The organism is Salinivibrio sp. ML290 (genome assembly GCF_001995695.1).
Taxonomy (GTDB): domain Bacteria; phylum Pseudomonadota; class Gammaproteobacteria; order Enterobacterales; family Vibrionaceae; genus Salinivibrio; species Salinivibrio siamensis.
This window is the reverse complement of record NZ_MUEY01000006.1, coordinates 115,344-166,863: the sequence shown is the minus strand read 5'-3', so window position 1 is coordinate 166,863 and position 51,520 is coordinate 115,344. Positions and strand designations below refer to the sequence as shown.

Genomic DNA, 51,520 nt, shown 5'->3' with positions numbered 1-51,520 from the left:
ATCTTCCTCGCCGCTAACTTCTGGCGTGCCCGATTCGTCCGCCGGTGCGTCGTCTTCGTTTAGCTCGGCTTGCGGTTCGTCGTCAGCGTCCTCGTCAGCCGTTTCATCTGCCTCGCTAGTCGCTTCTGGTGCAGCTGGCTCGTCCGCCGGTGCGTCATCTTCATTTAACTGTGCTTGCGGCTCGTCGTCAGCGTCCTCGTCAGCCGTTTCATCTGCCTCGCGAGTAGCCTCTGGCTCAGCTGGCTCGTCCGCCGGTGCGTCATCTTCATTTAACTCTGCTTGCGGCTCGTCGTCGGCATCGTTGTCTTGCTCGACGCGCGTCTCTGAGCCTTGATCACTTGTAGGTGTTTCTTCTGCTTGCTCATCCGACGCATAAAGAAGTTGCTCGAGCTCCGCTTCGTTCGGATCACTGTCATCTTCTTCTCCCCACAGTGCCGGATCGTCCTCGTCAGCGAGTGGGTCTGGTTCATCGTCATCCCCCAACACTTCTTCTAGTAAAGCGTCAGAATCTTCTAGATGAGGATCATCATCTTTGTCTAAGACTTCATCCAGTAATGCATCACTACTTTCATCGAATTCGTCCTCGGTATCATCCCCTTCATTTAGCCAGCTGTCCTCGTCTTCTTCATCACCGACAAGTTCATCAAGCAACTCTGTCGTGTTATCAAGAGAAACGGCATCGTCATCGTTATCATCATCTGATAAGTCAATATCTTGGCTTAAATCCAGCTCAGGCTCATCGTCCAGCACCGAGTCAAACAAGGCGTCATTAGGCGCTTGCTCGTCATTGTCTTCGTTCTCTTGTGAAGCCTGTTCTTTGGTCTCGGTATTTTCGTCCTCAGGCTCATCAGCAGCGGAGACCTCATCGGCAGTCGTGTCTTCACCCGTTTCGCCTGCCAACAAGGCATCGATATCGTCGACATCACTGTCATTGCCTTCTTCGAGCGCTTTGGCCCACTCTGCGGCAAGTGCTTCATCAGCACTCATTTCCTCTTCAGGTTGCTCTGCCTCGCCCGTTTCTAATTCGCTGTCATCATCGGATGATGTGTCATCGGCGGCGCTTTCCGTATCAGCCGGCGGCGCATCTGCCAGTTCATCCAGCGCGCGCTCCATGTCTTCAAGACCGATAGCATCATCGCTGGTGGGCGCGACACTCGATTCATTGCCAGCCATGTCATCGAGTTCGTCATCAAGATCCAGATCGTCCAGGTCGGTATCATCGCCAAACGCGACATCCTCGTATCCCTTATCGTCATCGGTGATCTCTAGCTCATCGTCATCTTGCGGATCGTCAACATCGCCTTCATCGTCATCCGGATCGGGCACCATGACCACAGGCATATCGTCCATATCATCATGATCCAGCGCCGCAGGCTCTTCCGCGTCTTCCTCTTGCTTTCTACGACGTGCGAGGAAGAAGAATATCGCGCCTGCAATCAAGGCCCCAGGAATGATGGCCAACATGGCAAGCAATAATGGGCTATCAAGTAAAGATTCAACCGCGGATGGGGGTTGGGTATCCTTTGCCACCTGTTGCTGACGTTGGGTTTCTAAAAATGCTCGGATCTCTTTATTAAGCTCGGCATCACCACTTACCTGTTCTTTTAACGCGCTCAACTCGTGCTGCACTTCAGACAGACGGACCTTGAGCACATGATTGCTCTCAACCAGGCGAGTCATCTCTTGATCAGAGGCTTGCAGCTGAGACTGTAAGTTTTGTACCACTTGTGGCTCTGGGGCGCTCGCTGTCGAGCTCTCACCACTAGGTTGGGCGTCTGACGCGTCTTCGCTATTTGGCGCTGGTTGGGTCTGCGCAGCTTGGTTATTATCGGCTTGTGCTGACTGTGGTTGTGGACTCGGTTGCTCAACCTGTTCGCTCAGGGGCGTGGTATTTTGGGCTTGCTTACGCGCTTCATCAATTTCAAGCCGATTGATCACGTCCTGGGTGCTTTCTCGCTCAATTTGCGTCAGCGTCGGCATCACTAAGGTGCTACCCGGCTGCAAGCTATGAATATTGTTGTTGGTGAATGCGTCGGTATTAAGACGAAAAATCGCACCGAGCGTCTGATACACACTTACTTGCGTATTAGGACGCATTTGAGTCGCAATCGACCACAAGGTTTCGTTGGCCCCAGTTGGGCCATATTGTTGTGCCGATGCAACCGCTGGCGTCGGTTGGGGCGAGGCGGTTTCGGCCGCCATTTCATCTTGCGGACCAAGAATGCGTATTGCCGCTTCGACCGGCACCGTTGAAACACTGACAAGCGCAACCGCCAATACCCCTGCGACGGCAATGAGATGCCGCTTAACGCGATGCGGGGTTTTGGTCAATCGAGTTTGAGAAGAAGACTGTTCACTTTGCTGTGCGTTGGACACACCCGCACTCCCTTATGGCAAAAATGGCCTCACTAAATATCTAACTATATCGGAAGCCATGCTAAAAACTGTAGTTTGGTGATATAAAAGTGTGTTGCGCGATCAAACTGTGGGCGCTCTGCCTCAGTTTTGACTCGATGATAGCATCGTCACACGTCGCGTATCGTCCATCTTTGCAAATTTAATGCCTAAAAAAATACCCCATCAACGGATGGGGTATCAATCAACCTAGTGTGGTGATGGGCGGGCTATCACGCTCTTTTACGGATCATAGGCTTGTTGATTAAAGGTAATCGCGAACCAGTACTTCAGCAATTTGCACTGAGTTCGTCGCTGCGCCTTTACGCACATTGTCTGCCACCACCCAGAGGTTGAGTCCATTAGGGTGGCTGATATCATTGCGAATACGCCCGACGAGCACTTTATCTGAGCCAGTGCCTTCTTTCACCTGGGTGGGATAGTCTTCCCCTTCAAAGACCTCGATATGTTCATGCTGACTCAAGATTGCCACCGCTTCCGTCGCGTCAATCGGTTGACGGCACTCAAGGTGCACAGCTTCAGCATGACCGTAAAACACGGGCACTCTCACACAAGTAGGGTTAACCCCTATCATCTCATCGGCAAGAATTTTCTGGGTTTCCCACACCATTTTCATTTCTTCTTTGGTGTAGCCATTTTCCATAAACTGATCAATCTGGGGCAAACAATTAAAGGCAATTTGCTTGCTGTATAGTGCAGGCTCCGCATCTTGGCTATTAAGCAATTTAACCGTCTGTCCGGCAAGCTCATCGACGCCTGCTTTCCCTGACCCAGAGACCGATTGGTAGGTAGACACATTTAAGCGTTCGATACCGACGGCATCGTAAATAGGTTTTAATGCCACCAGCATCTGAATCGTCGAGCAATTTGGGTTAGCAATAATATTACGGTTACGAAAGTCACCAATCGCGGCGGCGTTCACCTCAGGCACCACCAAGGGTACGTCGAAGTCATAGCGGAACTGCGACGTGTTATCGATAACGACGACGCCCGCATCTGCTGCAATCGGCGCCCAGTGCGCAGAAGCCTGTGCGCCCGCCGAGAACAAGCCAAGCTGAACCTGTGTCCAATCAAACTTGTCGACATTTTGCACACGCAAGCTCTCACCTTTGAAGCTAATGGTTTCACCTGCACTTCGCTCACTGGCGAGGAGGTGTAGCGTGCCAATGGGAAAATCGCGCTCTTCTAAAATCTCGATCATGGTGCGCCCTACCGCACCGGTTGCGCCCAAAATGGCAACGTCAAATGCTTGTGTCATGCATGCTCCTCAATACTAAAGCCCAGCTTAGCCAGCGACTGTAACCCGAAATCAGCCTGTCCGGCTACCGTGATCGCACTGTACTCGCGTCGATCCCAGTAATTTTTTCGCAATTGGTCAAAGGCTGTACGCTGAGCCTGTTTGTCATCACCTGCGGTATGCATGGCACGACGAAAATCACTGTCATCTCGGCGAATATCGTAGACCAATTGGGTCAGTGCCATCAGATCGCTTTGTTGCCACGGCTGTGCCAAGGCAACCTGTGGAATCGGCGCCGTGGGCAGCAGCTCACTGGCATGCACACGATGAGGCAGGTCAAGGTGTTCACACAGTGCGTTAAAGACCATGGTGGTACCGCGGGCTTTTCCTTCCAGACCATAGCCTGCAATATGAGGTGTAGCAAACGTGAGCTGGTCCATAAGGGCAAGGTCGACCTCAGGCTCATGTTCATAAACATCCAACACCGCATCAATGTCGCCTCGTGCTAACCGCGCTTTAAGTGCATGGTTGTCAACAATCGGACCACGCGCAGCATTTATCAAAATGCTGCCTGACGCGAGCGCCTCTAACCGAGCTTGATTCATGAGGTGGTAAGTGGGGTGCTCACCAGTCGTGGTCAAAGGCGTATGGAAAGTGACCACGTCCGATTTTGCGATCAGAGTGTCAATGTCCACCATGTCAGCAAGGTTCTCTCGAGCCTGACGAGGTGGGTCGCAAAGTAAGGTTTTAATCCCAAGTGCCGCAAGCCGCGCAGCCAAGTAGTCCCCCACATGACCCACGCCAATAATACCGACTGTGCGGTCGGTCAATTTAAACCCTTGCTGTTGTGCCAATACCAATAAAGCACTGATCACATACTCCGCGACCCCAACCTTATTACAACCTGGCGCTGCCGTGCCATGGATGCCTTGTGCGTGCAAGGCGTTAAAATCAAGATGATCTTCACCAGCGGTGGCTGAACCGACAAAACGCAGACGGGTGGCACCGTCAATCAGCGCATGGTTCACTTGCGTGACGCTTCTCACCATTAATGCATCAGCATCGATTAAATCCGCGGCACGGATTGCGCGCCCGGGTAATGCAACCACCTCACCCAATTGACTAAACAAGGTTTGGGCATAAGGCATGTTTTCGTCTACGACAATTTTCACGTTCAACGTCCTATGTGAGTCGGTGCATCGCTTATCGGATGCTAAATGCGAGAAGGTTATTGTATCTGTCTCACGGTAAGAAAACACCCTTCAGCTGAGCGGGTTACCCCGGCTTACCGGGTGGCCTCAGGCATAAAAAAACCCGGCCGAAGCCGGGTAAATCCAGGACCTGAAAAGACCATTAACGGCTCTCAACGATAATGATCCGTGTCTGATGGCAGAGTCTCTCTGCAAACCTGGAAACAGGCGCGGGATCAGCCGCGATACTTTTCAATCACCAAGGTGGCGTTGGTACCACCGAACCCAAAGCTGTTCGACATCACGCGCGTCAGTGCTTGCTCTCGCGGTTGGGTCACAATATCTAACCCTTCAGCCGCGGGATCCAAGTTCTCCACATTGATACTTGGCGCGACAAAGCCTTGTTCAAGCATCAAGGTTGAATAGATGGCTTCGTGCACACCAGCAGCACCGAGCGCGTGACCTGTCATTGACTTAGTCGCAGAAATGGCTGGGCTCTTACCGCCAAATACTTCTTGAATTGCGCCTAGCTCTTTCACATCACCCACAGGCGTTGATGTACCATGCGTATTGATGTAATCAACCTCACCATCCACATCTTGCATCGCCATATTCATACAGCGCACAGCGCCTTCACCCGACGGTGCCACCATGTCATACCCGTCAGACGTTGCACCGTAACCGACAATTTCACCGTAGATGGTCGCACCACGCGCCAACGCATGCTCCAGCTCTTCCACGACCAGCATGCCGCCGCCACCTGAAATGACGAAACCGTCCCGGTCCGCGTCATAGGTGCGTGATGCCTTTTGCGGATCATCATTGTATTTGGTTGAAAGGGCTCCCATCGCGTCAAACATCATGGTAAGCGACCAATCCAGCTCTTCACCGCCACCGGCAAACACCACATCTTGTTTACCCAGTTGAATCAGCTCTAGGGCATGGCCAATACAATGTGCCGAAGTCGCACATGCAGAGCTCATGGTGTAGTTCACCCCTTTGATTTGGAACGGAGTCGCCAAACACGCTGAAACAGTTGATGACATGGTGCGCGGCACCATGTAAGGGCCAACACGTTTAACCCCTTTCTCGCGCAATGTATCAACGGCGGTAACTTGGTTAACGGATGACGCGCCCCCCGACCCGGCAACTAAACCAGTTCGTGGGTTAGAAACCTGCTCAGGGGCTAAGCCCGAGTCTTCGATTGCCTGTTCCATCGCTAGGTAGGCAAAACCCGCCGCGTCACCCATAAAGCGCATTCTTTTGCGATCAATATGGTCGGCGGGGTTGAGTTTGAGATCACCCCAAACATTGCTGCGCAGCTTCATATCTGCAAACTGCTGAGAAAAGTTAATGCCAGATTTTCCCGCTTTGAGCGACTCCAGCACTTCTTTGACGTTGTTACCAATACTGGAAACAATCCCCATGCCTGTAATGACAGCTCGTTTCATGATTCTTTCCTAGACGTTAATTTCGCAGTGGATGATAGCGTTTTTAAAGCTGATAAGTGGTCAGCTTTCCTTAGAGCCAGTACAATTTGCTTTTTCCTTTCCTGTGTAAGAGGCATTTGTGAGCACTCCCTCGATCGACCACGCAAAAATCAGCTGGAATGATACGGGCACCCCCGTCGCGAAACAGTTTGATGACGTCTACTTTTCCAATCACGACGGTTTGGCCGAGACCCGCTATGTGTTCATCGAACAAAACCAACTTCCCGCACGTTGGCAAACCGCCACATCGTCCCGGTTTGTGATTGCGGAAACCGGCTTTGGCACTGGGCTCAACTTTCTGGCTACTTGGGCAGCATTCGAGCAGTTCCGTCAAATCCATCCAAATGCACCTGTGACCCAGCTTCACTTTATCAGTTTTGAGAAGTACCCCCTGACAGTAGAGGATCTCGCCCGTGCACATCAAGCTTGGCCAGAGCTGGCAAGCTATGCTGAGCAATTACGTGCCTATTACCCCGTCCCGCTCGCGGGTTGTCAACGCATCGTCTTGGCTCAAGGTCAGATTACACTCGATTTGTGGTTTGGTGATATTAAAGATTGGTTACCACAAGTGCCAACGAGCCCTGAAGGGATCGTGGATGCTTGGTATTTAGACGGCTTTGCCCCAAGCAAAAACCCAGAGATGTGGAATCAAGCCTTGTTTAATGGCATGGCACGACTTGCGCGCGAGCAATGTACCTGCGCCACCTTCACAGCGGCGGGATTTGTGCGCCGTGGCCTTATCGAGGCCGGTTTTGAGATGAAAAAGGTAAAAGGCTTCGGCTTCAAACGCGACATGTTGTCAGGCACATTACCTGCTCGCCAAGCCGCTGCAAGCTACTCACCTTGGTATGCACGCTCCCCCGCCTCAACAGCGGACGACATCGCCATTATTGGCGGTGGCATTGCCAGTGCCGCCTTAATCACCGCATTGCTACAACGGGGCAAGCAAGTCACGCTGTATTGCCAAGACCCGCGCCCTGCGGCTGGCGCATCTGGGAACCATCAAGGCGCCATTTATCCGCTTTTAAATGGCAATAACGATAATTTAAGCCAGTTTTTTGCCCCCGCCTTTTTGTTTTCTCGCCAATTTATCGATCAGCAACGCACGCGAGGTATCCCATTTGAACACGACTGGTGTGGCGTCACGCAACTCGGCTACGACGAAAAAAGTGCCGCTAAGCTCGCTAAGATGGTCGATGGTGCCTTTCCTGAAGCATTGGTCACACCGTTAAATGTCGATGGCGTGAGCGAGAAAGTCGGTTTAGAAACCGGACATGCCGGCGTGTTTTATCCGCTTGGCGGCTGGATGAGCCCGCAACAGTTTACCGCGGGCGTGATTGATGCAGCGATAGCCAGCGGGCAGCTTGATGCTTATTTTGGTTGTCATGTGAATGCGCTGACGCAATCGGACAATGGTTGGACACTCGATACCAGCATGGGTGAGGTTTGTCATCAAAATGTGGTGATCGCCAATGGCCACCAAGCAGATAGCTTCAGCCAAACACAGCCTATTCCGGTTTACCCCGTGCGCGGTCAAGTCAGCCATGTGCCCACCAATACCGAACTCAGTAAGCTCAACACTGTATTGTGTTTCGAGGGCTATTTAACACCGGCTAATCAGGGGGAGGAACATTGTCTAGGCGCCAGCTATCGTCGCAATAATGCTGACTTAGCGTTCCAAGCTGCCGATCAGCTAGAAAATCAACAACGCTTAACCGATTGTATCGACACTGAGTGGGCACGCGCGGTGCCACTGGCGGAAGAAGGACGCGTTGGGGTGCGCTGCGCCAGTCGCGACCATTTACCCTTTGTGGGCAACGTCTGTGATTACAACGCCTTGGTTTCCACCTACCAAACCTTGCAAAAAGACAAAGAAAAGGCGGACGCCGTTCCCGTTTACCCAGGACTATTTTGCTTACTGGGGCTCGGCTCTCGCGGCCTCACCTCAGCGCCATTGGCGGCAGAAGTGCTAGCAGCTCAGCTGTGTGACGAGCCTTTACCTTTACCTCAGTCGGTTCTAGACACTCTGCACCCAGGGCGGATGTGGGTTCGTAAGCTGCTAAAAGGTAAAGCACTATAGCCCCCTCGGACAAGGTCAACAAAAAAGCCATCGTCGAGGCGATGGCTTTCTTTTTTCAAGACGTATCGTTTGTGATACCGCTTAATGTTCCATTTAAAACAGCACGTTACGCGTCTTTTTCCACTTGCTGCTGCAATAGATCCCACAGCGCTCCGACGAGACGTTGGTCGCCGGGTGACAGCTCACTGGCATTGTCATTGAGACTGGCATCGACGCGCGCTTTCAATGCTGGCACCTCATCAACGCCTTCCAACTCACAGTCCGCTGCCGCTAAAGAAACGTGGCCACGTAAATAGCCACTGGCAAACAATTCATCGTCTGAGGCGGTTTCTACCATCTCATCGATTAACGCTAGAATGCGTGCTTCGTAGTCTTGAACTTTCATCTTTTTAACCTTGGCTTGGCAACGTAAAGGTATCTGGCGTCAACGGTGCAACACCATAAAAGTCTCGCAAGGTATCAGAAAACTGCTTGGCGCGCACGGGCAAAGCGGCGCTTGTCGATGCATCCGAGACATATTGTACGACTTGTTGCCGAACTTTATCAGTAAACGCGTGGCGATCGGGCTCAACACCACTTAAATTGTCGCAGCTCACTTGAAAGCGAAACCCACAGCTTGCAGAGAGGATCCATTCAATCGCTTGCGGCTTCACTTCGACCACCTCGAAGGCCGCTTGCGTGTCAGCGTCACGGCYATCCGGATGATACCAATAGCCATAGTCTTCCCATTGACGGCGCTGCTCACCGGCAATGGTCCAGTGTGCAATTTCGTGTAAGGCAGAGGCAAAAAATCCGCGGGCAAAGATCACGCGGTGATGCGGGTGCACCGCATCTGCAGGTAGGTAAATAGGTTCATCCCCGCCACGCACCAGCTCAGTATTGAAAGAGGCAAGAAAGGTTTGGTTAAAAAGTTGGATCAAGTCGTGATAATCGTGGGTCATACTGCTCTTTAATAAGATCAAATATCAATAAGAAAACAAAAACACGCTCTTAGCGATAAAAAGCCGCACATACCTCGGCTAAACCTTTCAATATACACATTCTTTTTAATGTATTTTTTACTACAAATTTGATTGTGAAAGGCAAATAAGGCCACTACAATGCGCGTCAATTTCTAATCTCAATGTAAGGTGTCGGGTTGTATGTTGTTATTGACGCTTTATGTCATAGGCATTACCGCGGAAGCCATGACAGGCGCGCTCAGTGCCGGGCGAAAACACATGGACTGGTTTGGGGTGATGTTTGTCGCTAGTGCCACCGCTATCGGAGGCGGGACAGTCCGCGATATTCTTTTTGGCCACTACCCTCTAACCTGGGTCGCTAACCCACACTTTCTCGTGATCACCTGCCTCGCCGGCTTGATCACGCCATGGATTGCCAGTTGGGTTGCTCGCAATTATAAACTCTTTGTTACCCTAGATGCACTGGGCCTTGCCGCTTTTAGTATTATCGGTTGCCGTGTGGCGATGGATATGGGGTTACACCCGTTAATTTGCATGGTTTCATCCTTGATTACCGGTATTTTTGGTGGGCTATTGCGCGACTTGATCTGTCGTCAATCGCCTATGGTATTGCACAAAGAGCTGTATGCCTTGGTCGCCTTTGTCACCGGTGCGCTCTACTTTAGTTTGATTCGACTTGATGTCGGTGAACTGATTGCGACCGTCGCCAGTTTAGTGATTGGTTTTGGATTCCGAATGGCGGCTGTTCGCTTTAGCTGGTCGTTACCGGTTTTCCGCTTTGAAGCCCCTTCCTCTCTACACTGATAAAAAAACCGCACAACGTAGTGCGGTTTTTGTCTGTCGCGTGAGAAGAACGCGCTGTTAAGTGCTGGGGTTTTCGCCCATTTGTCCACGATGACGCAGCAAGTGGTCCATCAACACAATCGCCACCATCGCTTCGGCAATCGGCACGGCACGGATACCCACACACGGGTCATGACGACCACGCGTCACCACATCCGCGGATTCACCATGAACATCAATACTCTTGCCCGGCACGGTAATGCTCGAAGTGGGTTTGAGCGCTAAATGTGCCACCAATGGCTGGCCTGAAGAGATCCCACCGAGAATACCACCAGCATGGTTTGAGGCAAACCCTTCAGGGTGAATTTCATCGCGATGTTCACTGCCACGCTGCTGCACCACATCAAAACCATCACCAATTTCGACCCCTTTTACCGCATTGATCCCCATTAGCGCATGGGCAATATCTGCATCTAAGCGATCAAATACCGGCTCACCTAGGCCTACCGGCAGGTTCTCCGCCACCACGGTCAGTTTGGCACCAATTGAGTCGCCGTCTTTTTTGAGCTGACGGATAAATGCATCTAACTCCTCGAGCTTATTTGCGTCCGGGCAGAAGAAGGGGTTTTGCTCCACTTGCGCCCAATCGACCGTGTCTATGGTCACCTCTCCCATCTGCGCCAAGTAAGCACGCACTTGAATGCCATGTACTTGCGCGAGGTATTTTTTAGCCACCGCGCCTGCAGCCACGCGCATCGCCGTTTCACGCGCTGACGAGCGACCACCGCCGCGGTAGTCGCGGATGCCGTATTTATGATGGTAGGTAAAGTCCGCATGACCGGGACGAAACACATCTTTGATTTTGGAGTAGTCTTTCGAGCGCTGATCGGTGTTTTCGATCATCAACCCGATCGATGTCCCCGTGGTTTGGCCCTCAAAGACCCCAGAAAGGATTTTCACCGCATCCGGCTCACGGCGCTGTGTGGTGTATTTCGACGTGCCGGGACGACGGCGATCGAGATCATGCTGCATATCCGCTTCGCTCAGTGCTAACCCCGGCGGGCAGCCGTCAATAATCGCCCCCAACGCAACGCCGTGGCTTTCTCCAAAGGTCGTGACGCGAAATATCTGTCCTATCGTGTTGCCTGCCATGCCTTCCTCTATTTGCCTGATCGGCATTGTTGTATTTTTGCGTACTTTGTTAGCAATTAACCATAAAGCAACCAAAGACGCAAAAAAAATCCAGGCGCATGAGGCAACGCTTGTCAGTGATAGAGAATAAAAAAGCCAGCTCGAGGCTGGCTTTATATCGAAAAGATGCCTTGCCGCTAATCGCGATAAAGCGCAAATTCATCGGCACACGCAACGAGGTCATGGCGGCTGATCATAAACACGCCATGACCGCCGTTTTCAAACTCAATCCAGTGCAAAGGCAAATGACCATACTGCTCTTGCATATGCACGATCGAGTTGCCGACTTCACAGACCAATACGCCCTCTTCTGTGAGATAATCGGGGGCATTAGCAAGCATACGCCGTACTAACTTTAAGCCATCCGTGCCGGCGGCAAGCCCCAGCTCAGGTTCATGGCGAAACTCATCCGGTAAGTCGTCCATATCCTCCGCGTCAACATACGGTGGGTTGCTCACAATTAAGTCGTATTTATCGTGCGGGACATCTTTTAGTAAATCCGATCGCATCGGGATCACTTGCTCTTCCAAGCCATGATCCTGAATATTGATTTCAGCCACATCCAGCGCGTCGGTGGAAATATCCACCGCATCGATCTCTGCCTCTGGGAACGCATAAGCACACGCGATAGCGATACAACCACTGCCCGTGCACAAATCCATAATCCGGCGAGGCGGGTGAGGCAAGATGCCAGCGAATTCTTGCTGGATAAGCTCACCAATCGGTGAACGTGGAACGAGAACGCGCTCGTCGACAAAAAACTCTAAGCCACAGAAATACGCTTTGTTGGTCAGATAGGCAACCGGTGTTTTATCATTGATACGTGCAATGACACGCTCAACAATACGATGCTTTTCACTGGTGGTCAGACGCGAAAAGCGCGTTTCTGAGGGCACATCGATCGGCAAGTAGAGTGTCGGTAAGACCAGCTGTACCGCCTCATCCCACGCGTTATCGGTGCCGTGGCCATAAAACAAGCCTGCCGCATTGAAACGACTGACGGTCCAGCGCAGCATGTCTTGCAGCGTATGTAACTCGCTGACCACCTCTTCAGTAAAAATCGTATCCACATTGGCCTCCATCGGCTTCATGCAATTGGGGGTCGCCCTTTGACGCGAGGTCAGTACAATAAGCAGCATTTTGAGCTGGCTGAATGTACAATTCAGGTCATCACCTCGGGGACAGTTTTTATGAGCAAAAAACCATCGATGACGGAAGAGGACTTGGCGCTATTCCGTGATGCCGTCAAAGGCGCAAAAAAGTTGAAGCAGGATACCATAAACCCGCCACAACGCCAGACGACCAAAACGCGCAAACAACGTCAGTTTGAGCGACAGAGTAGCGATCATGCGTTTTACTTTTCCGATGAGTTCGAGCCGCTGCTCAGTGAATCGGGTCCGATGCAGTACGCCCGCCAGGATGTCTCTAAATACGAGGTCAAGCGGCTTCGCCGTGGTGTGTATGTGCCCGATATCTATCTCGATTTACACGGGATGACCCAAACAGAAGCCAAACGAGAGCTGGGGGCGATGCTCGCGGCCTGTGTGAAAGACGGTATTCGTTGCGCCAGCGTAATGCACGGGATTGGTAAACGCGTACTCAAAGACAAAATTCCACTGTGGCTAGCACAGCACCCCAATGTGATGGCGTTTCACCAAGCTCCGCGTGAGTTTGGTGGGGATGCCGCCTTGCTGGTGTTGATTGAAGTGCCTGAGCGCTAAAGCAACCTGTCGCTAAAGAAACAGGTCAGCATCAAGCCGCTTTATCTATTTCGGATTCAAAAGCTGTCGTGGTGACATATGCGCACTCAGCGACGCCTGATGGGTCGTGACATCCACTTCTATCATGGCCATGGCTGAGGTTGCAAACATTGGCGGTTGCCCCTCTTGCACCCACTCGTTAGTGAGGTATCCGACTAAGGGCAGATGAGAGACGACCAAGACCACGTCGAGCATCTCAACCTCTATCATTGCATTGACATAATCATAGACACGATCACTTTGCCCATAAGGGGTGATCTCTTCTTCCGTGATCACCTCTTTTGCATCGGGTAACAAAGGCGCACATACCTGCCATGTCTGTTGCGCACGTAAGTAAGGGCTCACCAACACTTTATCAATCACTTTTCCATCTAATTGCTGGTTCAGCCACGTCGCCATCTGTTTACTTTGTTGTTCACCATTGGCAGTTAGCGCGCGGTCGCTATCACTGGCCGCAAATGCTTGCGCTTCGCCATGACGCATTATGATTACTTTCATCGCCTTAATACCCACATTCATATGCCAAGATTGGCTGCATGCTATCAAGATGAACCGCAAAAGACCAAATAAGTGGTTTGCGACTCTGGTCACTGGTAGTCATACTTACTACTAACTTATTTACTCTGATAGTGAGATGCTTGTGCACGTTAGCCCTAACGACCATAAACACTACCGTTATATCACGCTTCCTAACGCATTACGTGTCTTATTGGTGAATGACCCATATGCGCATCGTAGTGCCGCAGCATTGTCAGTGAATGTCGGTCACTTCCACGATCCAGACGAGCGACAAGGGCTGGCCCACTTTCTTGAGCATATGCTTTTTTTGGGGACTGAGCAGTACCCCGTCATCGGTGACTTTCAGCGCTTTATTAGCCAGCATGGTGGCCACAATAACGCGTGGACAGGCACAGAACACACTACCTTCTTTTTCGATATTCGCCCCCGCCAGTTCGCCGCGAGCTTAGATCGCTTCAGCGCATTTTTCATTTCACCGCGTTTTGATGCTGATGCCGTGGATAAAGAGCGCCAATCGGTCGACGCCGAGTATCGCATGAAGCTCAATGACGACGTGCGACGTATCTATCAAGTTCATAAAGAAACCATCAACCCCAACCATCCATTTGCCAAGTTCTCCGTTGGCAGTGTCGAGACGCTCGCGGACCGCGATGACTCCAATGTGCGTGATGATCTCATCGCCTTTTACCAAGCTAACTACAGCGCCAATCTTATGACACTGGCATTGACCGGGCCACAGTCATTGGATGAGCTTGAGCGCTTCGCGAAACAATATTTTTCCGCCATTGCCAACCATCACTACCCCGAACTTGCCATCAATGCGCCCTTGGTCACCAAAAATGAGCAGCATCAATGGGTGAGCATTGAACCTTTAAAAGACGTTCGTAAGCTCACCTTGGCGTTTTCTGTCCCTGAAAGTCCCGAGCAATACCGCACTAAGCCTTTGTCTTACATTGCCCATTTATTGGGGTATGAGGGGCCAGGGAGTTTAATGTCACTATTAAAAAACAAGGGCTATATCAACACCTTGTCTGCGGGTGGTGGGATCAGCGGGCGAGATTTTCGTGAATTTACCCTCGGTTTTTCGTTGACGCCATTAGGGCTTAGCCATCTCGACGACATTATTGCCTATGTTTTTCAAGCCATTGCCCTCATTCGGCGCGATGGATTACAACCTTGGCGTTATCAAGAAAAACGACAAGTCCAAGAGCTGGCATTTCATTACCAAGACCCGCACCGACCCATTGATACCGCCAGTCATTTGGTGATGAACATGCAGCATTATGCGCCAGCCGATCTTCTGTATGGCGACTACATGATGACAGGGTTTGATCGGCACCAGATTCAAGCCATGCTACAACATATGAGCGTCGACAATCTTCGCGTGATGCTGGTTGCCAAAGGGCTAAGTTACGATCAGTGCGCCGATTGGTATCACACGCCCTACGCGGTGAAACGCTTTTCTACGCAACAAATTGCCAAATGGAAAACCGATTACATTTCACCGGCACTGACACTGCCTGACCCCAACCCTTATATTGCCGATGCCCTGCATCCACTGGCTATCGAGCAAGATGCCAGCGAGGTACCAAGCTTAATTGAAGCGCTACCTGGTTTCCGCCTTTGGCATGGCCAAGAACCCCACTTTCGCGTGCCTAAAGGCCACATCTATATCGCCATCGATAGCCCACATGCCGTGGCGACGGTGAAAAACATTGTCATGACCCGTTTAAGTGTTGAAATGTTGCTCGAAGCCCTAAATGAGCAAGCCTATCAGGCTGAAATTGCGGGAATAAATTACAATTTATACGCGCACCAAGGTGGGGTAACGCTGACACTCAGTGGCTTCAATGACAAGCAGCCGCTATTGCTCGAACTTATCTTGAAAACCTTCTCTCAGCGCAGTTTCAACCCTGAGCGCTTCGAGACCATAAAAGCGCAGCTGCAACGTAGCTGGGAAAACGCAGAAAAGAACAAGCCGTTGAGCCAATTATATAACAGCATGACCGGGCTGCTTCAGCCTAATAATCCACCGTATCACGCCCTTTTAGCGGCATTGGAAACGGTGACCCTGAGTGACTTACCTGACTTTGTCGATGCCATGCTCGCCACCTTGCATGTCGATATGTTTATGTATGGTAATTGGCACCGCCATCATGCCAAGGCCTTAGCAGAAACTGTCAAAGACAGTTTGCGCGTGAAAGGACAAGCGTATCAGGAGTCTGTGCGTCCGTTGACCTTACTTGAGGGCGTCGGTACCGTCAGTTTTGAGCGCCCTCTTGCGCATGCTGAGTCAGCGCTTTTAGTGTATTACCAAAGTCCATCGACCGACCCTCAAGCTGTGGCGACCTACACCTTGGCCAACCACCTGATGTCGGCGACTTTTTTCAACGAACTGCGCACCAAACAACAATTAGGTTATATGGTTGGCGCTAATAACTTACCGCTAAACCGCCACCCTGGACTGATTTTTTATSTGCAGTCCCCCATGGCAGGCCCCAACCAGTTAATGGCAGCGATTGACGACTTTCTCAATGCTTTTTTCATGGTGCTGTTAGAAATGACGGAGGCAAGCTGGCAAAGCAGCAAGCAAAGCTTATTGGCACAAGTGAGAGAGCCGGATAATAACCTACGAGCTCGCGCTCAACGTTACTGGATCAGTATTGGCAACAAAGACTATCAATACCAACGTCGCGAGCAGGTTGCAGAGGCGATGGCGACACTCAGCCGCGCGGATATGGTGCGATTTGTGGTCAATACACTCAAACCGAGAACCGCAGATAGATTAGTCATGCACAGTTGCGGGACAGAACATCAACAAGATGCACACCTAGACGGTGCCTATCCGATTGCGGATATCGCTGCCTTCCGCGCTTTATGTCAGCGTAGTGAGGACTAATCTCCCAATCAATAGAAAGGGCAGCCACTGGCTGCCCTTTCTATCATTGGCTGGCTAACGGTTAGCTTTCGGGGTAAAACACCTGCCCTTCTTTGGCCATCACGGTTAAGCGCTCACAAGGAGCAAATCGTTCACCGTAACGATTTTGATGCTCGTTGAGCAAGTTGACCACACGGTCAATGCCGATATGGTCCATATAGCGGAAAGGTCCGCCCAAGAACGGCGGGAAGCCGATACCAAAGATCGCACCGATGTCACCGTCACGTGCAGAACGAATCACGCCCTCATCGAGGCATCGTGCCGCTTCATTGAGCATCATCAATACGCAGCGCTGCGCCACCTCATGACCAGACAACTGGGCGTTAAGGGTAATATTGAGCAAGCTGTAGACTTTCTTATCGGCCTGCTTAGCCTTGCTGCCTTTTTTGCTGGCATCGTAGCGATAGAAGCCCTTACCTGTTTTACGCCCTTTGCGGTCGTCATTCAGCAGCACATCGAAGACATCCGGCGCTTCAAAACGCTCCCCCAGCTCTTGCGTCAGGATAGGCGCTATCTTAGCGCCAATATCAATGCCCACCTCATCAAGTAAGGTGATAGGCCCAACAGGGAAGCCAAAGTCCAATAGCGCGGTGTCGATATGCTCAATGCTTTCTCCAGCCAACAACACGCGCGCGGCCTCATTCATATAAGGGGCAAGGATCCGGTTGACGTAAAAGCCTCCACTATCACCGACCACAATCGGCGTTTTACCTTGCTGGCGCGCCAGCTTAACCACAGTCGAAATCGTCTTATCACTGGTGTTTTTATGGGGGATCACCTCCACCAGTGGCATTTTTTCTACCGGGCTAAAGTAGTGCAAGCCCACAATGTTTTCCGGGCGCTGGCTGCCTTCAGCGATTTGGTGGATAGGCAATGACGAGGTATTGGTAGCAAAAATCGCGTCCTTCTCGGTGATGGACTCCATCTCTTCCACCATGCGGTGTTTAAGCGATAAATCTTCAAATACCGCTTCGATCACCACATCCGAGTTAGAGAGGGTCGTCGCCTGTGTATCGCCCGATAGCTGCATCATCGTCGCTTGCAGCTCGGCCTTACTGAGCTGTTTACGCTTGCGTTTTTTGTCCAGCAGTTGATAGCTATACCGCAGAGCATTCAAAATGCCATCTTCGCTCACATCTTTCACGCGTACGGGATAACCCGCTTTTGCGACCGAAACATGCGCAATTCCCGCGCCCATCAAGCCACCGCCAAGCACGCCAATACGACTGATATCGCTGGGCTCAGCATCGGCACCGTTTTCTTTTTTCATCGCGGTGGTCGCGAAGAAAATGCTTCGAAGAGCTTTAGACTCCGACGTCATCACCAGCTCACCAAACTGGCGCGCTTCTTCCTCAAAGCCGGCTTCCAAACCTTTATCGAGGCCCTTTTTCACCACGGATAAAATGGCATCGGCGGCAGGGTAATTACCACGGGTTTTCGCTCGCGCTTTTTTGCCTGCTTGATCAAAGACGATGTTACGCCCAACCGCATTCCCACTCAGCATCCAGCTTTGCCAGCTGCGGTTGCGTTTTGGTTTCGATTTCTGCGCCAACTGCTCGGCCACGTCGAGCAAAACGGTATCTGGCACACAGTCATCCACCACACCCAGCTTTTTCGCTTTTTTGGCGCGTAACTGTTTGCCTGTTAGCATCATATCGAGTGCGTCAGGCACACCGATAAGGCGAGGGAGTCGCTGTGTACCGCCCGACCCTGGCAACAAGCCGAGTTGTACTTCTGGCAGGCCAAGGCGCGTTTTATCCCAATCTGTGGCTACACGGCTGTGACAGGCAAGCGCGAGCTCCAGCCCACCACCTAGGCAAGGGCCATGAATGGCGGCCACCACGTGAAATGGAAGCTTTTCAATGCGTGAAAACAGAGCCTGACCTTGCGCGGCAATATCGCGGGCTTGCTCGGCGCTGTCACAGCCTTCGAGCATGCGCACGTCTGCACCGGCCACAAAGTTATCTGGCTTACCAGAGTGAATCACTAGCCCTTTCACGCTTTTATCGTTTTCGAGTTGGTCTAATACCGCGGAAACGCCCTCAACAAAGCTTGCCTGCAGCGTATTCATGCTCTCGCCCGGCACATCAATGGTCAGCCAGGCTATTTGGTTATCAGCAACCGTTAAATGAAAGGCTTGATGGGTTTCTGTGGTCATTATTCTGCCTCCAAGATCATTGCTGCGCCTAGGCCACCTGCTGCACAGGCTGTGTTCAATGCTAATCCGCCGCCACGACGTTTTAATTCACGTAAGGTTTGGGTGATCATCCGCGCGCCTGTCGCGGCAAATGGATGGCCGTAGGCGATTGACCCCCCTAACACGTTGAATTTATCCATATCGATGTCACCAATCGCGCGGTCACGATTTAAATGCTCACGAGCAAAGGCGTCAGAGGCAAACATTTTAACATTGGATAAGGTTTGCGCAGCGAACGCCTCGTGCATATCAATCAAGGTTAAGTCCGAAAGAGAAATCCCCGCACGATCAAGCGCAAGTGGTGTGGCGTAAGAAGGGCCCATCAGCATGTCTTTTTCTACCCCGATGGCGGAGAACGCATACGAGCGAATGTAACCGAGCACCTCAAGACCCAATGCTTTCGCGCGACTTTCTGGCATCATTAATACCGCAGCCGCACCATCAGTCAGCGGCGTGCTATTGGCCGCCGTGACCGAGCCATGCTTACGGTCGAATGCAGGACGCAACTTAGCGTAGTCCTCCAGCGTGGAGTCGGGGCGCAGGTTATTATCTTGTGCGATCCATGTTTTGTAAGGTTCGGGATAGGCCGTCATCACTTCATCGCTGAGCAAGCCTTCGTCCCAAGCTTTGCTCGCCAGTTGATGGGAGCGCAGCGCTAGCGCATCTTGCTCTTTGCGTGGGATCTGATGAGACTTTGCCATTTGCTCGGCCGTTTGCCCCATGCTCAGCCCCGTCGAATATTCAGCCACGGCGGGCGGAACCGGTGCCAGATCTTTCACTGAAAGCTTACTGAGCAACTTTAATCGCTTGCTCATGGTTTTCGCCTTGCTCAAGTCTAGTAATGTCCGCGCCAGTTTTTTGCTAACGCCGATGGGCAGTACGGATGATGAATCCGCCCCGCCGGCAATACCCACTTGAATAGTGCCTGCAACCATACTCTCTGCCACATTGGCGACCGCCTGAAAGCTGGTGGCACAGGCACGCGTAACACTGTAGGCATCGGTGTGAATATCCATGCCAGTACCTAGCACGATTTCGCGAGCAATGTTTGGCGCTTCAGGCATTTGCACCACCTGACCAAACACCACTTGATCAATGTCTTTCGGGGAAATACTGCTTCGGTTGAGCATCTCTTGTACCACCATTTTGCCGAGATCAACCGCTGGCACGTCAGTATAAGCGGTTGATTGGCGGGCAAAGGGTGTGCGTAGCCCAGACACAATAGCAATGCGATCACCATTGCTGGTTTTGAGGTGTTGCTGAGACGTCATCACTGCTCCTTAGGATGTTCTACAGGTCTGACCACAAGTGTAACCAAATTGTTACCAGCTTAAAACATCCGTTTTAATTGATTGGTAAGATTGCCAACAGGCGCACAGATCCGCTACCCGTGTCACCACAATGGTTCATGGTAAACAAACGAAAAAGCAAAAAGAAAAATAAAAAAAGGGGCCTTGCGCGAACGCAGGCCCCAAAAATATTGGAAAGCAAAACGATAATCTGGGAAGTGTGCAGTGCTTTTCCCGCACCCAGATCCGAACAGAAAGTCATATCATTCAAAAAGGAAACGCCGTTCACTCAACCTCACGAGTGTCGACACATGGCCGATAACGACAGGAGTCACTTTACCGACTTGTCGGGTTCTAATATTGAAACAGATCAAACTTGTACCGATTTTTCACCTAAGATGAAATAAAATGACAAATCACTCGGTCTTTATAGGCTGACTAATCCATGGATAAAGGCTCATCCGGTATGACCCGACAAGCACGATACGAGGCATTGGTGCGCGCATGGCATCGTGACCTCTACCGCTATGCCTACTGGTTAGCAAAAGACCCGCATATCGCGGAAGACTTGGTGCAAGAAACCTGCTTACGCGCTTGGCGCTCGTTAGACAGTTTGCAAGATGACAAGGCAGCCAAAGCCTGGCTAATCACCATTTTGCGCCGAGAGAATGCGAGGCGCTTCGAACGGAAGCAGTTTGACCATGTGGACATTGACGATGGCGAATTGGAAGACAAAACGCGACCCAGCGAAGAAGCGTCCATGGAACAACGCTGGCTACACCGGCAGATTGCCGCTTTATCACCGGAATATCGCGAGCCCTTGGTCTTACAAGTAATTGCCGGTTTTAGCGGCGACGAAATCGCCCAAATCTTGGATTTGAACAAAAACACAGTGATGACTCGTCTTTTTCGCGCTCGCGCCCAACTTAAAGAAGCACTGGATACCGCCGCAACCTCAGGAGGCCAACAGTATGGACGATCTTGAATTTCGCCGCCGCCTACTTGCAGACCCTTATGATACCGATCCTGAGTTGCAAGCCGCCAAAACTGAGTCCACCCACCACCAGCGTTATGCGGACGATATCGCGGAGTTGGACAGTAAAATCGACCAGGCGCTTCGCGTTGAGGTGCCTGAAGATTTGCCCGATAAAATTTTGTTTTCACAAACCACCGATGTGGCGCAACAGGTAAAACGTCCTCGCTGGCACCTTGCCATCGCGGCCTCTATTGCGTTTGTGTTTGGCATCGCGCTCGGTCAATTTAACTGGGGCAGTGCCACGCTGGATCTTAATCAAACGGCATTGGCGCACTATTATCACGAGCATGCTTTTATCGAAGGCATTAACGAGGGGGCGACCATTGAGCAAGTCAATGCGAAGTTACAACCGTTTGGCAAGGCCTTTAATGCGCTACCAGGCCAAGTCACTTACATCAACCATTGTAGTTTCGGTGATCACCATGCGTTGCACATGGTGATGGAAACGGATGGACAAGCGTATACGGTGTTTGTGGTGCCGTCTGCCAGTCAGGCACCCGCGCAGAAAAATGATGGCAAAATGCAAGCCATCAGCCGTCCAGTGCAATCGGCGAGCGTGATCGTGGTCGGCGAGGCAACAAGCGCTGCCGCCCCCATTGCCGAGCAACTGCAACAACAACTCACCCCCAGAGCGATCTAATCGCGCATTGTACGCCCTCTCGGCAGGCAGAGAGGGCGCATGCTGTGATTTTCCCTTCCGCGCCAACGACTTTTCGCCTCCTAATGTGTAACAGGTGTGCGCTGAGTTCATCCTTCGTCGCTTAAATCCCCGCCAACACAGCAGATAAAAACACTAAAAACTCGTTTTTTGTTGTTTCATTATTTTGTTTTTACCCTTTATCGTAGCGATAAATTGATTTACGCACGCGAGCTTTTACTCTAGGCCTCCCTTTATACAGCGAACAAGTAAGCAGATGAAAAATAATAAGATCGTTTATCTTGCCGTCGCCACCGCGCTCGGCTCTCTTTCCACGACCGCACACAGTGCCGGTTTTCAGCTCGCAGAAACCTCAGCAACCGGCCTTGGCCGCGCTTTCGCAGGGGAAGCAGCAATGGCGGATAACGCCAGTGCGCAATTTCGTAACCCTGCGCTATTAAGCTACCTTGCCGACACGCAAGTATCAGCCGGTGGCATCTACGTGAACCCTAACGTTGATATTGATGGGACAAACACAAACATCTCGAATGATAAAAAGACTGCAACGTCAACCGATGATGTTGCCCATGATGCCGTGATCCCTAATTTCTATTTTGTCCATCAAATCGACGATCGCTTTACCGCAGGCTTAGCCCTGGCGACCAACTTTGGCATGGAAACCGATTTAGGCAATGACTTTACTGGGACTCAGTTTGGTAACGAAGCGGCGGTGACTACCTTTGAAATCAACCCTAATATCGCTTGGAAAGCCACCGAGCAATTACGCCTCGGCGCCGGTCTTCGTTATGTGCTGGGGGAAGGCAGTATTGGAGCGAAAAGTAGCGCGCAATACGGCCCATATCCGAAAGGGACTACCCTTAAATACATGGAAGGCGATGATCGTGCTTGGGGTTGGCAATTGGGTGCTGTGTACGACATCAATGATAAGCACCGGGTCGGCGTTAACTATCGCTCAGAGGTTGATCTAACACTTGAGGGGCATGCCGAAGGGTTAAGCTATGACTCAAGTAATCCAAACCGTCACTATTCAGGCAGTATGGATCTCACCCTCCCCGCGACCGCCGAGCTCTCTTCGTTGCATCAACTGACTGAGCAGTGGGCGGTACACACCAGTATTAACTGGACCGAGTGGAGCAGCTTTGACAAACTCGAGGCGAACATTCCCTCCCTTTCGAGTGATCCAAAGATGGTGAAAGTAGAAAACTGGGAAGATAACTACCGCTTTGCCATCGGCACCACCTATCAGTGGGATCAGAAACTGACGTTGCGCTCAGGCGTTGCCTATGACACGTCGGCGGTAAGCGATAAAAACCGCACCCTGACTATCCCAGAAACTGACCGGACGTGGTTGAGTGTGGGCGCCGGCTATGACGTGACCCCTAAGCTCACGCTAGATGCGGCGTTTACCTATGTGTTTGCCAAAGATGCCCCGGTGAAAGAGCCGCGTGATGGTATTGAGTCCGACCAGTCAGGCTCAGCGTTTGGTGGTAACTTTGAAGGCGAAACCACCGGTAATGTGTGGTTAGTCGGCGTGCAAGCCAGCTATCGTTTCTAAGCATCACGCCTTATCTAACAAAAACACCACGGCTTTGGCCGTGGTGTCTTTTATCGCGTTTTACCTAACTCGCTTACGCTGATTTACGGAGCGGCATCGATATCATCGATAAAATCATCGAGAAACTCATCATCCAAAGCAGGTTGTTGCTCAAGCGCTTCATCCCCTTTGGCGCGATAGCGGCGGTTTTGCAGGTAAGCCTCACGGGCAAACGCGTAAGGGTCCGGTGAGTTATCCAATTGCGACTCCTGAGACACTAACGCGGCGCGCGACTCCATCCCATCAAACATCCATTTTAAAACCGACTGCGGCAGCGTAAGTAACGCAAGCGGCGGATACAGGCCATCAACGACTTCGCCCGCGCCCTCTCTTACCGAGGTGGGGCCATAGCCAGGCAGCATAATGTACGCGCCCGTTCCCACATCATAGTGTCCGATCGCATCACCAAATTCGCGCTGATCATATTTTTGAATATCAGCCGCTGACGCGATATCAATCAAGCCACCCAAGCCAAAAAGAGTATTTATCCAAAAGCGGTTAAAATGGGTCGCGGCTTTCTCACCTTCCAGCATGATCAAACTATTCAAAAAGCTGGCAGGCTCTTCGAGGTTGCCCAAAAAGTTAGAAATCCCGGTACGCACGGGGCTCGGCACATAATCGACATACGCAATCGAGACGGGGCGCGCGACATAGGGATCCAAGTAATCGTAATTGACCGTCCACATCGCACGGTTAAAGCCTTCTAGCGGGTCTTCAGGGTGCGGCTCTGCCCCTGGTGGACGTGATACACAACCGGTTAGCAGGCCAAGTACCGCCACCATCAAACACAGACGTTTCCACATTAAATGGCATTCCTCTACATAATGAAAGGCTGGGAATGCCCAGCCTTGCTAACAATGATGACTATTCTGTCTTGGTTATTGCTGTTTGTCGATAACCAGTTCAGCCTGGCTGCCCACGCTTACCTCAGAACTCTGCCCAATCCAATCACCTTGCTTGGTGGCCACATTGCCGTCTTGGTCAATCCGCGCCCGAATCACCACCTTATCATACGAGGATAACGCCTGATTAGGATTTAAGCTGTCAGTGTCTGCCAAATCTACAGACAAGGGAAACTTCGATAAAGGCAGGCGCTTGGCCGCGATTGGCATCGGGGAGTTTGCCGATGCATGCGCGGAAATAATCACCACGCCGTCCTGGGGTAACTGCACTTGCTGACCCAGTGCCACTGTTACCGCGACTTTCGCACCATCGGCGCTGTTAAGCGCTAGCTTCGCGCGTGCGATCGACTGATCTAACGTCTGGTTACGCGGATCGTCACTGCCTATCAAGGTTTTCATCGCCTTCCACGTGGCAATGGCATCTTGATATCGCCCTTGCTCGAACGCTTGATAAGCGAGCAACGACATCGCCTGCAGATTAAAGGGATCCGCTTTCACCACGGATTTTAATAAATTCTGCGCCCGCACACTGTCTGCCTCATCACCGGCAAACAACAAGGCTTGCGCCAGCCCGACTTGAACATCAGGTTGTGAAGGCGCCAAGGCATAGGCTTTTTCCATTGCGCCCTTGGCCGTTTCACCGTCTCGATTAGCAAGGCCAATACGACCCAGCAACAGCCACCCTGTACTATCGGTCGGCTCATGCTGCAAGCGCGTGCGCAGCGCCAAGGTTAAGTCTTGCATCTCTTGTTGCGTCAGCGGCTGTTCATTGWCCAGTAGACGCTTGGACAATGACGGTAACTGTTGGGCAGTTTGTTGCCACTGTGCCACTTGGTTGGCACTGCCCTCAATGCCATACAAGCCGAAGCTGACCACCGCTAGTACGACTAAACCTGGCACCCACTGCATCGGCGTCAGGCGCAAATGACGCGCTTGTTTGGCTTTCTCCTTTTCTGGGATATCGTCCAGCAATGACTGCTGCAGATCCTGCCTCAGATCGCGTGCATTATCGATTAAGCCTTCAGCACTTTCCGCTTCAATTTCTTCCACACGGTCAAAGTAAAAGGCTTTATTGAGTGCATCACGGCTCCCCTGATGATCGTGCTCACTTTTTTGCCAAAGGGGCCACAAAAACATCACTGCGCCAAGGACAAAAAACACCAAGGTCGCGCCCCAAAACTCAATCATTTTGGCTCCTTATTTTGCTGGGTTGACGCATGCTCAGATGACGCCGGTTGTTCCGCTTGTCCATCAACGCTCGTTGCTGACGAGCCGTTTGACGACGCATCGGTTTCTTCTGTCGATGACAACAGCGCATCGAGCCGTTGCTGCTCCTCATCGCTCAACGCGTGATTGATGGTCTGCTTGGCACGTCGGCTGCGCACTATCATCACCCCCACGCCAGACATCAGCACCAGCGCAGGCGCCAGCCATAGAATTACAGTTGATGCGGTGACGGGCGGATTGTAAGTCACAAAGTTGCCGTAACGCGCGACCATAAAGCTGCGAATTTCCTCATCCGTCCGACCTTGCTGTAACATTTGGTGCACTTTTTGGCGTAAATCCTGCGCAAGCTCAGCGTTAGAATCGGCAATGCTGTTATTTTGACACTTGGGACAGCGTAACTCACTGGTGAGGGCACGAAACCGAGCCTCTTGCTCGGCCGAGTCGAATTGGTACACGTCAATCGCATTCGCTAACGCCAAGGTCGCGCTCAGCCACAGCACGCTGAGTAGGATCAGTCGCTTCATCCGTCAACCTCCTTCAATGCGTCGAACTTCGGCTTAAGGGTCTCTTGCCAATTACGAGCGTTCACATCACCCACGTGCCGGTACTGAATCACCCCGTTAGCATCAATCAAAAACGTTTCAGGCGCACCGTACACACCCAAATCAAGCCCTAACATCCCATCACCGTCGTACAAACTAATCTGATAGGGGTTGCCCAGATTGTTCAGCCATTTGACCGCTTTTTGCCTATCATCTTTGTAATTAAGCCCAATGATTTTTACCCCTTGCGCCGCCAGTTTATTCAAAAACTGGTGTTCGGCATAACAGGTCGGACACCAGGTTGCCCACACATTAAGCAGCAGTGGCTCGCCCGTGAAAATGGCTTGGTCATACTCCTTGCTCGGGGTTTGTAGATCCTCAAGGTGAAAAGCGGGCACAGGCTTGCCCACTAATACTGACTCTAACTTGGTCGGATCATCCCCTTTGGCGTTGTTGTCGAGTTGAGCGACAAAAAAGCCCGCCAGTGCCGCAAACGCCAATAATGGCAAAAACCAAAGTAACTTCTTCATACGCTGGCCTCCTGCTTCGGTGCCTGCTTGCGACGAAACCGGTAGCGCTTATCGCTGATCGCTAACGCACCACCTAATGCCATGACAATGGCACCAAACCAAATCCAACGCACAAAGGGTTTGTAGTAAAGTCGCATTGCCCATGAGCCATCAGGCAGCTCTTCACCCATGGCAATATAGAGATCACGGGTGAAGCCGCGATCAATCGTGGCTTCTGTCATCATCGAGCGCTGCACGGAATAGAACCGCTTTTCGGCATCCAAATGGTTGATAAAGGTATCACCACGGTATACATCAAACGAGGCCACGTAACCCTGGTAGTTAGGTCCTTGCTTGTCTGATAAGTCCGTAAACTTAAAGGTATAACCTTGCAAAGTGACGCTGCTGCCCGGCGCCATTTTGACATCACGCTCAATGTCATAATTCTCGACCATTGCCACCCCAATAATGGTGATCGCAAGGCCGATATGACCCAGCACCATGGCCCAATGGCTGCGCCCCAGTTTTTTAATCCCTACCGTAAAGGCATGACGATGGGTAGCACGCAAGTGAAGCTCATAGCCATGTAGGAAGGTGATCCACAGCGCCATGGTTACGCCCATTGCCGCCATCGCTTTGAAACTGTCCGCTAAGGTTGCGATGGCACCGACACCTAGAACAACAGCCGCAATACCACTCACGAGCATCGGTTTGGCTAAGGTTGACAGCTTGTCACGCTTCCAGCGAATCAAAGGTCCAATGCCGAGGAAAAAGGCAAACGGTAACATCAGCCACGCAAACAGGAAGTTAAAGAAGGGCTCGCCAATCGACACCGAGCCAAGGCCCAACTGCTTGTGCACAAGCGGCAATAAGGTGCCAATGAGGACGATGACAAGCGCTGTCATTAACAAGGTATTGTTAACCAGCAAGGCATTTTCTCGTGAAATGAACGACACCTTTGTGCGCCCTTTGATCTCAGAGGCGCGCATCGCATAAAGCAGCAATGAACCGCCAATCACCACCACAAGAAAGCCAAGAATAAACAAGCCACGCGCCGGATCGGAGGCGAACGAATGCACTGATACCAGCACCCCGGAGCGCACCAAGAATGTCCCTAATAAGCTAAGTGAGAACGCAGAAATGGCGAGTAATACGGTCCACGCTTTAAAGGTGCCCCGTTTCTCTGTCACCGCCAATGAGTGCATCAAAGCGGTACCCGCCAGCCAAGGCATGAATGAGGCATTTTCGACTGGATCCCAAAACCACCAGCCGCCCCAGCCAAGCTCGTAATAAGCCCACCAAGAGCCGAGCGCGATGCCCAAGGTTAAAAATAACCATGCGGCGGTGGTCCAAGGACGCGACCAGCGCGCCCACGCGGTGTCCAAACGTCCCGCGAGCAGTGAACCAATAGCAAACGCAAAGGCGACCGAAAAACCTACATATCCCATGTACAAAATAGGAGGATGCACAATGAGTCCCGGATCTTGCAACAATGGGTTGAGGTCACGCCCGTCGACGGGGAAATAAGGCAAGGTTCGATCAAACGGGTTCGAGGTAAGAATAATAAACAACAAGAAACCGACCGAAATCATTCCCATCACGGCCAATACCCGTGCGACCGAAGACAACGGCATGCCGCGGCTAAATACCGCCACCGCCACGGTCCAAAGTGCCTGAATCAGCACCCAAAGTAACAGTGACCCCTCGTGCGCCCCCCAAACTGCGGTTAAGCGATAGTACCAAGGCAAGGCGCTGTTGGAGTTGCTCGCGACATAGGCCACCGTAAAGTCGTTGGTATAAAATGCCCAACTCAACGCGATAAAAGAAAACAGCAACATGGCAAACATCCCCAAAGAGAGAGGACGCGCCATTTTCATCATCCCTTCATGGCCCTGATTGGCGCCATACAGCGGATAGAAACTCAATAACAGCGCCAGTCCCAACGACAGGATTAACGCATAATGCCCGAGCTCAACAATCATAACTGACTACCTTGTTTTTGCTCCTCTGTGTATTCAAGCGGCTGATGATTCTTTTCCATCGCCTCGGCTATCTCAGGCGGCATATACTCTTCATCATGCTTAGCCAACACCTCACTCGCTTTCACAGTGCGTGAGTTAACCAGCACGCCTTGGGCGACAATACCTTGCCCCTCCCGAAAAAGGTCCGGCAAAATACCTTCATACGTCACGGTGACGGCGGGACCCACATCGGCAACGTCAAACTGAATTTGCAACGATTCCTGATCGCGCTTCACTGAACCTTCCACCACCATGCCGCCAATTCTTAAGCGCTGGCCCACCTCGGGCTTGCTTCCATCCGGCTTGCCTTGCACGATTTCAGTCGGTGTGTAGAACAGATCCATATTTTGGTTCAAGGCATACAAAACCAAACCGATAGTGGTCGAAACACCAATTAGCAACGCTAACGTGATCCACAACCGTTTTTTACGTCGGGGCGTCATAATGTGTTCTCCAGTGCTTGTGCATCTTTTATTCGCTGCTCACGGGCGATTTGCTGTTTGACCGCTTGCAGGCGTTTTTTATGTGTCCATCGATAACCAAGGATGAGTGCCAGCATCGCAGCCGCCGTGATACCAAATGCGCTCCAGACATAAGCGGCATAGCCTCCCATCGCTAAAAACGCACTAAAACTCTCAAAATGCATTAGTTACCCTCCACCAAAGCGCGCACCCAAGGTCGATGAGACTCTCTTAATAAAATTTGATTACGCAGTCCCATCAAGGTCAAGGCGACAAAAAAGCAGGCAAAGCCTAATAAACAAACAAGTAACGGCCAAAGCATCCCAGGGTCGATCGAGGGGCGGGCAAACTTAGTGATCGTGGCGCCTTGATGCAGCGTGTTCCACCATTCAACCGAAAAGTGGATAATAGGCAGGTTAATCACCCCCACCATCGCCAAGATCCCCGCCGCTTGCGAGGCCGTGCGTGCATCGTCAAACGCGTTATACAAAGCCATGACACCAATGTAGAGGAACAATAGAATTAACTCAGACGTGAGGCGTGCATCCCACACCCACCACGCGCCCCACATGGGCTTGCCCCAAATGGCCCCAGTAACTAAGGCGATAAAGGTGAACACGGCCCCCACTGGTGCAATAGCACCCACCGCCCAATCCGCCATTTTTAACTGCCAAACACGACCAATAAACGCCGCGATGGCCATCGACATATAGGCGCCCATCGACCAAATAGCGGCAGGGACATGAATATAGATAATGCGAAAACTATCGCCTTGTTGGTAGTCTGCTGGCGCGAAGGCTAAGCCCCAAACCATGCCCACAACCAAGCTCAAGCCTGCCAACACAGCAAACCAAGGGAGAAGTTTTCCACACAGCCGGTAGCTCACTTCCGGCTTTGCGTAAGGGTGAAGCCACTTCCACATGACAATTGCTCTACTTCCTGATTAATAATTAGTTCACGCTCACACGCAACGCGGCGGCGATAGCAAAGGGGGCCAGGGTGACGGACCCGGCCAACATGGCGCCAAGGATCGCCAGCTGTCCATTGATGTCTGCACCGAATCCCGCCATATCAATTGCTGAGGTGGCAAAAATCAGTACAGGAATATAAAGCGGGAGGATCAGCAAGCTCAGAAGAACACCTCCCTTGCGAAGACCCACTGTTAAGGCAACCCCGATCGCGCCAACAAAACTCAATGTGGGCGTGCCCAACAATAGGGTCATCACCACCGCTTGATACTGGATCCCATCTAGCGATAGCAATAACGCCAACACTGGGCTGACTAATAACAAGGGCAAGCCGGTCAATAACCAGTGGGCAATGACTTTAGCAATCACTAACAGCGGCAAGGGGACGGGCATCAACATCATTTGCTCAAGCGACCCATCAAGGTAGTCATCACGGAACAAACGCTCAAGTGACAGCAGTGCAGACAGTAATGCCGCGACCCAGATAATGCCGGGGGCGATGGTCTGCAGTAACTGAGGGCCAGGCCCAACACCGAGCGGGAATAAGGTGATCACAATAATAAAAAACCACAAAGGGTTTAGACTATCAGCCGGCTGACGAAAAGCGACTTTTAACTCTCGGCGAATAATCAACCACATCGCTTTGATCATTGCGCCCCCAAACGAATACGACGCAATAGCGGGTGACCCACAAACATGTCCTGGTGAGTGGTAAATAGCACCATTCCGCCTTGTTGCACATGCCGCTCAAACACAGCTTCAAGCACTTTCACACCTTGTTTATCAATCGCCGTCAGCGGCTCATCGAGAATCCACAATCTCCGGTCACTTAACCAAAGCCGTGCGAGGGCAACGCGCCGGTTTTGTCCCGCAGACAGCTGTCCCGCGGGGATATCCTCACGCCCCGCCAAACCGACCTTGGCAAGTGCTTGCCAAATTGCATCATGATCACACCGTCCATGCATCTGCATGTAATAGGCCAGATTTTCAAACGCGGTGAGTTCGCGCTTGACCCCTGTGGTGTGACCTAAAAAAAGAAGATCGCGATAAAAGGCATCGCGTTGTTGGGTGATCGCCTGCTGCTGCCAACAGACCTCGCCACTGTCCGCCAACCCAAGGCCAGCGATGATACGCAATAATGTGGTTTTGCCTGCTCCATTTGGGCCTTCTACTTGTACGAGATCACCAGGAGCCAGAGAGAATGTCAGCGCATCAAACAACACTCGGTCATCACGAACACAGCTAAGCTGTTTCACTTCCAACATGACAAATGTTGCATCCTGCTTGTGTTACAAAAGTGGACGCATAGTACCACAATGGTCAAAATGACTGTTAGTTACCACAGGGTTGCAAAGTGTGACTCGCGTAAATAATTGTGAGAAACCATGAAGATTGCACCAACCAATCTACAGCATTTGATGGTAAAACCCGCAGCCATCGCCTCACCGTCCTTGCCATCAATCGATGGCCGCGCGCTGTCGCAGGCACAATTTACCCTAATTCATACCGCGGCCAGTACGGGGTTGGCCGATGTGTTAGCCCAGTTACATTTGTTACCCGCACTGACTGCCACCATGAGACAACAGCCGGCATCAACCCAAGCGTTAATGCAATCACTACTTACCGCTTGGACGCTACCCACTCCCAGCCATCAACAGGGAACCAGTTCAGACACCATTGTCCAGTGGCTCACACAACGCCCTGCCGATAAGTTGCTTGCCACACTACTCAAGCAATGGCTCTCGCCCCAGTCAGAGGGCGATAATCTTACGGGTGCATTAAGACTGATGGCCGAGCAAAGAGTGGCTGAGTCATCACGCCCTGGCGAGTGGCAATGGGTATTACCTTTTTCCGATCTCCAGCGGCCGCCCGTTCGTGTCACGGCAAAAAAACAAGGTGAACAAACATCCCCCTCCGCTGAGGAAACGGTTCAGTGGCACGTTCGCCTATATCTTCCCGTTAAGCACCAATTTGTCCGTGCCGACTTAACCTTGTCCAAGCACGAAAGAGCACTCACACTGACCGCACCGACAACGACACTCAAACACCGCATTCATCAAACGCTTGACTGGCTCAGTGAGCGGTTTGCGCATCAAGCGATTGCCTTAGATATAGCGATCAGTGAAGAGATCGATGAAACCGGACCAGAATCAGAGAGTGATGTGCCAGCCGCTGGCATTTCCATGAGGGTTTAATGATGAAAGATAAAAAACGAGCAGTGGCTCTCGGGTATGACGGCTACCATGCCCCAAAAGTCAAAGCAAAAGCCACGGATAAACTCGCACTGGAGCTGATTGAGGCCTTGAGTGAACAAGGCGCACTCATTCATCAAGATGCTCATTTACTCGCCTGGCTAGACCGATTAGATAAAGATGATGAGATTCCACCTGAGCTCTATCGAGTGATTGCCGAATTGATTGCGTACGCTTGGGTACTGGAAGGAAAGACCCCGCCAGGTTGGCAGGGACATACACCGATAGACACCTTGGTATAGGGTATCGGAGAGCTTGGGTGGTTAGCGCTGCTGATTGGCAGCTTGTCGTTTACGCAGATTAAGCAGCAATTCGGCCTCTGCTTTGGGGAGATCACACTCTTGCATTAACTCGTCAACATCCGCGCCCAAATCAACCATTTTACTGGCTCGACTATAGAGACGGCTTTCCGAATCCTGCATTTCAAGCTCAACATGCTTTTCTAACAACTCATCCACATTGGCAGATAAATCGGCAAGCTTCTGCCCCATCCCCATGCTACCTGCTCGCAATTCATTAAATTGCTTCGCTAAGCTGTCATGGCGTTGACGCGCACTCTTGAGCACGGTTTCCATAGCTTGCAGCTTATTCTCTAGTCGCTGCCTGGCACGCTTTTCTGCGCGAAGGCGCCATAAAGCAACGATGGCAAACACCACCGTCACAGCAACAGGCGACCACGTCAGCACAAGCTCCATCATTACAGCATTGCCATCTCATTCCATTCTTCGTCGGTCAACAGCTTGTTGAGATCAACCAAGATAAGAAGCTCGCCATTGCGATTGCTCACGCCTTGAATAAACTTAGCGCTTTCTTCCGTGCCAACACTTGGCGTGGTATCGATTTCTGATGTTTTCAGATACACCACTTCCGCGACGCTATCAACCATAATACCAATCACCTGGGTCTCGGCTTCGATAACGATCACGCGGGTATTATCCGTCACTTCGGTAGAGGCTAAGCCAAAACGTGAACGCGTGTCGATCACGGTGACGACGTTGCCGCGCAAGTTGATAATACCTAATACATAGTCAGGGGCGCCCGGTACGGGTGCAATTTCGGTGTAACGCAGCACTTCACGCACCTGCATCACATTAATGCCGTAGGTCTCTTCTTCGAGCTGAAAAGTAACCCACTGCAACACCTCGTCATTGACGCCTTCTTTTTGAACTTCAGCTACCTGAGACATTGATTTTCCTCTTTACGCGCTGTGTAACTAGTTATTACGCCATCGCCTTGGCGTCAATCCCCTGATTTAACATAGCAATAAATGCTTGAACATGGATCAGAGCACACATTTTTTCTTTTACCATGCCCGCTAGCCAAGGCCGCTTTCCCGCTTGTTTTCGCCAGCGAATCGCTTTGCCACTGAGCGCCTGGGTGCCGAGTAACTGATCACACGCCAGCCCCCACTTACTATCGCCCAGAATCACAATATAATTATAGTCGTCCCTGTGCTGATTATCTGCCAGTTTTTCTGGCATCACCCAGCGAGCGGTATCGACAACATCAAGCTGTTGTTGCTTTTCTGTCTGTAATCCTAGATACCAATCAGGCCGACCGATAAGACGATTGCACTCGCCCAATTGATGAATACCGCCAAGTTCGGCTAAAGGGACCGCGTAGGTCACGCCCATACTTTCAAAGAATAATACCTGAAACTCTGCTTCCGTTTCAGCATTTTCCCATTGAGTAGGAGGAAGATCTTCTCCCGCTTGGGTGTCAGCCTCCACCGTTTCCTGCGTGTGAGCTGCTTGCTTAAGCTCTTCAGTCACCCCGATATCGGCTTCAGGGGCAACGGCGTCGGCCTCTACGCTGACCTCTTCCTCGGTCTCGGTCTCGGTCTCGGTCTCGGTCTCGGTCTCGGTCTCGGTCTCGGTCTCGGTCTCGGTCTCGGTCTCGGTCTCGGTCTCGGTCTCGGTAAGAGTTTCTACCTCAGGGACCGCCTCGTCTACCTGAACCTGCTCCTCAACATCAAGTCCCCAATCGGCCATGGTATAGGTTTCAAGGGTTTGCTCTTGTGCCTCTTCCACAACAGGATCGACAACCTGCTCGGCCGTCTCTTGGGCAACGTCTTCCTCAGTTTGGGTCGCCGTTTTCGCTTCCAGCTCCGCCTCTTCATCGACTTTGAGCTGGGCAAGTAACCGCTCAACTTCCGCCAAGTCACGCTCTGGTTCAGCATACGCGACCGGTTCTGGTGTTACTGCCTCCGTGACAGGTTGTGGCTGAAGCCGTGGAGAAGCATCACCGAGGTACGATGCAGACGACACCTCCGGCGTGGCACGAGCGGGCTCTACAGGCTGTTTGCCTGGTTGGGCTACCTCACCTAAGTCATCCAGCAGGGCCTCAAAGTAATCGTCGAGCGCTTGACCACTGGATAGGGCATTATGCTTGTTCATCCTGCTCCAGTCGCTCCAAATAGGTTAATAGAGTTTTGTAGGCAAATACACCGCGGCAATTTTTCGCATAGAAAGACGCTGGCATATGCTTTAAGCTTGCATCTCGAAACTTAGTATCGATAGGCACGGCTGAGGCCCAGACCTGATCGCTATAGCGAATTTTAAGCTCCTGTAGGGTTTCCAGCGATGCCCGCGTACGCTTGTCGTACATGGTTGGAATGATAGTGAGATTAAAGTTAGAGCTACGAGACTTTTGCATGATCTGCAACGTGCGCATCATACGTTCCAACCCTTTCATCGCCAAAAACTCGGTCTGAACCGGGATCAATACACGATGACTGGCCGCCAACGCGTTGACCATCATCACGCCCAAAATCGGTGGGCAATCAATCAACACATAGTCATATTCGTCAGCCAATGCATCCAGTGCTTTTTTTAGCACCAACCCCATGCCACCCCGGTTCCCCATCACACGGTCTAACGTCGCCAGCGACATGTGTGCAGGAATTAAGTCCATATTCTCAAACTGTGTTTTGACAATGAGCGGCTTCACCGTCTCTTTATTGACAGTTTGTAGTTGAAACAAATCAAACAAGCTCGCTGGCAGCTGCTCTGAATCAAAATTCAAATAGGTCGAGAGAGAAGCGTGTGGATCCGTATCCACTAGCAGGACACGTTTCTTACGTTCACTGATCAATCCTGCCAATGTCACCGTGGTGGTTGTCTTACCAACACCGCCCTTTTGGTTGGCGATACTCCAGACTATCAAGCCCCACTCCTTATTTTAAATTCAGCTCAACCATGATGCGTTCGGCGATCCTCTCCAGCGGTAAGTCTTCCGACGAGATACCCGCTTTCGCCACTGCTTGCGGCATGCCATAAACGACACAGCTTTCCTCGTCCTGTGCCCAGATAGTTGCCCCCGCGCTTTTTAGCATACGTGCGCCCTCTCGGCCATCTGCACCCATACCAGTGAGCACCATCGACAGAACCTTATCGCCATATATTTTAGCGGCGGAGCCAAAGGTCACATCCACACAAGGCTTGTAATTCATCCGCTCGCCGCCGTCGAGAATTTTTAGACGTGCCGCGCCTGGTCTGCCATCAATCATCATTTGCATCCCCCCCGGCGCCAAGTAGGCGTGCCCAGGTTTGAGCGTGTCCCCATCTTTCGCTTCAACGACAGTGATTTTGCTCAGTCCATTCAGGCGCTGCGCAAACGCCGATGTGAATGTGGCAGGCATATGTTGAATCAAAACAATCGGCAGCGGAAAGTTTGCAGGTAGCTTGGTCAGTACTTTTTGCAGCGCAACGGGGCCACCGGTCGACGTACCAATCGCCATCAATTGGTAACGTTTACCTGTGGCGGTAAATCGCGCTGGCGCCTTGGACGGCGCACTCGTCCCCACCGCAGGGCGGGACGCTGGGCGCGCAGGCGTGCGCACACCGCCCGATGGCGAAGCCGTTTGCCCAGTACTGCCTGGGGAGGATGGGCGCGTCGCACGTCGAAGTACCGGCCGTTTACGCGCAATTTCGAGTACGCGCTGTTGCAGTAAACTGGTCGCTTCTTCGCGATTGCGAGCGATGTCCTCAAACTTTTTAGGAAGAAAGTCGAGCGCCCCAGCTTCAAGTGCATCTAACGTGGCTTTCGCCCCATCATGCGTCAACGATGAAAACATCAAAATTGGTGTGGGCGTTTGCGCCATGATCTGGCGCACCGCCGAGATACCATCAAGTACTGGCATCTCCACATCCATAGTGACAACGTCAGGCTTGAGTTGGGCGGTTTTTTCCACCGCTTCCTTGCCATTCACTGCACTATCAATGACCTCCATTCTCGGATCGGCATTGATGATTTCACTAACACGGCGACGGAAGAAACTGGAGTCATCTACCACCAATACTTTTACTGCCATGGGCGTCCTTTTCTCAAATTAACCTGCGTAATGTTTCAACAGGTTGGGCACATCCAAGATCAGAGCAATATGACCATCACTGGTGATGGTTGCCCCTGCCATTCCCGGCGTCCCTTGAAGTAGTTCGTCAAGTGGCTTAATGACCACCTCCTCTTGACCAAACAAGGTGTCTACCACAAACGCGATGCGTTGATGCGCGATTTGCACGATCACCACATGCCCCTTGGTTTTATCGATATCAGTTGATCCTTTACACAACCAATCTTGCAAGAAGAACAGTGGGATCGCTTTATCGCGTACGATTAAGGTTAGCTGGCCATCAACCGTATTGGTTCTGGACATATCCAAACTGATAATTTCACTGACATTCGACAGAGGGAACGCAAACGGGTTATCACCGACGCCGACCATGAGGGTTGGCAATATCGCCAGTGTCAATGGTACCTTGATTTCCAGAACCGTCCCTCGGCCGAGCTCAGAGTCGATATTAATCGAGCCATTAAGCTTGGTGATGCCGGTTTTCACCACATCCATCCCCACACCACGACCAGAAATATCGGAAATCTCGGTTTTGGTTGAAAAGCCAGGAGCAAAAATCAGGTTGTACGCTTCACTATTACTTAAGCGAGCCGCCGCTTCTGCATCAAGGACACCACGGTCAACCGCGATGCTCTTCAGCTTTTCAGCATCCATACCGCCACCGTCATCAGCAATGGTCAGGAGAATATGATCCCCTTCTTGTGACGCTTTGAGGGTGATGGTACCGACGCGAGGTTTACCCGCTTTTTCACGCTCATCAGGCATTTCAATACCGTGATCCACCGAGTTACGTACCAAGTGGACCATAGGGTCAGCCAGCGCTTCGACCAGGTTTTTATCCAGATCGGTTTCTTCGCCCTGCATTTCCAGGACGATTTCTTTTTTCAAGCTACGTGCTAAGTCACGGACAACGCGGGGGAAGCGGCCAAATACTTTTTTAATTGGCTGCATACGCGTTTTCATCACCGCGCCTTGCAAGTCGGCAGTAACCACATCTAGGTTGGTAACCGCCTTGGCCATGCTTTCATCGTTGCTGCTTTGGCCCAGACTCACTAAGCGGTTACGCACCAACACCAGCTCACCGACCATATTCATAATACCGTCAAGCGTGGAGGTATTAACTCGTACCGTTTGCTCTTGTTGAGGGGCGGCCGGTGGCTTCTTCTCAGGTGCCTTTTCTGCCGCAGCAGGTGCTTTAGCACCCGCGCCGGCACTTTTCGGTGTGCTTTCTTTCGCGGGCTCAGGCTTGCTCGCTTTTTGTGCGGGCGCAGGCTCGGACTTTGGCTGAGGTTTGGCTTGCGCATCCACCTTATCGGCATCCGCTTTCGCTTTCTCCGCTTCGGCGGCGGGGCCTTTGCCTTTACCATGCAACTCGTCTAAGAGCTTTTCAAACTCGTCGTCATCGATTAGCTCATCACCACCAGATGGGGACGACGCCGAAGCGGGCTTATCCGATGGCGCTGATGGACTTTCATTGCTGGTGTCGCTTGCCCCTCCAGCAGGGCCTTTACCTGCACCGTGCAAATCATCAAGCAGTTTTTCGAACTCGTCGTCGGTAATATCGCCGCTATCCGCCTCAGTGCTTTCCACCACCTCAGGCTTTTCTGATGCTGAATCAGACGCCGTGGGTGCTTTTCCCTCACCATGGAGCTGATCGAGCAACTTGTCGAATTCATCTTGGGTGATCTCATCCACTGAGTCGCCACTGATCGCACTGTCGTCCTGGCTTGATGCGTCACTTTCAGACGCCTCAGGTTCGGGTTCGGGTTCTGGCTCGGGGTCTGGTTCAGGTGCAGGCTCTTCCGCCACAGCCTCATCTTCACTCGCGGGTTTCGCATAGCGGTGCAGTGCTTCGAGCAAGGCACTATCGGCTGGCACTGGCTCTTCGCGGTTTTGTACCGCGGCGAATTGATCATTGACAGTGTCCAGCGCCTGCAAAATGGTGTCCATCACATCTGATGTCACCTCACGTCCGTGATTACGTAAGTTGTCAAAGACGTTTTCAGCACCGTGGCACGTATCGACCAGCGCATTTAAGCCAAGAAAGCCCGCGCCACCTTTTACCGTGTGGAAGCCACGGAAAATACTGTTTAGTAAGTCTGCATCATCAGGGGCACGCTCCAAATCGACCAGCTGCTCAGACATCTGCTCGAGGATCTCTCCCGCTTCAATCAAAAAGTCCTGAAGGATTTCTTCATCCATCTCAAAGCTCATAGCGCACCTCTAAAAACCCAAACTCGATAATAAATCGTCAACATCATCTTGGCTGTGAACCACGTCATCGCGCTCTTCAGGGTGAATCACAGGACCCTCAGGGGCTGACTTATCGGTGGTATCATCTGCTTTTTTCGCCGGTGCTGCGTCAATCGCAGCGCTATCCATGCCAAAGGCGGTAAGTATTTCTACCAGCTGTTGCTCAACTTCTTGCACCAATTCAATCACGCGCCGAATCACTTGGCCGGTTAAGTCTTGAAAGTCTTGTGCCATGAGGATTTCAGTCAGGTGCGCGTGCAATTCTGTCGCGCCCCCTTCTACTTGGGTCAAGAGTTCGTCAATGTTGTGACACAACGACTTGAACTCATCCAAGGCAATCTCACCGCGCATCAGGCTGTTCCAGTTGGGACGAACAGCTTGCAAGTTGTCTTGCAGCTCGCTTGCTATCGGCATGGTTCGTTCAACCGAATCCATGGTTTTGTTGGCGGCCAATTCGGTTTTCTGCATGACATACGTGAGCCTGTCGCGAGCGTCAGGGATGTCCACGTTGGCCAAATCACTCACTCTAGGATCCAAACGAAAGTCAGTAATTGAGTCATGTAATTGGCGGGTGAGCTTCCCCACTTCATTAAACAGTGGGTCACGCGCTTCTTTCGCTATTTCGGTAAGAAGCGTATTAGCGTTATCTTGCTCTCCGTTTTCAAGATACGCGACCAATTGTTTCGCTTGGTCCAGATTGATCATGGCGGTTCCTTCTTACTGTGCGCTTGCGAATTACATACGCTCGAAAATCTTATCGAGCTTTTCTTTCAACGTAGCGGCAGTAAAAGGTTTAACAATGTAACCGTTCACCCCTGCTTGCGCGGCTTCTACAATTTGCTCGCGCTTCGCCTCAGCGGTGATCATCAATACAGGCAGGTGCTTAAGATCGCCGTCCTTACGGATTTCTTTAAGCAAGTCAATCCCCTGCATACCAGGCATATTCCAATCGGTCACGACAAAATCAATACCGCCTTTTTTGAGGATTGGCAGCGCGGTTAAGCCGTCATCCGCTTCAACGGTATTGTTGAAACCTAAGTCACGAAGAAGATTCTTTACGATACGGCGCATTGTTGAAAAATCATCAACAACGAGAATTTTCATGTTTTTATCCAAGGTTGCCTCCGGTGAGGTCTCGTTTTATTGTCGAAACAGTTACTTACTCACTATGCCAAGCGGATAGCTTAGCTCTCAAACGTTGCGTAGCCTGACTTTGAATCTGACAGACCCGGGATTCACTGACCCCTATCACTGCTCCTATCTCTTTGAGGTTTAATTCCTCATCATAATAAAGAGATAGCACCAGCGCCTCTCTTTCAGGAAGACTTTTGATCGCCGCCGCTAATGCGGCTTTGAAACTGTCTTCCGCAACACCCTGAAAGGGAGTGTTGTCATTACGGCGACTCTCTGTTGTGAATGCATCTTCAGAGACGCCCAGATCATCCATCCCGATCAAACGCCCACAGTTTACATCGTTAAGCGCCTGATGGTACTGCTCTAAGCTCATATCAAGCTTTTCTGCAACCTCCACGTCGGTTGGATCCCGACCTAACGCTTTTTCTAGCGATGCGATAGCATCACTGATTGAACGACTCGCCTTGTGGACAGACCGTGGCACCCAGTCACCGCGGCGCATATCATCCAGCATAGCACCGCGAATTCTAATACCGGCATAAGTTTCAAAACTCGCCCCTTTGGCGGGGTCATAATTTTGCTGTGCCTCAAGGAGGCCGACCATACCAGCTTGGATCAAATCTTCTACTTGAACACTCGGTGGCAAGCGCCCCATCAAGTGATGCGCGATGCGCTTGACCAAACTCGAATAACGCTCAAGTACCGCTTGGCGATCTGCCCCTGTGCGGCTATACGTGAGCGCTCTATTCACGAACTAACTCTCCTGCGTCATCATTTTTGATAAGCAACCGCTCAACAAAAAACTCCAGATGGCCTCCCGGATTTCGCGGCACCGGCCAAGTCAGCGCTTTGTTCGCCAGCGCATTCATTGCCAATGATGCGGGCGAGCGAGGAAATGCGTCAATGACAACTTTTTGTTTTCTCACTGCTTGCCTCACCCTTTCGTCAACGGGAACACATGCTACTAATTCTAGATTAGCATTGAGAAACCTTTCAGTGACTCGCGTTAATTTTGTGAACAAGTCTCGTCCTTCACGGTAGCTTCTGACCATATTTGCAACAACTTTAAAGCGTGTCACACCATGTTCACGGCTGAGTACTTTAATCAATGCATACGCATCAGTAATTGATGTAGGTTCATCACAGACCACAATGACGACATCTTGTGCGGCGCGCGAGAAACTCAGTACCATGTCTGAAATCCCCGCGGCAGTATCCACTAAGAGTACATCAACCTCTTCTTCGAGTGTACCAAAAGCGCGAATTAAACCAGCATGTTGCGCCGGTGTGAGCTCCGTCATACCTTGAAGACCAGACGATGCTGGTACGATTTTCATACCGTGCGGACCTTCGAGAATAATATCTTTCAGATCACAGACGCCTTGAAGTACATGAGACAGATTCTTGCCCGCTCTTAGGCCAAGTAACACATCCACATTGGCGAGGCCAAGGTCGGCATCCAATACCATGACTTTTTTCCCTTGGCGAGCCATAGACGCGGCCATTCCCAGCGTGACATTGGTTTTTCCTACGCCACCTTTTCCCCCGGTTACGGTAATAACCTTGGTGCGTGACGGATTGGTTAAACGGCGCAGGCCGCTTGCTTGATCTTGCATGCTTGTCTCAATCATAAAAGTCCGCCCCATTCGACTCTGGGACATCACTGTTCCAGAAGTGATTGTGCTGATCCGCACCTGACTCCAACATTTCACTGGCTTTGCCAACCAGGAATTGTCCCGTGGCTTGGCGGATATCTTCCGGCACACGTTGCCCGTCGGCTAAGTAGGCCACAGGCAGGGCATTTTCGATGGTGACACACAACAGTTCACCGAGGCTGAGCGATTCATCGAGTTTGGTCAGAACACATCCCGATAACGGGATGCGGCGAAAATGTTCAATGGTTTCTTGCAATACGCGGCGTTGTGATGTCGCCGGTAACACCAGTAGGCTACGAATATGCGAGCCACTATTTTGCATCAGGGTATCGAGCTGTTCCGACAAGCGAAGATCACGCTGCCCCATCCCGGCGGTATCTAGCAATATCAAGCGTCTATGACGCAGCTGATAAAGGATGTCGGCAAGCTCATCGGCATCTTTAGCCACTTTAACGGGGCAACCAAGAATACGGCCGTACGTGGCTAACTGTTCATGGGCACCGATACGGAATGTATCTGTGGTCACTAAGGCAATATCTTCCGGGCCAAATTCCATCGCGGCTCGCGCCGCCAGCTTAGCAATCGTAGTGGTTTTCCCGACCCCTGTCGGACCAAGAAGTGCAATCACGCCGCCGGTTTCTAGCATATTCTCGTCAACCGTGATCACCTGATCCGCAACCAGGTCAAGGAGCGCTTGCCACGCCTCATTCGGTGGTGTCTCTTCTGGGATATAACAGGCCAGTTGATCCGCCAGCTCAGAAGAAAGTCCCATACGCTCTAAGCGTTTGATAAGCATGGCGCGTAACGGCTCTCGCCGCTCTACCTCTTGCCACATAAGCCCCGACAATTGGTGTTCTAATAAGCTTCGAATTGATGCCATTTCCTGACGCATTGCATCAATTTCTTGATGAGAAGCCTGAGATTGACGTGCCTCAAACCGGGATGGATCTAGCTTAGGCTTGGACGTTGACGGAGATGCATGCGGACCGCTCGACTTATTGGCAGCCGTTTGCCAGCCAGAACGACTGCTACTTTTCAGTTGCCGACGAGGCTCATAACCGCGTCCTAGCGCGGCGGGCCGCTCGTCAGCCCCTGATGGCGATGGGCTCCGTGCTGGCTGCTTTTGTTGGCGTTGTAGCAACGCGCTCAACGAATCAGCTTCTGTTTCTGGTTCCGCGGGCTGAGATTGGTCACGGTACTCATCCAACATGGCAGAAAAACGAGGTGGGCGCTTAGTATGACCGTTTTGACGGCTACCTGCCTGTTGCCGTTGACGCAGTTGCACTTGATCATCCGCAAGTTGGCGGTGAGCCTGAGAATAAGCCTGAGCAGATTGTTGCTGCGCTTTTGGTGCGGGCTTATCAGGCATTGGCTCTGTATCCGCATCAACCGCCGCGACAATTTCTACGCCGCCTGTCACTTTTTTGTTAGACATGATCACCGCATCAGCGCCAAGTTCTTCTTTCACTTGGCTTAACGCTGCTCTCATATCCTTTGCAAAAAAACGTTTTATTTTCAAAGCACTGCCCTACTCATAAACGATGTTAATTGTTGCCAACCGCATTGACGATACGAATTTGTTTTTCATCAGGCACTTCTTGATAAGACAAGACGCGTAGCGTCGGTATTGTGTTTTTAACAAATTTCGCCAATGTCGCTCGTAGCACGCCAGACGTTAGCAATACGGCCGGCTCTCCTTGCAACTCTTGTTGTTGCGTCGCTTCTGCCAACGAAGACTGCAACCGCTCAGCCAGACCCGGCTCAATCCCTGTCGACTCGCCACCGGATGCCTGCATAGTTTTATGCAACATCTGTTCCAGTTCAGGAACAAGCGTAATGACTGGCAGTTCAGGGGCGCTGCCATTGATTTCTTGAACGATCAGACGACGCAATGCAATCCTGACCGCTGCGGTTAAAATGTCAGGATCTTGACTCTTACCGGTATACTCAGCCATGGTTTGCACGATAGTGCGAATATCACGAATAGGGATCGCTTCACTCAGTAAGTTTTGCAGTACTTTGACTAGCACACTGAGCGGAATTTGATCCGGGATCAGTCCTTCAACCAAGCGCGGTACTTGCTTACCTAACATATCGACCAGATTTTGCGCTTCCTCGTGACCCAATAAACGCTCGGCGTTGTTGGTCAACATCTGGCTAAGGTGGGTGGCCAACACAGTGGCAGAGTCAACTACGGTGTAACCGAGTGCTTGAGCATGCTCTCGTTGGCTTGGCTCAATCCAAACCGCCTCAAGGCCGAAAGCCGGATCCTGGGTGGGCTCGCCGTCGATAGGGCCAAAAACTTGACCTGGGTTGATCGCGAGTTCATGTTGAGGGTGGACTTCGGCTTCTCCGACAGCGACCCCCATTAAGGTGATGCGATAGTTATGGGGTGGCAGTTCAAGGTTGTCGCGAATATGTACCGGTGGGATCAAAAAACCAAAATCTTGCGACAGCTTTTTACGTACGCCTTTGACTCGGTCGAGCAGCTCTCCGCCCTGATCACGATCGACCATGGCAATCAGACGATATCCAACCTCCAGTCCGATAACATCCACCGGCTGCACATCGTCCCACGATAACTCTTTCGGTTTAGCAGGCGCGGCTTCGGGAAGATCGGTTTGCTCCGGCGCTTGCTGTGCTTTTTGATATTGCTTGTATTTCCAGTACGCTAGGCCACCACAAATCACTGCCAGCAGCAAGAAAGGCACATGAGGCATCCCCGGTACTAGCCCCATCACCGTCAAAATACCGGTGGCAATCATCAACGCACGCGGGTTATCAAACAGCTGGAATACCACCTGTTGTCCCATGTCTTCTTCGGTGTTTTGTCGCGTCACCATAATGGCGGCGCCTATCGACAGCAGCAACGACGGTATTTGTGCAACCAGACCATCACCAATGGTCAGTAAGGTATATACCTCCAACGCCTCGGAAAAACCCAAGCCATGTTGACCCATCCCGATAGACAAGCCACCCACAATGTTGATGAAAAGGATCAAAATACCGGCGATGGCATCGCCTTTAACGAATTTAGACGCACCGTCCATTGAGCCATAAAAATCCGCTTCTTGCGTGACTTCTTGGCGTCGTGACCGTGCTTGTTCTTGGTCGATAAGCCCTGCGTTTAAGTCGGCATCGATCGCCATTTGTTTACCCGGCAATGCATCCAAGGTAAAACGCGCGGTCACTTCTGAAATCCGGCCCGCACCTTTGGTGACGACCATGAAGTTAATGATCATCAGGATAAGAAAGACCACCAAGCCCACGGCATAGTTACCACCAATGACCACCGAGCCAAAAGCACCAATCACTTGGCCTGCTGCATCCGGGCCCTCGTGCCCATAAAGCAAAACCACACGCGTGGAAGCAACGTTAAGAGCCAGCCGCATTAACGTTGCAATCAAGAGCACCGCTGGGAAAGCCGCAAATTCAAGTGGGCGCCGTGTATAAATGGTGACCAGCAAGACCACGAGCGACAATGCAATGTTAAATGAGAACATTAAGTCGAGCAGCATCGGTGGAACAGGCAGAACCACCATCGCTAAGGTCGCTAATACCAGTGCTGGCGCGCCGATAGCCGGCATCGCTCCTAACCTGTGGTAAGGCACTTTGTCAGAAAATGGCAATCGCCAGTTGGCTTTTAACATGTTAAGCGTTCAAATCCATGATTGGTGAACGCGGGCCTGGTGCCGCGTATAATCAAAACGGGAATGCAGAGGAAGCAAGTTTTACGCCAAAAAAAGACAATAAAGTGTCAGCATTTTGGCACTGCGCTGACATTGCCGCGTTCGGCAACGCTTAGTCATGTTGCAAGTCGGAAGGGATAGGTAAATAAGCGTCATCAGGACGAGTGGGTCGTCGACCCCGCCCTTTTTTGTATTGCTTAAGCTGGAAGACATACGCCAAGACCTGCGCGACGGCGGTAAACAAACCGTCAGGGATCTGTTGCTCAAGCTCGGTGCTAAAATACAATGCCCTCGCCAGAGGGGGAGCGGGGACAATGGCAATGTCATATTCAGCCGCAATTTCTCGTATTTTCAATGCAGTAAAGTCCGAGCCTTTGGCTATCACGACGGGCGCACTATCGATATCACTGTTGTAGCGTAGCGCCACGGAGTAGTGTTCGGGGTTAGTCACGACCACATCGGCTTGAGGAACGTCCGCCATCATCCGGCGTTGCGCCATCTCACGCTGTAACATTCGGATACGCCCTTTCACTTCTGGGCTACCCTCAGTTTCTTTGTGCTCGTCTTTTACCTCTTGCTTGGTCATTTTAAGCTGCTCATTGTGTTGCCAAATTTGAAACGGCACATCAATGACCACCACAACCAACAGTGAGCAACACACGAGCAATACGAAGTTCAGTAAAATGTCGAGCGCGTGATAGAGATTACTGGGAAAGGTATCAATGGTCAGCTCAAAGAAGTCTTCCAAGTTCACATAAACCAGATAAGCCGCCACGCCCGCGACCAACAGCACTTTGAGGACAGACTTCAATAGCTCGACCAAGCCTTGAGTACCAAACATACGCTTGAACCCAGAAAGCGGACTCATTTTCGACAGCTTAGGCCGTGCGGCTTCCCAAGAGAAACTCACACCACCGAGCCCGGCCGCCCCCACGAGGCCGGAGATAAATAGCACAATCAAGATCAGCCCAAGTGGCAGAATCAAATGCAGTAGCTCACCGACCACCACCAGCATCAGCTCTGAGATATCAAAGATCTCTGCACGTGACAAGGAGAATAGGCGCGTCATCAATGCCATTAGGGCTTCGCCCAGCGCTTGCCCGAACCACATCAAACTGATCGCCCCGACCACTAACACTGCCACGGAAGCCAGTTCTCTTGAGCGCGGTACTTGGCCCTTTTCCCGCGCCTGCTCCTGCCTTCGGGGCGTGGCGTCTTCTGTTCTTTCCTGACCGTCGCTCTCTGCCATCAGCTTCTATCCACAGTTAATTCGAATCAGCGAACAAACTTGGTTCAACCCTGTTTCCCAATGATTGTTGTAATGCGTCAACATACCGAACAGCAAATACCAGCTGATCAGCAACCCCATTAACAATGCAAAAGCGAAGCCAAGAGAGAAAATGTTTAGTTGCGGCGCAGCCCGCGTCATCACACCAAAAGACAAGTTAACCACCAACAAGGCAATGACGCCGGCCAGGGAAATACTGAGTGCTACTTTAAACATGATGCCAAACCACTGTGCCAAACTACGGTAGTCGGCGGCACCAATCATTTCGCCAATCGGTAAGGTGTCAAAACTCATCACTACCAGGTTAAGCATTTTTAGGTGCCCATCCGTGGCGAGAAACAACATCACGGCCAAAAACAAGTAAAACTGCCCTAGCAAAGGGGTATTCTGACCATTAGCCGGGTCGACCATGGATGCGAACCCCAAGCTCGACTGCATCCCCAAAATTTGCCCTAACACCACAAAGGTTTGGGTGATAAATTGGGTGACCATCCCCATCGCCACACCAATGATCACTTGCTGCGCAAGCACGGTAAACCCCGCAAAAGAGACCAGCTCGATATTCTCGGGGGCGGCCGGTAACGCGGGCATCACGGCAAAGGTAATCGCTAAAGAGAGGTAGAGGCGGATCCTCACAGGCACAAACCGCGCGCCAAAGAAGGTCATCGCCATCATCATTGACGAAATACGGGTAAAGGGCCAAAAGTAGTTAGCCATCCAAGATAAAATCACCGAGGCTGGATATTCCATGGCTTGCCTCGTCAGTAGAGAATGTTGGGGATGTGATCAATCAAGCGATAGAAATACTCCATCAGCATTCGCGTCATCCAGTGGCCAAAAAACATCAGCGCAATAAAGGTCGCGATCAAACGCGGTAAAAAGCTCAGCGTTTGCTCGTTAATCGAGGTTGCCGCTTGAAAGATGGCGACAATCAGGCCAACCAACAAACCAGGCACCACAATCGCTGAGACGAGGAGTAACACCAAATAGAGCGCATCTTGGAAAAGCTCGACAAACGCTTCTGGGGCCATCGCTGCCTCCTTTAGCCGAAACTGGCGGCTAAGGTGGAGAGGATCAAGTTCCACCCGTCAACCAGAACAAATAGCATCAACTTAAAGGGTAACGACACTATCATGGGCGATAGCATCATCATACCCATTGCCATCAATACCGACGCCACGACCAAATCAATCACCAAAAACGGCAAGAACAGCATAAAGCCAATTTGGAACGCGGTTTTGAGCTCAGACGTTACAAACGCGGGGATCAGCACCGTCATCGGGACTTGTTCAGGCTCATCGACTTGCGACCCAGACATATTGACGAAGGTTTCCAAATCTTTAACCCGCGTTTGCCGGAGCATAAACTCACGCAGCGGCACCTGTACCCGATCAAAGGCTTCCCTTGCTGTGACTTGTTCATTGATATAAGGCTGAATCGCCTCTGTGTTCATTCGGTCAATCACAGGTGACATAATAAATAAGGTCAAAAACATCGCGATGCCAATGATCACTTGGTTCGATGGCGTTTGCTGTAACCCCATGGCTTGACGCAAAATGGCCATCACCACCACGATCCGAGTGAACGACGTCATTAAAATGACAACCGCTGGCAAAAAGCCCAGCGCGGTCATTATTGCCAGAATTTGCAACGTGACGGAGTAGTCTTCACTACCATCCGGGTTGACACGCATCGTGACCGCTGGGATCCCGCCTCCCGTATTGCGACCCACTTCTAAACGTGCCGCCTCACCACTTTCGCTAATCGATTCGGTGGTGATGCTTTCTTGTGCTGGCGTCGCTTCTTGTTCGGCTGCAGCAAACGGTGTAAATAAGGTAGCTGCCACCCAGACCCAAGCGGCCAATAACATTCGTATCGTCATTTTCGATTCAACAGTTGGCTAAGCTGATTGGCAAAGCGAGAAGGCTTGTCAGACGCTGGCGTCGCCGTTGGAATGGGGTTATCCAGTGTTTTTAACACGTTCACGCTGGTAGCCGTTACGCCGACAACCAGCTGCTCGCCGTGGATATCGACCACCAGAATGCGCTCCTTTTGGCCCACTGCCAATTGGCTGACGATCGTGATTCCGTCACTTTGCTGTGCCAGCCCCGGCACTTTTAATCGTCGCAGCAACCAGGCCAGAGCAAAGATAAGCCCAAGCACCAACCCCAGCGACAACAGCATTGTCACTATACTGACCTCGGGCGCCGCCGCCCACACGGGCATTGGCACCAAGAGTACACCCCAAACGCGTCGGTTCACCGTCATCCCTATCGTAGTTTCTTAATCCGTTCAGTTTGGCTAATCACATCCGTGAGGCKGATACCAAACTTGTCGTTAACGACCACCACTTCACCGTGTGCGATAAGCGTGCCATTGACCAGCACATCGAGCGACTCCCCGGCCAACCTATCTAACTCAACCACCGAGCCTTGGTTGAGCTGAAGCAGGTTACGGATGTTAATTTGCGTATGCCCCACTTCCATAGAAATGGTCACTGGAATATCGAGGATCGCGTCCAGTTTGCGCTGTTCATCCGCCCCCATTTTTTGCTCGCTGTCATCAGTGAGCTCTTCAAGTGGTGCCGCTTGTACATCATCAGAGCCCTCGGCATCAGATTGCTCAGCCAGGGCTGCAGCCCAATCATCGTCTACATCATTTTGATCCATGACGTCTCACCCTTGTTTACAGATTCTGATCACTGAGCATTACCTTGTTTATCATCGATGGGTAAATCTTCCTCGAGATCATCGAGTAGCTCAGGTTTATCCTGCAACAACGAAATATCCGATTTCGCCATTTCAGGACGCTTAAGTTTTTCCACAATTTTCAGTGCCAGCTTATCGTTAGATTGTCCCATCTTCGCGCGATAGGTGGGCAAGTCTTCCACGAACACCGTACACGCATCCGGCATATCAACCGGAATCACATCGCCTTTTTGCAGCTCCATCAGGTCGCGCAAGGATAAAGTGACATCTAAAAGCTTGGCACTCAATTCAACATTCACATCCAAGATTTCATCCCGTAGCGCTTTACTCCAGCGCACATCGGTATCCATCTTGTCACTTTGTACCCCGGCATCAAGTAGCTCGCGAATCGGCTCCAGCATTGAGTAGGGCATGACCATATGAATGTCACCGCCACCACCATCAAGCTCGATATGGAATGAGCTCACCACAATCACTTCTGAAGGGCTGACAATGTTGGCCATTGCCGGATTAACCTCTGAGTCTAAATACTCAAAGGCCACTTCCATCACGGGCGCCCACGCGTCTTTGTAATCCTCAAACATCAACTTCAGCAGCATCTGGATCACACGCCGCTCTGTCGGGGTAAACTCCCGCCCTTCAATGCGAGCATGAAAGCGCCCATCGCCACCAAAAAAGTTTTCCACCAATATGAACACCAGACGGGCTTCCATGGTGATCAAGCTGGTACCTTTTAATGGGCGAAAACGCACCATATTCAAACTGGTCGGCACGTACAAGGTGTTTTGATACTCGCCAAACTTCATCATCTGCACGCCGTTGATCGACACTTCGGCGGTTTTACGCAGCATGTTAAACAAGCTAATGCGCATATGACGGGCAAAGCGCTCATTAATAAGCTCGAGCGTCGGCATCCGCCCACGCACAATTCTGTCTTGTGACGAGAAATCAAAGGAGACGGCACCCTCTTTATCCGCTTCGGGCTCGTTATCCTCCTCTTCAACGTCATCAACACCGTGAAGCAGCGCATCAATCTCGTCTTGGCTGAGTAAGTCAGTCACGTCATCACCTATTGCATCACAAAGCCAGTGAAGAGCACACGCTCTACCACCGGCTCGCCCGTTACTTTGATTAAGGCCGCGCGCACATTCTCTGCCGATTGGCGGCGAATTTCGAGCTGCCCCTGCGGTGTACGCAGTTGCTCCACCGTGGCCGCACCAAACGTATTAAGAAGCGCGTGCTCAATCAGCGGTAAGTTTTCCTTCGCTAGGGTTTCCATTTCACTGCCACGCACTAACAACTGGGTATTGACTTGCACCAGTCGTTGTTGCTCATCACCGGTGACATTAAAGACGAATGGCTTGGGTAAGGTGACATAAATCGCGGGCAGAGCATTGCTTTGTTCCTCGAGGACAATGTCTTCTTGGCTGCCGTCATCACCAGATAGGAAAAAGAACGCCGCACCGCCTACCGCCGCGAGCAATACAACGGCGGCGACAATGATAATAATCAGCTTTTTCTTGCTCCCACCTTGCTCTGGGGTTGCGTTATCATCTGCCATGGCTGGTCTTGCTCCTTGTTATTTAAGCGTAGTAATCGACGGCGCGATCACTGTGTGAGACGTTCAGCGTTTGCCCGGCTAGCATGGCATCATCGCCATCATCCGGCCCTGTCGTGCCACGTGGTGCCCCACCTGCAGTGCCAGCACCATCGCCATGCTGGCCAGAGGCCATCTGTTGTGCACCACTGTCTTGCTGTTGAACCGACCCCTGGGCTAACTGTAGCCCTTGTTGCTGCAACATATCGCGCAATCTTGGCATCGCTTGCTCGACAGCATCACGCGCTTGCTGGTTCGCCACCGTGATATGCACAGAGGCTTGGTCGTTGTTTATCCCCAACTTAATTTGCATGCGTCCAAGCTCGGGTGGGTCGAGACGAATATCCACTTGCTTGAGGTTTTTAGACAACATGACATTGATTCGCTCAGTCAGTGCCGCGCCCGCGTCGCTAGGTGTTTGCCCCAAAGGTAGCGGGGCCTGCGCAGTTTGAGCGACCTGAATATCTTGTCGTGCTGTCGCTGCGTTCGCGCTTGGTGTGCCTAGACTGCTTGCCAATTGCTGGGCCAAGCTCTCGCCTCGTGAGGCCCCTTCCGCCGCGCTTGCAGCGCTGCCTGCAGCTGATGCGGCGTCAGTTTGAACCGCCTGTTCTGCCATCGCTTTCA

Annotated in this window: 51 protein-coding genes (1 of these 51 running past the window's edge); 9 read left to right on the top strand and 42 right to left on the bottom strand. The window is 51.6% G+C overall.

Annotated features, from left to right (window positions below; genetic code table 11):
• From BZG23_RS07605 to fabB, 4 genes are all read right to left on the bottom strand, one after another.
• Positions 1–2,376, bottom strand: a 2,376-nt coding sequence (locus BZG23_RS07605) for a FimV/HubP family polar landmark protein (protein WP_338013043.1), incomplete at its 3' end; no start/stop codon positions are given.
• A gap of 283 nt (positions 2,377–2,659) precedes the next feature.
• Positions 2,660–3,673 carry an aspartate-semialdehyde dehydrogenase gene (locus BZG23_RS07600; protein WP_046074897.1) on the bottom strand — a complete coding sequence of 338 codons (1,014 nt, stop codon included), beginning with the start codon at positions 3,671–3,673 and terminating at the stop codon, positions 2,660–2,662.
• Positions 3,670–4,824, bottom strand: coding sequence for a 4-phosphoerythronate dehydrogenase (locus BZG23_RS07595; protein WP_046074898.1), 1,155 nt, complete (start codon positions 4,822–4,824; stop codon positions 3,670–3,672). The genes BZG23_RS07600 and BZG23_RS07595 overlap by 4 nt, the downstream gene beginning before the upstream one ends.
• 254 nt (positions 4,825–5,078) lie before the next feature.
• Complete coding sequence (gene fabB, locus BZG23_RS07590; RefSeq protein ID WP_046074899.1) at positions 5,079–6,293, bottom strand: beta-ketoacyl-ACP synthase I; 1,215 nt, start codon at positions 6,291–6,293, stop codon at positions 5,079–5,081.
• Positions 6,294–6,411: 118 nt separating this feature from the next.
• On the opposite strand from fabB, the gene mnmC reads away from it, so the two are divergent.
• Positions 6,412–8,412, top strand: coding sequence for a bifunctional tRNA (5-methylaminomethyl-2-thiouridine)(34)-methyltransferase MnmD/FAD-dependent 5-carboxymethylaminomethyl-2-thiouridine(34) oxidoreductase MnmC (mnmC, locus tag BZG23_RS07585; RefSeq protein WP_077606555.1), 2,001 nt, complete (start codon positions 6,412–6,414; stop codon positions 8,410–8,412).
• Positions 8,413–8,518: 106 nt separating this feature from the next.
• Here mnmC and BZG23_RS07580 read toward each other — a convergent pair whose 3' ends face one another.
• Both BZG23_RS07580 and BZG23_RS07575 read right to left on the bottom strand, forming a co-directional pair.
• The gene (locus tag BZG23_RS07580) at positions 8,519–8,797 is read right to left on the bottom strand and encodes a YfcL family protein (protein ID WP_046074901.1); all 279 of its coding nucleotides are present in this window, start codon (positions 8,795–8,797) and stop codon (positions 8,519–8,521) included.
• Between the two features lie 4 nt (positions 8,798–8,801).
• A complete protein-coding gene (locus BZG23_RS07575) occupies positions 8,802–9,353 on the bottom strand; it encodes an elongation factor P hydroxylase (RefSeq protein WP_077606554.1) in 552 nt (183 codons plus the stop codon).
• Between the two features lie 201 nt (positions 9,354–9,554).
• Between BZG23_RS07575 and BZG23_RS07570 the strand changes: the two genes are divergently transcribed.
• A complete protein-coding gene (locus BZG23_RS07570) occupies positions 9,555–10,178 on the top strand; it encodes a trimeric intracellular cation channel family protein (RefSeq protein WP_046074903.1) in 624 nt (207 codons plus the stop codon).
• A 57-nt stretch (positions 10,179–10,235) separates the two neighbouring features.
• Here the strand turns inward: BZG23_RS07570 and aroC are convergent, their stop codons facing one another.
• Together aroC and prmB are read right to left on the bottom strand one after the other, a co-directional pair.
• Positions 10,236–11,309 (bottom strand): chorismate synthase, encoded by a 1,074-nt coding sequence (aroC, locus tag BZG23_RS07565; protein ID WP_077606553.1) that lies wholly within the window; start codon positions 11,307–11,309, stop codon positions 10,236–10,238.
• 176 nt (positions 11,310–11,485) lie between these two features.
• Positions 11,486–12,418, bottom strand: a complete 933-nt coding sequence (gene prmB / locus BZG23_RS07560) for a 50S ribosomal protein L3 N(5)-glutamine methyltransferase (RefSeq protein WP_077606560.1) — start codon at positions 12,416–12,418, stop codon at positions 11,486–11,488.
• A 120-nt stretch (positions 12,419–12,538) separates the two neighbouring features.
• On the opposite strand from prmB, the gene smrB reads away from it, so the two are divergent.
• The gene (smrB, locus tag BZG23_RS07555) at positions 12,539–13,069 is read left to right on the top strand and encodes an endonuclease SmrB (RefSeq protein ID WP_046074905.1); all 531 of its coding nucleotides are present in this window, start codon (positions 12,539–12,541) and stop codon (positions 13,067–13,069) included.
• Between the two features lie 45 nt (positions 13,070–13,114).
• Here smrB and sixA read toward each other — a convergent pair whose 3' ends face one another.
• Positions 13,115–13,606 (bottom strand): phosphohistidine phosphatase SixA, encoded by a 492-nt coding sequence (gene sixA / locus BZG23_RS07550; protein ID WP_077606552.1) that lies wholly within the window; start codon positions 13,604–13,606, stop codon positions 13,115–13,117.
• A 142-nt stretch (positions 13,607–13,748) separates the two neighbouring features.
• Here sixA and BZG23_RS07545 point away from each other — a divergent pair, with 142 nt between their 5' ends.
• Positions 13,749–16,526, top strand: a complete 2,778-nt coding sequence (locus BZG23_RS07545; RefSeq protein ID WP_077606559.1) for an insulinase family protein — start codon at positions 13,749–13,751, stop codon at positions 16,524–16,526.
• A 61-nt stretch (positions 16,527–16,587) separates the two neighbouring features.
• Here the strand turns inward: BZG23_RS07545 and fadJ are convergent, their stop codons facing one another.
• The gene (gene fadJ / locus BZG23_RS07540; protein WP_077606551.1) at positions 16,588–18,723 is read right to left on the bottom strand and encodes a fatty acid oxidation complex subunit alpha FadJ; all 2,136 of its coding nucleotides are present in this window, start codon (positions 18,721–18,723) and stop codon (positions 16,588–16,590) included.
• Complete coding sequence (gene fadI / locus BZG23_RS07535; protein WP_077606550.1) at positions 18,723–20,033, bottom strand: acetyl-CoA C-acyltransferase FadI; 1,311 nt, start codon at positions 20,031–20,033, stop codon at positions 18,723–18,725. Before fadI ends, fadJ begins: the two co-directional genes overlap by 1 nt.
• 484 nt (positions 20,034–20,517) lie before the next feature.
• On the opposite strand from fadI, the gene BZG23_RS07525 reads away from it, so the two are divergent.
• The 3 genes from BZG23_RS07525 (at position 20,518) to BZG23_RS07515 (ending at position 23,300) form a co-directional block, all read left to right on the top strand.
• The gene (locus tag BZG23_RS07525) at positions 20,518–21,036 is read left to right on the top strand and encodes a sigma-70 family RNA polymerase sigma factor (RefSeq protein WP_046074910.1); all 519 of its coding nucleotides are present in this window, start codon (positions 20,518–20,520) and stop codon (positions 21,034–21,036) included.
• A complete protein-coding gene (locus tag BZG23_RS07520; protein WP_046074911.1) occupies positions 21,023–21,727 on the top strand; it encodes a DUF3379 family protein in 705 nt (234 codons plus the stop codon). Before BZG23_RS07525 ends, BZG23_RS07520 begins: the two co-directional genes overlap by 14 nt.
• A gap of 274 nt (positions 21,728–22,001) precedes the next feature.
• Positions 22,002–23,300: an outer membrane protein transport protein gene (locus BZG23_RS07515; protein WP_077578025.1), complete on the top strand. Its 1,299-nt coding sequence runs from the start codon at positions 22,002–22,004 to the stop codon at positions 23,298–23,300.
• A gap of 83 nt (positions 23,301–23,383) precedes the next feature.
• On the opposite strand, the gene BZG23_RS07510 is transcribed toward BZG23_RS07515, so the two are convergent.
• The 10 genes from BZG23_RS07510 to ccmA form a co-directional block, all read right to left on the bottom strand.
• Positions 23,384–24,142, bottom strand: coding sequence for an MlaA family lipoprotein (locus tag BZG23_RS07510; RefSeq protein ID WP_046074913.1), 759 nt, complete (start codon positions 24,140–24,142; stop codon positions 23,384–23,386).
• A 75-nt stretch (positions 24,143–24,217) separates the two neighbouring features.
• Positions 24,218–25,429 (bottom strand): c-type cytochrome biogenesis protein CcmI, encoded by a 1,212-nt coding sequence (ccmI, locus tag BZG23_RS07505; RefSeq protein WP_077606549.1) that lies wholly within the window; start codon positions 25,427–25,429, stop codon positions 24,218–24,220.
• Positions 25,426–25,992, bottom strand: a complete 567-nt coding sequence (locus tag BZG23_RS07500) for a cytochrome c-type biogenesis protein (RefSeq protein ID WP_046074915.1) — start codon at positions 25,990–25,992, stop codon at positions 25,426–25,428. The genes ccmI and BZG23_RS07500 overlap by 4 nt, the downstream gene beginning before the upstream one ends.
• A complete protein-coding gene (locus tag BZG23_RS07495; protein ID WP_046074916.1) occupies positions 25,989–26,540 on the bottom strand; it encodes a DsbE family thiol:disulfide interchange protein in 552 nt (183 codons plus the stop codon). The genes BZG23_RS07500 and BZG23_RS07495 overlap by 4 nt, the downstream gene beginning before the upstream one ends.
• Positions 26,537–28,501 (bottom strand): heme lyase CcmF/NrfE family subunit, encoded by a 1,965-nt coding sequence (locus tag BZG23_RS07490; RefSeq protein ID WP_077606548.1) that lies wholly within the window; start codon positions 28,499–28,501, stop codon positions 26,537–26,539. The genes BZG23_RS07495 and BZG23_RS07490 overlap by 4 nt, the downstream gene beginning before the upstream one ends.
• Complete coding sequence (gene ccmE / locus BZG23_RS07485; RefSeq protein WP_046074918.1) at positions 28,498–28,983, bottom strand: cytochrome c maturation protein CcmE; 486 nt, start codon at positions 28,981–28,983, stop codon at positions 28,498–28,500. The genes BZG23_RS07490 and ccmE overlap by 4 nt, the downstream gene beginning before the upstream one ends.
• Entirely contained in the window at positions 28,980–29,186 is a 207-nt protein-coding gene (gene ccmD / locus BZG23_RS07480; protein WP_046074919.1) for a heme exporter protein CcmD, read from the bottom strand. Before ccmD ends, ccmE begins: the two co-directional genes overlap by 4 nt.
• Positions 29,186–29,923: a heme ABC transporter permease gene (locus BZG23_RS07475; RefSeq protein WP_069360739.1), complete on the bottom strand. Its 738-nt coding sequence runs from the start codon at positions 29,921–29,923 to the stop codon at positions 29,186–29,188. Before BZG23_RS07475 ends, ccmD begins: the two co-directional genes overlap by 1 nt.
• A gap of 28 nt (positions 29,924–29,951) precedes the next feature.
• Complete coding sequence (gene ccmB, locus BZG23_RS07470) at positions 29,952–30,620, bottom strand: heme exporter protein CcmB (protein WP_046074921.1); 669 nt, start codon at positions 30,618–30,620, stop codon at positions 29,952–29,954.
• Entirely contained in the window at positions 30,617–31,234 is a 618-nt protein-coding gene (ccmA, locus tag BZG23_RS07465) for a cytochrome c biogenesis heme-transporting ATPase CcmA (protein WP_077606547.1), read from the bottom strand. The genes ccmB and ccmA overlap by 4 nt, the downstream gene beginning before the upstream one ends.
• 120 nt (positions 31,235–31,354) lie before the next feature.
• On the opposite strand from ccmA, the gene BZG23_RS07460 reads away from it, so the two are divergent.
• Both BZG23_RS07460 and BZG23_RS07455 read left to right on the top strand, forming a co-directional pair.
• Complete coding sequence (locus tag BZG23_RS07460) at positions 31,355–32,164, top strand: hypothetical protein (RefSeq protein ID WP_077606546.1); 810 nt, start codon at positions 31,355–31,357, stop codon at positions 32,162–32,164.
• The gene (locus BZG23_RS07455) at positions 32,164–32,463 is read left to right on the top strand and encodes an EscU/YscU/HrcU family type III secretion system export apparatus switch protein (RefSeq protein ID WP_327294534.1); all 300 of its coding nucleotides are present in this window, start codon (positions 32,164–32,166) and stop codon (positions 32,461–32,463) included. The genes BZG23_RS07460 and BZG23_RS07455 overlap by 1 nt, the downstream gene beginning before the upstream one ends.
• Positions 32,464–32,484: 21 nt before the next feature.
• Here the strand turns inward: BZG23_RS07455 and BZG23_RS07450 are convergent, their stop codons facing one another.
• The 21 genes from BZG23_RS07450 to BZG23_RS07350 form a co-directional block, all read right to left on the bottom strand.
• Positions 32,485–32,919, bottom strand: a complete 435-nt coding sequence (locus tag BZG23_RS07450; RefSeq protein WP_046074924.1) for a DUF2802 domain-containing protein — start codon at positions 32,917–32,919, stop codon at positions 32,485–32,487.
• The gene (locus BZG23_RS07445; protein ID WP_046074925.1) at positions 32,919–33,407 is read right to left on the bottom strand and encodes a chemotaxis protein CheW; all 489 of its coding nucleotides are present in this window, start codon (positions 33,405–33,407) and stop codon (positions 32,919–32,921) included. The genes BZG23_RS07450 and BZG23_RS07445 overlap by 1 nt, the downstream gene beginning before the upstream one ends.
• A gap of 34 nt (positions 33,408–33,441) precedes the next feature.
• Positions 33,442–34,617, bottom strand: coding sequence for a chemotaxis protein CheW (locus BZG23_RS07440; protein ID WP_077606545.1), 1,176 nt, complete (start codon positions 34,615–34,617; stop codon positions 33,442–33,444).
• Positions 34,604–35,386: a ParA family protein gene (locus BZG23_RS07435; RefSeq protein WP_046074927.1), complete on the bottom strand. Its 783-nt coding sequence runs from the start codon at positions 35,384–35,386 to the stop codon at positions 34,604–34,606. The genes BZG23_RS07440 and BZG23_RS07435 overlap by 14 nt, the downstream gene beginning before the upstream one ends.
• 10 nt (positions 35,387–35,396) lie before the next feature.
• The gene (locus tag BZG23_RS07430; RefSeq protein WP_046074928.1) at positions 35,397–36,533 is read right to left on the bottom strand and encodes a protein-glutamate methylesterase/protein-glutamine glutaminase; all 1,137 of its coding nucleotides are present in this window, start codon (positions 36,531–36,533) and stop codon (positions 35,397–35,399) included.
• 18 nt (positions 36,534–36,551) lie between these two features.
• Positions 36,552–38,786, bottom strand: a complete 2,235-nt coding sequence (locus tag BZG23_RS07425) for a chemotaxis protein CheA (RefSeq protein ID WP_077606544.1) — start codon at positions 38,784–38,786, stop codon at positions 36,552–36,554.
• 9 nt (positions 38,787–38,795) lie between these two features.
• On the bottom strand, positions 38,796–39,530 hold the full coding sequence (locus tag BZG23_RS07420) for a protein phosphatase CheZ (protein WP_046074930.1): 735 nt from the start codon (positions 39,528–39,530) through the stop codon (positions 38,796–38,798).
• A gap of 30 nt (positions 39,531–39,560) precedes the next feature.
• Positions 39,561–39,929: a chemotaxis response regulator CheY gene (gene cheY, locus BZG23_RS07415; RefSeq protein ID WP_046074931.1), complete on the bottom strand. Its 369-nt coding sequence runs from the start codon at positions 39,927–39,929 to the stop codon at positions 39,561–39,563.
• Positions 39,930–39,984: 55 nt separating this feature from the next.
• Positions 39,985–40,710 (bottom strand): RNA polymerase sigma factor FliA, encoded by a 726-nt coding sequence (locus BZG23_RS07410; RefSeq protein ID WP_046074932.1) that lies wholly within the window; start codon positions 40,708–40,710, stop codon positions 39,985–39,987.
• The gene (locus BZG23_RS07405; RefSeq protein WP_046074933.1) at positions 40,703–41,590 is read right to left on the bottom strand and encodes a MinD/ParA family protein; all 888 of its coding nucleotides are present in this window, start codon (positions 41,588–41,590) and stop codon (positions 40,703–40,705) included. The genes BZG23_RS07410 and BZG23_RS07405 overlap by 8 nt, the downstream gene beginning before the upstream one ends.
• On the bottom strand, positions 41,583–43,133 hold the full coding sequence (gene flhF / locus BZG23_RS07400) for a flagellar biosynthesis protein FlhF (RefSeq protein WP_077578013.1): 1,551 nt from the start codon (positions 43,131–43,133) through the stop codon (positions 41,583–41,585). The genes BZG23_RS07405 and flhF overlap by 8 nt, the downstream gene beginning before the upstream one ends.
• A 25-nt stretch (positions 43,134–43,158) precedes the next feature.
• Complete coding sequence (gene flhA / locus BZG23_RS07395; protein ID WP_046074935.1) at positions 43,159–45,264, bottom strand: flagellar biosynthesis protein FlhA; 2,106 nt, start codon at positions 45,262–45,264, stop codon at positions 43,159–43,161.
• Between the two features lie 151 nt (positions 45,265–45,415).
• Positions 45,416–46,552 (bottom strand): flagellar biosynthesis protein FlhB, encoded by a 1,137-nt coding sequence (gene flhB / locus BZG23_RS07390; RefSeq protein WP_077606543.1) that lies wholly within the window; start codon positions 46,550–46,552, stop codon positions 45,416–45,418.
• A 6-nt stretch (positions 46,553–46,558) separates the two neighbouring features.
• A complete protein-coding gene (fliR, locus tag BZG23_RS07385) occupies positions 46,559–47,341 on the bottom strand; it encodes a flagellar biosynthetic protein FliR (protein ID WP_046074937.1) in 783 nt (260 codons plus the stop codon).
• Positions 47,342–47,352: 11 nt separating this feature from the next.
• On the bottom strand, positions 47,353–47,622 hold the full coding sequence (gene fliQ, locus BZG23_RS07380; RefSeq protein ID WP_046074938.1) for a flagellar biosynthesis protein FliQ: 270 nt from the start codon (positions 47,620–47,622) through the stop codon (positions 47,353–47,355).
• Positions 47,623–47,633: 11 nt separating this feature from the next.
• Positions 47,634–48,473, bottom strand: coding sequence for a flagellar type III secretion system pore protein FliP (gene fliP, locus BZG23_RS07375; protein ID WP_077578010.1), 840 nt, complete (start codon positions 48,471–48,473; stop codon positions 47,634–47,636).
• The gene (gene fliO / locus BZG23_RS07370) at positions 48,470–48,853 is read right to left on the bottom strand and encodes a flagellar biosynthetic protein FliO (RefSeq protein WP_158010009.1); all 384 of its coding nucleotides are present in this window, start codon (positions 48,851–48,853) and stop codon (positions 48,470–48,472) included. The genes fliP and fliO overlap by 4 nt, the downstream gene beginning before the upstream one ends.
• Before the next feature lie 8 nt (positions 48,854–48,861).
• A complete protein-coding gene (fliN, locus tag BZG23_RS07365) occupies positions 48,862–49,260 on the bottom strand; it encodes a flagellar motor switch protein FliN (protein WP_077606542.1) in 399 nt (132 codons plus the stop codon).
• A 29-nt stretch (positions 49,261–49,289) separates the two neighbouring features.
• On the bottom strand, positions 49,290–50,360 hold the full coding sequence (fliM, locus tag BZG23_RS07360; protein WP_046074941.1) for a flagellar motor switch protein FliM: 1,071 nt from the start codon (positions 50,358–50,360) through the stop codon (positions 49,290–49,292).
• Positions 50,361–50,368: 8 nt separating this feature from the next.
• The gene (fliL, locus tag BZG23_RS07355) at positions 50,369–50,860 is read right to left on the bottom strand and encodes a flagellar basal body-associated protein FliL (RefSeq protein ID WP_077606541.1); all 492 of its coding nucleotides are present in this window, start codon (positions 50,858–50,860) and stop codon (positions 50,369–50,371) included.
• Between the two features lie 22 nt (positions 50,861–50,882).
• Positions 50,883–51,520 carry the end of a flagellar hook-length control protein FliK gene (locus BZG23_RS07350; RefSeq protein ID WP_077606540.1) on the bottom strand. It continues 991 nt past the right edge of the window, so the window shows 638 of its 1,629 coding nt (coding positions 992–1,629); its start codon lies beyond the right edge, outside the window; the stop codon is at positions 50,883–50,885.

Bases quoted from the DNA above. Each gene is read 5' to 3' on its own strand.
- BZG23_RS07600 (WP_046074897.1), bottom strand. From the start codon at position 3,673: ATGACACAAGCATTTGACGTTGCCATTTTGGGCGCAACCGGTGCGGTA.
- fabB (WP_046074899.1), bottom strand. From the start codon at position 6,293: ATGAAACGAGCTGTCATTACAGGCATGGGGATTGTTTCCAGTATTGGT.
- BZG23_RS07580 (WP_046074901.1), bottom strand. From the start codon at position 8,797: ATGAAAGTTCAAGACTACGAAGCACGCATTCTAGCGTTAATCGATGAG.
- BZG23_RS07570 (WP_046074903.1), top strand. From the start codon at position 9,555: ATGTTGTTATTGACGCTTTATGTCATAGGCATTACCGCGGAAGCCATG.
- aroC (WP_077606553.1), bottom strand. From the start codon at position 11,309: ATGGCAGGCAACACGATAGGACAGATATTTCGCGTCACGACCTTTGGA.
- smrB (WP_046074905.1), top strand. From the start codon at position 12,539: ATGAGCAAAAAACCATCGATGACGGAAGAGGACTTGGCGCTATTCCGT.
- sixA (WP_077606552.1), bottom strand. From the start codon at position 13,606: ATGAAAGTAATCATAATGCGTCATGGCGAAGCGCAAGCATTTGCGGCC.
- fadJ (WP_077606551.1), bottom strand. From the start codon at position 18,723: ATGACCACAGAAACCCATCAAGCCTTTCATTTAACGGTTGCTGATAAC.
- fadI (WP_077606550.1), bottom strand. From the start codon at position 20,033: ATGACGTCTCAGCAACACCTCAAAACCAGCAATGGTGATCGCATTGCT.
- BZG23_RS07525 (WP_046074910.1), top strand. From the start codon at position 20,518: ATGACCCGACAAGCACGATACGAGGCATTGGTGCGCGCATGGCATCGT.
- BZG23_RS07520 (WP_046074911.1), top strand. From the start codon at position 21,023: ATGGACGATCTTGAATTTCGCCGCCGCCTACTTGCAGACCCTTATGAT.
- BZG23_RS07515 (WP_077578025.1), top strand. From the start codon at position 22,002: ATGAAAAATAATAAGATCGTTTATCTTGCCGTCGCCACCGCGCTCGGC.
- BZG23_RS07510 (WP_046074913.1), bottom strand. From the start codon at position 24,142: ATGTGGAAACGTCTGTGTTTGATGGTGGCGGTACTTGGCCTGCTAACC.
- BZG23_RS07500 (WP_046074915.1), bottom strand. From the start codon at position 25,992: ATGAAGCGACTGATCCTACTCAGCGTGCTGTGGCTGAGCGCGACCTTG.
- BZG23_RS07495 (WP_046074916.1), bottom strand. From the start codon at position 26,540: ATGAAGAAGTTACTTTGGTTTTTGCCATTATTGGCGTTTGCGGCACTG.
- BZG23_RS07490 (WP_077606548.1), bottom strand. From the start codon at position 28,501: ATGATTGTTGAGCTCGGGCATTATGCGTTAATCCTGTCGTTGGGACTG.
- ccmE (WP_046074918.1), bottom strand. From the start codon at position 28,983: ATGACGCCCCGACGTAAAAAACGGTTGTGGATCACGTTAGCGTTGCTA.
- ccmD (WP_046074919.1), bottom strand. From the start codon at position 29,186: ATGCATTTTGAGAGTTTTAGTGCGTTTTTAGCGATGGGAGGCTATGCC.
- BZG23_RS07475 (WP_069360739.1), bottom strand. From the start codon at position 29,923: ATGTGGAAGTGGCTTCACCCTTACGCAAAGCCGGAAGTGAGCTACCGG.
- ccmB (WP_046074921.1), bottom strand. From the start codon at position 30,620: ATGATCAAAGCGATGTGGTTGATTATTCGCCGAGAGTTAAAAGTCGCT.
- ccmA (WP_077606547.1), bottom strand. From the start codon at position 31,234: ATGTTGGAAGTGAAACAGCTTAGCTGTGTTCGTGATGACCGAGTGTTG.
- BZG23_RS07460 (WP_077606546.1), top strand. From the start codon at position 31,355: ATGAAGATTGCACCAACCAATCTACAGCATTTGATGGTAAAACCCGCA.
- BZG23_RS07455 (WP_327294534.1), top strand. From the start codon at position 32,164: ATGATGAAAGATAAAAAACGAGCAGTGGCTCTCGGGTATGACGGCTAC.
- BZG23_RS07450 (WP_046074924.1), bottom strand. From the start codon at position 32,919: ATGATGGAGCTTGTGCTGACGTGGTCGCCTGTTGCTGTGACGGTGGTG.
- BZG23_RS07445 (WP_046074925.1), bottom strand. From the start codon at position 33,407: ATGTCTCAGGTAGCTGAAGTTCAAAAAGAAGGCGTCAATGACGAGGTG.
- BZG23_RS07440 (WP_077606545.1), bottom strand. From the start codon at position 34,617: ATGAACAAGCATAATGCCCTATCCAGTGGTCAAGCGCTCGACGATTAC.
- BZG23_RS07430 (WP_046074928.1), bottom strand. From the start codon at position 36,533: ATGGCAGTAAAAGTATTGGTGGTAGATGACTCCAGTTTCTTCCGTCGC.
- BZG23_RS07425 (WP_077606544.1), bottom strand. From the start codon at position 38,786: ATGAGCTTTGAGATGGATGAAGAAATCCTTCAGGACTTTTTGATTGAA.
- BZG23_RS07420 (WP_046074930.1), bottom strand. From the start codon at position 39,530: ATGATCAATCTGGACCAAGCGAAACAATTGGTCGCGTATCTTGAAAAC.
- cheY (WP_046074931.1), bottom strand. From the start codon at position 39,929: ATGAAAATTCTCGTTGTTGATGATTTTTCAACAATGCGCCGTATCGTA.
- BZG23_RS07405 (WP_046074933.1), bottom strand. From the start codon at position 41,590: ATGATTGAGACAAGCATGCAAGATCAAGCAAGCGGCCTGCGCCGTTTA.
- flhA (WP_046074935.1), bottom strand. From the start codon at position 45,264: ATGTTAAAAGCCAACTGGCGATTGCCATTTTCTGACAAAGTGCCTTAC.
- flhB (WP_077606543.1), bottom strand. From the start codon at position 46,552: ATGGCAGAGAGCGACGGTCAGGAAAGAACAGAAGACGCCACGCCCCGA.
- fliR (WP_046074937.1), bottom strand. From the start codon at position 47,341: ATGGAATATCCAGCCTCGGTGATTTTATCTTGGATGGCTAACTACTTT.
- fliQ (WP_046074938.1), bottom strand. From the start codon at position 47,622: ATGGCCCCAGAAGCGTTTGTCGAGCTTTTCCAAGATGCGCTCTATTTG.
- fliP (WP_077578010.1), bottom strand. From the start codon at position 48,473: ATGACGATACGAATGTTATTGGCCGCTTGGGTCTGGGTGGCAGCTACC.
- fliL (WP_077606541.1), bottom strand. From the start codon at position 50,860: ATGGCAGATGATAACGCAACCCCAGAGCAAGGTGGGAGCAAGAAAAAG.